Here is a 57,671-nt window from a genome sequence, read left to right as displayed (position 1 = left end):
GCTTGCAGTTGAAGATATTCCTCAAGAAAGTATACAGGAAGCAGACATTGTTTATTTCGGGAGTGCATTAATAATGGATTTAATGGACAACGGCGGTATTGAAAAGCTGTTTTCCAAAGCACATTCACTGGGGAAAATAACTGCTATGGATGCTGCAATAAACAGTAACGGTCAAAAAGACTATTTCAATATATTAAACGGAGCATTAAACAAGACTGATTATTTCCTGCCCAGCTATGATGAAGCCAAAATACTGACTGGTGAGGAACAGCCTGAAAGAATGGCCGAGAAGCTAAGAAGACCTGATATGAAGGCATTGGTTATAAAATTGGGCAAAAGAGGCTGCTATGTAACAGATTTTATAAAAGGAAGCTACATCAGCACAATTGAAAATATGCCGGTTAAGGATACCACAGGGGCAGGTGATTCATTTGTAGCTGGATTCCTCTGCGGTATATCCAATGGCTGGGATATATATAAGAGTGCTGCGTTCGGGAATACGATCGCATCCATAAATGTGGGAGCAGTGGGAGCCACTGCCGGAATACCTGATTTTAAAAGTGCCTTGGCCTTTTTTGAAATGCAGAATATCCAATATTAAGGCAAAGTCACTTTAAAATATAAACTAATTTAGAAAGAGGGATGTAAATTATGCAATTTGTTCCAATGAAAGAGATTTTAAATTTAGGCAGAAAAAAAGGTATTGCATACGGTGCCTTCGAATTTTGGTCAGTTGAAACTGCCAGAGCGGCAATACAGGCAGGATCGAAGCTGGGTATGCCGGTTATATTACAGTGCGGGCAGACAGAAATAGATATGATGGGAGGTTTTGAAGATGTTGTTTCAACTGTAAATATAGCAGCCAAAAATGCATCTGTACCGGTTGCCTTGCATCTTGACCATGCTATCAGCTATGAAGCTTGTAATGAAGCAATACAGGCAGGTTTTTCATCTGTAATGATTGATCTTTCTGCAAAGCCTTTGGAAGAGAATATTGAGGGAACTCTCAAGGTAGTAGAACGTGCACACCCTGCAAATGTAACCGTTGAAGCAGAGATAGGACGTCTTGTAGGTGAAGAAGGAGCAATATCCGTAAAAGGCCCTGAAGCGGCACAGACAGATCCCGAAGAGGCTTTGAAGCTTGTAAAAGCTACAGGCATTGACTGCCTTGCGGTAAGCATAGGAACACAGCACGGACAATATAAGTTTGAACCGAAGCTTAATATTGAAAGACTGAAAAAAATACATGAACTGATTGGTATCCCTCTTGTACTACACGGAGGTTCAGGAACTCCAATGTGGCAGGTTCAGGAGGCTATAAGAAACGGTATCAACAAAGTAAACATCTGTACGGATATTGTTTTGGCTATGGGATATCAATACGTTGAAACTCAGAAGGGCGATTTGAAGTATACAACTGCAAATCTTTTTAATCCTGCTAATGAAGCGGCGCAAAGAATTATTGAAGAAAAAATGCGTGCGTTTGCATTAATTGACTTGTACAACAAGTAATTTTCCTTTACTTAATTTTGTATACCATTTCGGGGCACTGAATTTAGAAATCGTATATAAAGTGCTGATATCCATAACAATAATTATATATCTTTTGTACTACTTAATTCTAATTTCTTATTTTTCTATTTATGAAAGGAGCCTTCTATCATGAAAAGCGTAAAGAAATGTCTGGGTGTAACTTTATCGTTAGCATTGCTGACTTCAGTAATTGCAGGCTGTTCTTCTTCAGGCAGTACGGCCCCCTCTGGGAGTTCTTCCTCAGCAGTTAAATCATCGGAGGAAGATGTAAATGCAACTGTCATCTGGAGAAGATTTGATGATGCCTTCCAATCCGGCTTCAGGATAATTATGCAGAGCGAAGCGGATAAGATGGGCGGTTTAAAGCTTGATATGCAGGATGGAGAGGATGATCCCTCCAAAGCAAACAACAAGCTGGAAACAGCTCTGACCAAGGGAGCTGATAGCATCGCCATTTGTGCACCTGACCGTAAAAGCACTGATGAGATGATGAAAAAGTGTAAAGCGGAAGATGTTCCTGTTGTATTTTTTAACATGGAACCGATGCCTGAAACCATGAAGGCATATGACAAGGTATGGTATGTAGGGGCAAATGCGAAGGAATCCGGACAGATGTGTGCTCAGGCATTGATAAACTATTGGAAGGAAAACAATAAGATTGCCGACAAAAACGGAGACGGAAAACTTCAGCTTGTTATACTCCAGGGAGAATTGGGACAGCAGGATGTTGTACTTCGTACAGAGGCATATGAAGAAACATTAAAAGCACAGGGGATAGAATATGAAATTCTTGCAAAGGATACTGCTAATTGGGATAAAGCACAGGCTCTCGATAAAATGAACACGTGGATTACAGCCTTTGGAATAGATAAAATAGAAGGAGTTTTATGCAACAGCGACGGTATGGCGATGGGAGCTGTGCAGGCGGCTTTGGATAATGGATATAATAAGGGCGATAAAAGCAAGTTTATTCCTATTGTAGGTATAGATGCAACGGTAGAGGCTCTTCAGAGTATGAAAAACAATGCTTTGCTGGGGACAGTGCTAAATGACCGTACTTCTCAGTCAAAGGCTGTTTTAAATGTTTTAAAGACCGTAAACAGCGGAGGAGCTGTAACAAAGGATATAGTCGGTGTTGATTGTACAGTAGAAGATAATTATATTTGGGTTCCGTATAAAATTGTTGACCAGACTAATCTTGAAGAAGTATTAAAAATGATGACCGAGCTTGAAGGTAAGTAAAAATAAGTCTTTGATATTAGTTGATTTTATATGATACATGATTGCCTGAATGTCAGGCAAAGGACTGCTGCATAATGAAAAATCCTGAAATTAATACGTTGAATATATTCTGGGTGGAATATCAGGTGTAAAGCATTATGCAGCAGTTATTCATAAAGAAAGGTTCATTAAATATGGAGGTGAGCCATTTGCAGGAATATCGTCTGAAAATGGACAATATAACAAAAACTTTTCCTGGTGTAAGGGCTCTGGATGATGTAAAGCTGTATATCAAGCCGGGAAGTGTCCATGCTTTGATTGGCGAAAACGGAGCTGGGAAATCCACTTTAATGAAGTGCTTATTCGGTATTTACAAGCAGGAAGGGGGAACCATAGAAATTGACGGTGAACCGATCCGTATTTCAGATACCCAAAGTGCTCTAAAAAGCGGAATATCCATGATACATCAGGAATTAAATCCTATCCCCAACAGGACTGTGGCTGACAATATCTGGGTTGGGCGTTATATAAAGAACAAATTGATTGTAAATGAAAAATTAATGGAGAAAAAGACTCAGGAGCTGTTAAAAGAGCTTGATTTCGATATCAGTCCGAAGGTAATGGCAAGAGAGCTTTCAGTTTCACAGCTGCAGGCTATGGAAATAGCAAAGGCAGTTTCTTACAATGCGAAAATCATTATTATGGATGAACCCACATCCTCACTTACAATTGCAGAAACGAAGCATTTGTTTAGGATAATACGGCAGATGAGGGATGAGGGCAGATCTATTATATATATTTCACACAAGCTGGAGGAAATGTTTGAAATAGCGGACGAAGTAACTGTTATGAGGGACGGTAAATATATCGGAACTTGGGAAATAAGTAAAATTACCATTGATCATGTAATAGAGCAGATGGTAGGGCGGAGTATGGAAGAACGTTTTCCGAAAAGCGAGCAGGCTCCGTTGCCGGAGGTAATGCTGAAGGTAGAAAATATTACAAGCCCGAATCCAAGATCCTTTAAGGATATAAGCTTTGATCTCCATAAAGGAGAAATATTAGGTATTGGAGGACTGGTAGGGGCGCAAAGAACTGAAATGGTTGAAAGCCTTTTTGGACTTAGACCTATAGCATCAGGAGTTTTATACAAGGAAGGCAAGCTTGTCAGCAATAAAACACCGCTTCAGGCAATTGAAAATGGATTTGCACTTCTGACGGAGGAACGCCGGGCTACGGGTATTGTTCCCATGCTGTCTGTAAATGACAACACCCTGATTGCATCATATAAAAAATTTACAAATTGGTGTCCGGGGGTTATTAATAAGAGAAAAAGTACAAAAAGCGCCGCTGCTGTGTGTAAGAGTATGAATGTAAAAACTCCGCGTATGTCTGCTGAAATTCAAAACCTTTCCGGAGGAAACCAGCAGAAGGTTCTGGTAGGAAGATGGCTTCTGACCGATTCTAACATACTGATTCTTGATGAGCCAACCAGAGGTGTTGATGTTGGAGCTAAATATGAGATATATAAAATCATAAGGGAGCTGGCGAGAAAAGGAAACAGTATTATAATGGTATCCTCAGAAATGCCTGAATTATTGGGAATGTCAGACAGGATACTTGTTATGTGCGATGGGCATATAACGGGGATACTGAAGAGTGAGGAAGCCTCACAGGTAGAGATTATGCGTCTCGCAACGAGATTTACCGTTGAGAGTACAGCAATGGAGGCGGAAAAATGAAGATTAGAGATGAAGAAATCGGAAAAATTGAGATAAAAAAGTTTTTAATTGATAAAGCTTTAATATTGGCATTAATTGCGATGATAATTGTTATTATCATTATAGAGCCTGCGTTTTTGCAGTGGCGTGTGGCTAAGGATATTATGACACAGTCCTCTGTTAAGCTCATTGTTGCACTTGGACTGCTGTTTCCCTTGCTCCTCGGAGGAACAGACCTTTCAGGAGGCCGTCAGGTCGGATTGGCAGCCGTTATTGTCGCATCCATGAGTCAGGCGGCGGGTTATGCCAGTAAGTTTTACCCGGACTTGCCCAATATTCCTATTATTGTTCCTATCATTATTGCAATCGTAGTTGTAGCGGGAATTGGCGCGGTGAACGGATTAATGATAGCAAAGCTCAAGATGGCTCCTTTTATTGCTACATTTGGAATGTCAACTATAGTGTACGGCATTAACTGTCTTTATTATGCAAAGAAGCCGAATAATGCACAGCCTATAGGCGGAATAAGAGAAGATCTGACAATATTGAGCAACTACAAGATATTTGGGCAGATAAGCCTTTTGGTTGTGATAGCGGCTGTTGTAACGGTTATTTCATGGTTTGTTTTAAATAAAACGGTATTTGGCAAGCATATATATGCAGTAGGCGGAAATGAAAATGCTGCAAGGGTTTCAGGTGTCAAGGTGCATACGATCATTGTTGCGGTATTTGTAATTGAAAGTATTCTGGTAGGACTTGCAGGTATATTGGAGGTTGCACGTACAGGCGGGGCAAACAGTGCCTATGGTTTTTCTTATGAATTTGATGCAATTTCAGCCTGCGTAGTGGGAGGAGTATCTCTTAGCGGAGGAGTTGGAAAGGTTTCAGGAGTTGTTCTGGGTGTAGTCATATTTACAATTATAAGCTATGGACTTGCATTTATAGGTATAAATCCAAATTGGCAGCTTATTGTAAAGGGTATAATAATATGCACAGCTGTTGCTCTGGATATGAGAAAAAATTCAAAATAGTATAAAGCGGAGGCTTAATAATGGAAACTGTTAAAGTGGGAAACAATTTGGAATTTTCAAGATTGGTGCAGGGCTTTTGGCGTCTTGCCGACTGGAAATTCAGCACAAAGGATTTGATTGAATTTATGGAGGCTTGTGCAGACAGGGGAGTGACTACCTTTGATACAGCAGAAATATACAGCGACACTGAATGCGAACGCCAAATGGGTGCAGCTTTCAAGGACAAGCCGGGGTTCAGGGAAAAAATACAGCTGGTTACCAAAACAGGGATTTTTAAAAAGAAAATAGAAAATGACATGTTTGGATATTATGACACTTCCTATGACAGAATTATAGAATCCTGCAAGGAGAGCATAAAACGCCTCCAGTGCGGATATATAGATTTGTATCTGATTCACAGAGAGGACCCGTGTTTTGATGCATGGGAAACAGCAAGAGCCTTAAAGGATTTAAAAAAGCAAGGGCTGGTCAGAGAGGTGGGTGTGTCAAATTTTGATCCGTTTAAGTTTGATGCCTTGAATACTGCAATGGACGGAGCTTTGGTTACAAACCAGATTGAATGGAATCCTGTCTGTTTTGAGCATTTTAATTCAGGGATGATGGATAATCTTGTTAAGAATAAAATCCATCCTATGATATGGTCTCCTCTTGCGGGCGGAAGGATTTTCTCATCTGATGACCCTGAATGTGTCAAGGCAATGGAAGGCTTCAAGGAAATTGCAAATCGGCATGGAGAAGAAATAGAAACAATAATATATGCATGGCTTATGTATCATCCTGTAAAGGCGATGCCAATAAGCGGAAGCAACAAGCTGGAACGCCTTGATTTAGCCATTCGCGCACTTCAGGAGGTTAAGCTTGAGCGCTGGGAATGGTATAAGCTGTATACGGCAAGCGGACAGCAGGTTCTAAGATAAAATTAAATCAGAAATAAGGATGCCCTTTGCTGCAGGCAATTATAGCTGATAATTGTTTATTGCGGCAGGGGCATTTTTATGTAAAAGAGGCAATATTGCAGCAACATATTAAATTTGGTTAGATTTAATGTTTTCAAATTATTCGATTAAATATATAATAAAGAGGGATGCTGTCATTCTAATTTTTAAATACAGGGGCTATTTATAATGCTGTATAAATTACTGAATAAAATTATTCCTTTGGATTTTGAGTCAATGGAGCTTGCTCGTATACGGCTGGACAGACTTACAAAGCCGTTGGGAAGTCTTGGCAGGCTTGAGGATATGGTTGTGAGGCTGGCAGGTATAAATTCCTCTGTTGCGCCAAGGGCAGACAAAAAGGCTATAGTTGTGATGTGTGCAGACAACGGTGTGGTTGAGGAAGGTGTCAGCTCTTGCCCTAAAAGCGTTACGGCAGCTGTAACCTGCAATTTTACACGGGGTATAACAGCTGTAAATGTATTTTCAAGACTTACAAATGCAAAGGTGGTTATAACTGATATCGGTGTCGATGCAGATATAACCTATACAGGCATATTAAACAGGAAAATCAGAAAGGGTACATGGAATATAGCCAAAGGGCCTGCGATGACCAGAGAAGAGGCAATAAGAGGGATATTGACAGGAATTGATATTGTAAGGGAGCTAAAGGATGAAGGAATAAATCTTTTGGGGACAGGTGAAATGGGTATAGGAAATACCTCCACAAGCAGTGCGGTTACAGCTGTTTTAACTGACACACCGGTTGACAGGCTGGTTGGCGTTGGAGCCGGTCTTTCAAAAGAAGCTTACATAAATAAAATTGAAGTAATAAAAAAAGCGATTAAAATAAATCAGCCTGATTCCAAAGACCCGGTTGATGTTCTCGCGAAAATTGGAGGATTTGATATTGCAGGACTTACAGGGTGCTTTCTGGGGGCTGCCATACATAGAATACCAATCCTTATTGACGGCTTTATTTCAGCTGCCGCCGCATTAGCCGCTGTCAGGATAAGTCCTGCGGCAAGAGACTGCATGTTTACTTCTCACGGTTCGGCAGAGCCGGGCTCAGAAGCTGTTATGAAGGCTCTTGATATGGAGCCTGTGCTCAATCTGAATATGAGAGTAGGAGAAGGGACGGGAGCAGCCTTGGGCTTTCAGCTTGTAGATGCGGCATTGGCAGCATATACTCAGATGGGAACCTTTGACGATGCAAGGATAGAGCAATATACACCTCAGGAGTAGAAGGGAAGTTTTTAGAATGAGAATAATAAAGAAGGCTATCAGTGCGATAGTTGTTCTGGCTATATTATTAAGCATGGTAGGGGGTCTTGAACAAAATGCACAGGCAGCCGTACAGCAGAAACTGGAGCTGCATGCATTTTATCCGGCTCAATTAACCTTTTCGGAGCAAGCTGAAAAATACATAGATTCACTTGATTCAATAAGCTTTGCATGGGGGAGAATGTATTCCGACTTATCCGAGGGCATTAATACAACTCTCGGGCAAAATGGCAACACAATGTTTTATTATCCGAAGGATTACATAGAGGTATTGAAATATACCAAAAGCAAGAATAAATCAATGCAGCTGAATATTTTTTCTGACAGCGTAAACGCCCAGAAGATTTTTCCGTATGAACAGCAGAGAGCCGAAGCCATAAGTGCAATATCAGATTTAATGAAGAAAGATGTAAGTGAAGGCGGACAAATATATTTTGACGGTGTGGTAATAGATGTTGAAGGGCTTCAAAATAAGGATTTAAAGGGAAATACGCTGCTTGTAAACCAAAAGACAATAGGAAGCTGGTATGTTCAGTTTTTAAAGGAATTAAAGGCTGAGCTTGCGAAAATAAACAAAAAAATGTTTGTTGCGGTAAATCCTCTGCTGAACTATACAGGCTATGATTATAAAGGAATTGCGGCTGCTGCGGATAAGATGATAGTTATGGCTCATGATTATGAACCTGTAACCAAGCTGAACAAAACAGAAATTCTGCAATACACAGGCTATAATTGTATTAATCCGATAGACAGTCTGGCACCTATAAAGAAAATACAGACAGCCATGGAGGATGTAAAGAAAAATGTAAGTAAAGCAGACCTGAAAAAGGTGATGCTTCAGATAAGCTTTGATGCCGCCCAGTGGAGATTTTCAGTCCCTGCCGGAGCTTCATGGGATAAAACAGGCAAGCTTGCAATGAGCATGGAAGAAAGGAATACACCTACTTATCAGATGATATATGCTCGTATTCAAAACAAAGACGGCAAGGGTACAGGTATGACATACGGTTATAACAATGAACTACAGAGCCCATTTATACAATATATGAATATATCGGACAAAACCTATAATATTTTATTGTATGAGAACAGCAGGAGTATAAAAGCGAAAATAGATATGGTGAAGCAATACGGGCTTGGAGGTATATCGCTGTGGAGCCTTTCAAATGTTCCGGATTACAGTGATAAAACTGCAAAGGCATACGGTCTGGATGTCTGGAGCAGTATTTTAAATTCTCTTGAAATAAGCTCAGCTGCAACTAAAGAAACAGCCTTTGCTTTTAAAGACAAGGTGATTGAAAATGCGGTAAAAAAGCAGCTTTTAAAGACTTCGGGGACAGTTTGCAAATCAGATTTGGGCAAGGTATACAGGCTTGCTGTACCGGCAGGTGTTAAAACACTTGTTGACTTAAAGCAGCTTTCCAGCTTGGAGTACTTGGATTTAAGCAATACAGGGATAACTGATATCTCAGCTTTAAGTTCCTTGAAAAATCTGAGAGTTTTATATCTGCAGAGAAACAGCATAGCACATATCTCACCGTTAAAGGGGATTACAAAGCTTGAAATATTATCTATAAACGGAAATAAGATTTCGAGCATCAGTGCTTTGTCGTCATTGACACAATTGTCAGAGCTGTACATAAGAGATAACAAAATAACAAGCTATAATCCTATTGCCGGCTTGAAAAAACTTAGAGTCCTATATTTAAAAGGTAATGTGTCTGTAAATTATGCCTGCTTGAAGTCTGTAAAACCAGGCTTGTCGGAATTTGATTTTTAGTGCGTGTTTGACAACAGGTACAGTTACGTTGTATTCTATTTAACAATGATGCTTTTAAAAGAAGGCAGATCTGAATATTTTGGAGATGCCGGGCTGGAAAACCCGGTGTGGAGGCTGTAATGAAAAAATATTTGTCAGGAAGCTTTGCAGTGCTTAAATATTATTTTTTTGTAATGATTTTCTTTTATGTTTTTATTGTTGGCTTTTCTTCTGTTGCAGCCTATTTTTCAATAGCGACTTTTATTATTTTAATACCGCTTATCTACTATGAAATGGCAAATTATACCGGCTTTGACAAGCGCCGGTTTGGCAGGGTAAGGCCCTATGAGGGAGCAATATACGGATTGCTTGCCATTGCGCCTCTTGTTATAATTCAGATTGTGTTGTTTCTGACAGCACCTCATTTTGATTTAAGCTTTATTAGTGCCGACATCAAATATGATAAATTAAGATTGTCTTTAGTCAAGCTCTTTGTGGCACCGATGCTGTTTATTCCTAAAATTGCGGGGTATACGTCAATATGGGGATATGCCGCAGCTTGGCTTACAATAGTTCTGTCAGCATTTTTGGGGTATTTTTCCGGATATAAGGGCTTTGACTTGGGTGCGTTTATCAGAGGTATTTTAGGCTTGCAGCCCAAGAAAGATAATAAAAATAAAAGGAACAGAAGGTTTAAATAAATATGAATAACAATCAAATTGTTTCCCAAAGCTTTAACAATGCTATTGAAACCGCATTTGACAGTTATTTGGAAGAGCATGCTACAAGAGAAAATTGTGATATAAAAATAGATGAAGAAAAATTGATAAGGGAAACCGAAGAAAAATGGCTGAACGAGGCTATTGCTGAAATCGGATATATTACACCAAAGGAATATATAGAGTCAATATCTGCCTTGGAGGAACTGGCGGAGCTTTTTATAGACATGGCATCGGTTTCTGATGCCGGCATACCGGATATTGTTATCCACAAGCTGAGGGAGCATGGGCGGTCGGCGGCTGATATTCTTTTTGGGTTTGCAAAGAGCGCAATTGCTTCGGCAGAGGTTATAAATAAGCCGGCGGCTGCGCAGGCGATATATACTGTGGGCTGTATGAAATATGATGATTACGGAGAAAAATTAATTCAGCTGCTTATGGAATCGGGCGGGGATGAAGTAATTTCTGAAGCTGTTTGTGCTGCTGTTATTGAATATGGGAATAAAATTCTGAAAAGGCTGGTTGAAACATTTAATAGTACGGATAAGGAAAATGTAAAGGAGTATTTACTTATTTGTATTGCTGAGATTTCAAGGGAGTATCCCTCCGATGAGGTTTTCTTCCTATTGAAAAATGCCTTTAGAGGTATGAAAAATATCAGAATGGCAGCCGAGGTTCTTGGAGATTACGGTGACGGGAGAGCAATCCCCCTTCTAAGAGGTCATATACTGAAGAATATGAGCAGTATGGATAAGGACACATTGAATCTTATAATAGCAGTTATTAAAAAGCTGGGCGGCGAAATAGAGGATTTGCCTCACATAAAATAAGCTTTGCAAATTGTAAATTAATTTAAATAACTGAGCGAGAAAGGAGAAGGAGTTCCTTTCTTATTTTTTTACTCGTTTTAGTCATAATGAAGCCGATTATGAATATCCATAATAATAAAGAGACTCAAAAACGACTAAAGGATGGTTTCTATGATAGTAGTAATTAAAAAGAAAAATGTTTTGTTTGTATCTCTGCTGCTCTTATTTTCTATAACCGTATTCAGCATTGGATTTGCTGTTGACTATTCAAAGCCTGTCACAGGTGCAGCTGAACAGGCTCCTGTTAATCCTCAGCCGGTGACTAAGACTGTTATTCTGGATGCAGGACACGGAGGCGAGGATCCGGGTGCGGTCAGCGATTATAGTGGATTGAAAGAGAAAGATGTAAATCTGAATATTGTAATGCTTGTCAAAAATCTTTTGGAAAAGGACAATTATAAGGTTATACTGACGCGTGACGCAGATCAGCTGGTTTACGGCACCGAAACGAATAATATTTTACAGAAGAGAAGAGAGGATTTAACCAGAAGGAAACAAATCATGGATGAATCAGGTGCGGATATTGTTGTCAGCATTCATCTGAATAAGTTTGCCCAGACAAAATATCATGGCGCACAGGTGTTTTTTCCTCCCAATTCTCCTGATAGTCAGAAGCTCGCAAATGAGATTCAGAATTCCATACGGCTTAATGTAGACAATACAAATGACAGGGTGGCTTTGGTTAAAAAGGATCAGATTATGATATTAAAGAACTTAAAAACCACAACAGTAATTGTTGAGTGCGGATTCTTATCAAATTCGGAAGAAGAGAAAAAACTGGCTGCGGAAGATTATCAGAATAAGATTGCACAGGCAGTAAAGGGTGGAATTGATACTTATTTTAAAGGAAATACAGGAAAAACTGTAAAATAATTAGCATATCAAAAAGCTGTTTGCAGCTTTTTGTGATACACTCTTTCTTTGCTACGTATGTCGTCGGTGATACCGGCGAAAGGAAGGTTAGCTTAAAGGGCGCTGAAGGAGCTGGTGCAGTAGTTTTTTAAAAATATATCCCATTTATCTGCAAAATTTAAAATATGTAGATGGAATGGGCTATATTTTGTTATAATGAATAATGTATCTATTCAGCTTCTCATAGACATAAGCTGAAAGCTAAATTATCAAAATAATGGAGAGTTAACGTGATAGTACTTAATTGTAACAATATTGGTTTTTCATATGGAACGGAGACTATAATAAAAGATATTTCCTTCAGTGTACAGGAAAATGACAAGGTCGGTCTGGTGGGTGTAAATGGTGCAGGAAAGTCTACATTATTCAAAATTATTACGGGAGAGCTGAATCAGGAAGACGGAGAAGTTTTTGTCTCAAAAGACCTGATTTTAGGGTATTTGAAGCAGAATGCCTCTGTCAATACTGAAAATACACTCTGGGATGAGCTTCTTGAGGTTTTTAAAGAGCTTATTGATATGGAAAAATCAATTGGAATAATTGAAAGGAAAATCAGTACTGCCGGAGATAAGGATGATTTATCATCACTAATGAAGGAATATAGCAGATTAACCGAGAGATTCTCTTATCTTGGCGGATATGAATATAATAGCAGGGTAAGGGGAGTACTCAGAGGTCTTGGATTTAATGACAGTGAATTCCAAAAAAAAGTCAGTATTCTAAGCGGAGGGCAGAAAACAAGACTGGCATTGGCAAAGGTTCTTCTTGAGGAGCCTGACATACTCATGCTGGATGAACCTACAAACCACTTGGACATTTCAGCTGTAGAGTGGCTGGAGGATTATTTGAAAAACTATAAGAAGTGCCTGCTCATAATATCTCATGATAGGTATTTCCTTGATTCTGTAACCAATAGAACTATTGAAATAGAAAATTGCACCAGCATGGTGTACAATTGCAATTATTCTGCTTATATAAAACAGAAGTCTGCAAACAGAGAGGTACAGGAGAAGCATTATCAGCAGCAGCAGAAGGAAATTGCGCGTCAGGAAGCTTATATAGAGCAGCAGAGAAGATGGAACAGAGAAAGGAATATTATTGCGGCTGAAAGCCGTCAAAAGGCTCTTGACAGGATGGAAAAGGTTGACAAGCCGGCTGCGCAGCCTCAAAAGATACGAATGAAGTTCAATCAGGCTATAGCCAGCGGAAATGAAGTCTTGGAGGTTGACTCTGTCTCTAAAAAATTTGATGACAGGGAATTGTTTAAAAATGTCGGGTTCAATATACGAAAGGCTGAAAGAGTATTTTTATTAGGGCCGAATGGCTGCGGGAAATCTACGCTTTTAAAAATATTGGCAGGACAGCTGGAGGCTACCTCTGGGAAATTCAGCTATGGAGCAAAGGTGAAGCTTGGTTACTATGATCAGGAGATGGAGGGCTTGAATGAAAATAATACCATTCTGGATGAGGTTTGGAGCGCAAATCAGAAATTAGTTCAGACTGAAGTAAGAAGTGCGCTGGCAGCATTTTTATTTACAGATGAGGATGTTTTCAAAAAAATATCTGTTTTAAGCGGAGGAGAAAAAAGCAGGGTTGCAATGCTCAAGCTGATTTTTTCAGATGCCAATTTTATTATATTGGACGAGCCTACAAATCATCTGGATATTAATTCAAGAGAAATATTGGAAGAGGCTCTGGGGGAATATGAGGGTACAATGCTGATTGTTTCCCATGACAGATATTTTATTGATAAGCTTGCCACAAGGATAATTGATATCGGTGCAAGTCCCGTAATTGACTGTATAGGCAACTATACTTATTACTCTGCTCATTACAGGAAAAGTACGCAGGCCGACAAGGGCTCTGCTGAGGAGTATGGCATGACAGAAGCTAAACAGAGCCATATTGCCACCAAGGAAGAGCGAAGCAGAATACGTAAGCTTGAAAAGCAGCTGTCGGATACCGAAAGAGATATCGGAAGGCTGGAACAGAGACTGAAGGACATAGACATGGAAATGATTGAATTTGCCACAGATCATGTAAAATTAATTGAGCTGAATGAGGAAAAGCAGATTAAGGAGTCAGCTCTTGAAGAATTATATATTGTATGGGCAGATATAACAGAACAAATGGATATTCAACAATAATAGGATAAGGCTTTGCGGCTGAAGCCTTGAAAATTCAGGGGCTTTAGCCGCAAAGCCTTTAGTTTATGGGAATTGAATCAATTAACTCAATTGCGAGGCGCGAATTTTCCTCTGCCTTGCTTACCAGAGCTTCGACAGATTCGGCAAGCTCAGCTTTAATGGAGGCCTTATTCTGCATAATATGATCAACCTTTGAACGCATATTTTCAAAAGACAGGTCTTTAACGTTACCTGCTGAGGGCTGGTTAACATATTCTAAAAAGCCTTCTACCTTTGGCTGATAACTGATACCGAGAAACGGAACATTCATATATGCTGAAAATATAAGGGCGTGAAGTCTCATAGCTATCATAATATCCATTTTCTTTATTATTGCAAAGGTTTCTGAAACAGAGTGCCTGTCGCTTATAATATAGCAGTCTGTTTTCATTTTTGAGACAATGTTTCTTACAGTAAAAATATCAGCTTGATATTCCATAGGAATAAAAACGGGCTTTAAACCATATGCCAAATAAACATAGTCAGCTATTTCAGCTATGGTTTTTTCATATTTTACATGCTGGCAGTCTTCCAGACCTGGACATCTTCTGACTGAAAAGCCTGCATATTTACCGTCAAAAGGAATTCCTTCATGATCAAAAATAATTTCAGCCTGAACCTTTTCATCATTTTTTATTGCCAATGCAGCGTCAGCTGTTAAAACAATTTTGGGTTTGGTGATACCCATTTTTTTGAGCTCATTGTAGGACCATTTTTCTCTTACGGTTATGATATCGGCCCTGTTCAAGATTCTTCTTGAAAACTCGGCATTCATGGATTTGTTTATTGGACCGATGCCGTTTGCATAAAACATGACCTTCAAGCTAAGCCTTTTTGCCAGCCAGGCTGTGCTTAAATAGTAAATCAAGGAACGGGAGCTGGTGCTGTCCTGAATAATATTGCCCCCCCCGTATATAAACAGCTTGGCTTTTCTCATGGCAGAGTATACTGTAAAGACATTCTTTCTGTTTATAGAGTAGATGCCATAGCTCATGCTGGTTTCCTCCGGCCTTCTCGATAATGCCAGAATGGATATGTCGGGCTTTTGCTGCTTCAGGTTGAAGACTATAGACCTAAGCATGGCATCGTCACCGATATTGTTGAAGCCATAGTAGCCTGAAATAATAGCATCGTATTTTTTTTGCTTATACTTATGTGAAATAACTCTTGATATCGAATTATATATTTCCAGCTGTGTTCTGCACATAGCAGTAAGAGAAAAGTCCTTGTCTGCTTTAGTATAGAGCTTCCTTCCGAAGTCCTCTCTTTTGGCACTGTCAGAAGAGAGTATGAGAAGCTGTTCCGCCAGAGTATTATAGTCACGCGGCTCAAAAAGGTATCCGTTTACAGAGGATTCAAGCAGATCGGGAATTCCGCCGACCCTGCTGCAGATGGTTGCCTTTGAAAAACGTGCGCCTTCCAGAAGATAATAAGGAAAGCCTTCACTGATGGAGGTCATTACATTTATATCCAGTATGCTTATTAATTCATAAGGATCATTAAGCCAGCCTACGAAAAATACATTTTTATTCAGGCCGAGATTAGCAGCACGTGCTTTTAAGTCCTTACTCTCATCTCCTTCTCCGCCGATAATGAACTTAACCTTTGGGTTTTTATCTACAACAAGCTTTGCAGCCTCAAGAAGAGTGCCTATATCCTTAACGGGATCAAGCCTTGCGGCAGTACCTACAAATATATCGCTTTCATCTGATGAAATACCGTATTTTTTGCAGAAGTCCTCCCTGTTATAGTTTTTCAGAGGCTTGCCGAAATCAATTCCATTTAAAATAGTGTATATCCGGCTGTCCTTGTATCCTCTTTCTGTAAGCATTTTCCTGAAGGCCGATGTGACAACAATATAATAATCAAGCCTGCGGAGAACGATTGAATTCAATAACCCAATTGTCATTTTTTTGTAAAAGCTCTGCATGTAGTCCAATTTGTAATCACTGTGCATCGTTGTTACTACAGGCACGTTACAGGCTTTTTTTATTGCATATGCAAATATATTTGCTTTTGCACCGTGAGAGTGAATTATATCAAAATTATTTTTATTAACAAATTTTACGGTATTGCTTATATCTGATATAACATTGGAGGATTTAATAACTTCAACATTCAGTCCCATTGCACGGGCATCATCTGCAAAGGCCCCCGGTCTAAGACTTAAAAGAGTCACGTCTATATGCGAAGTAAGTTCCTTTACCAGTGATAGAACGTGTACCTTTGCTCCGCCGACATCTCCTCCGCCGATCATGTGCAAAACTTTCATTTTAGCTCTCCTCGAATCCTTATATATTTTGTGAAAAATATCCTGCTTAAATACCATGACTATTTTATCACGCATTTTGGCTTTTGACACTATACTTTTTGTACAGCCCTTAAATATATTTAGCCTCCAAGCCCGGTTCAGACCCACAAATTTGGCGAGCCGCAGCCCTTCTGTCCGCATAATCAAGCTGTATTACAAAAGTGGAATAAACATGGAGATTATAATTATATGCTTATTATTAAATACCATATATTTACAGCTAGGCGATTCCTATAATGTCAAATTAAGGTGAAAAATATTGACAATAAAATAACAAAGATGATATAATACCTACACAAACAGAGTTATGGGGTGAGGATTCTAATGACTGCAAAGAAAATTTCTATTGCTGTAATAAAACGGCTTCCAAGATATCACAGATATCTGAATGATTTGCTGGAGAACGGGATAAAAAGAATATCTTCAAAGGAATTAAGCATAAGAATGGGGATTACTGCTTCTCAAATCAGGCAGGATCTCAATTGCTTCGGTGGTTTTGGACAACAAGGTTATGGTTACAATGTTGAGTCTCTTTATAATGAGATAGGAAATATTCTGGGAATTAATAAAACCTTCTATGCAATCATAATCGGAGCAGGAAATATGGGTCAGGCACTTGCAAATTACGTTAACTTTGAAAAAAGAGGCTTTAAAATCGTAGGAATATTTGATTCAAATCCTGAAATAATCGGAAGAAAAATTAAAAACTTAAAAGTTACTGATATTGAAGAATTAGACGATTTTGTAATAAATAACACTGTTGATATAGCTATGCTGTGTGTTCCGTATAAGGTGACAGCTTCTATCGCTGACAAGGTCGGAAGACTGGGAATTAAAGGGTTGTGGAACTTTTCGCCAATGGATTTGAAGATTCCGTATGATGTTATAGTTGAGAATGTACATCTCAGTGACAGCCTAATGGTACTGGGATATAAGCTGAATGAAAAGTTTGAAAGAGACTGATTTGTTTTGACTTTAGTAGGCTTCAGCCGATAGTAATTGACTTTTAACGTATGGGAAAAGCTATAAAAAAGAGCTGCTGCAAAATATTTTTCAGCGGTAATATTACGGTATACGAATATTATCTGTGGGATTTTTTTGCAGCAGCTTCTGTCAGTAATCTGCTCATTCTTTTCTGAATACTTTATATGAATAACCAGATAGAATTTTATAAGCTCTGTCAGTATTGGACTGATCCGACAGTGTGATTTTAAGGCAGCCCTGCTCGTATTCCCTGCTATTGGAAACATTTATATTTTTCAGATTTATTTCATTATCACCCAGCAGAGTAGCTATCTTACCTATAATACCCGGCTCATCTTCTATATCCAGAATTAACTCAAAGCTTTTTGGGATAAGGCCTACAGAAGTGGTTGAAAAACTGTCACGGAAGCTTTTGGCTTTATCGAAAAAGTTATAAATCTCGCTGTTATTAAAGCTGCTTATATTGTCTGCCGTTTCATCAATTATTTTCTTGAACTTATCCAGCAGTTCAACTATGACTGGGCTATTGCTTAATACAACATTTTCCCACATAGTGGGATTGGAGGAAGCTATTCGTGTAATGTCCCTGAAGCCACCGGCTGCCAAAAGCTTTATTAATTCGGAATCGTTTTCGTTTTTGGCAAGAGTGACCAGTGCGGAAGCAATAATGTGAGGTACATGGCTTATACAGCCTGCAACAATATCATGCTTTTCGGGAGATACAATTATAGGAATTGCGCCTATACCGGTGAGTAATGCCTCCAAGGTGCCTAATGCAGCTTTTGAAGCTGTTTTTGAAGGCGTTAGCACGTAATATGCATTTTGAAACAGATGAGAAAAAGTATTTAAGTATCCGGATTTTTCAGTGCCGGCCATCGGATGACCGCCGATAAATATCGGCGGATTTTTCAGGCCATCAACATAATTGCAGATTTCATGCTTTGTACTTGCCACATCTGTTATAATACAATCGTCTTTAACGTTATCTGCCAGCTGAGATATAAATTGCATGGTTTTTCTTATAGGAGTGCAAATAAATATAATGTCTGAATTCCATATTTCTGAGCAGCATTCATTAAAGCCCATGTCAATCACACCGTCGGCTTCTGCCAGCTTGAGCGCTTCGGAACAATTGTCCACGGCAAATATTTTAAAAGCCTTGTTTTCCTGACGGAACGCTTTTGCCAAGGAACCGCCGATAAGTCCAAGTCCAATGATTGAAATATTGTTAAGCTTCATAAGTAAACTCTCTCTCCAGAATTGGTGCCAGCATACTTATGTCCTTGCACAGGGAGTCAAATTCTTTTGGATTAAGCTGCTGGGCAGCATCTGATAAAGCATACATCGGGTTTGGATGCACTTCGACGATGAGGCCGTCTGCCCCGACTGCAATTGCCGCTCTTGACAGCGGAATAACATATTTTGATTTGCCGGCGGCATGACTCGGATCAACAATAACCGGCAAGTGGCTCATGTTCTTTGCCACAGGAACCGCACTTAAATCAAGAGTGTTTCTTGTGGCGGTTTCAAAGGTCCTTATGCCTCTCTCGCAAAGAACAACATTGTAATTTCCTTCACTCATTATATATTCAGCTGCATTTAACCATTCATCAATGGTTGTTGCAGAACCTCGTTTCAAAAGAACAGGCTTTTTTGACTTTCCAACTTCCTTTAAGAGCTGAAAGTTCTGAACATTTCTTGCACCAATCTGAAACATATCAACATATGGTATGGACAGTTCAACCGCCTTGTCACTTGTCACCTCGGTAATTATCCGGAGACCGGTAGCCTTTTTGGCTTCCAATAGTAATTTCAGTCCTTCTTCTTCAAGACCCTGAAATGCGTAAGGAGATGTTCTGGGTTTAAAAGCACCGCCTCTTAAAAACTGAGCACCGGATTTTTTAACTGCATGGGCGGCATCCATTATCTGGTCGTAATTTTCAACGGCACAGGGCCCTGCCATTATAACCAATTCTTTCCCGCCTATTTTAACTCCGTTTACATCAACTATACTTGGCTCGGGCTTAAAGGTTTTACCGGCCAGCTTGTAGGATTCAACAATAGGAACCAGCTTGTCGACACCCGGCATAAGCTCAAGGGGTATGTCCCTCAGAACACTCTTGTCCCCTATTATTCCCAGTATTGTTCTTTCTGTTCCTTGAGAAATGTGCACACCCAAACCAGAATTTTTTAGAACACTTACTACATCATCAATCTGCATCTGGTTTGCTTTTGGATTCATAACAATAATCATAAAATCAACATCCTTTCTGCCATTTTACAAATTTCTAAAATTTAGTGCATTTAACTGTTTTACCGTTATACGTGTCACAGGAGTCAATTGGTGATCGCCTTCCAAACCTGTAACAAATATATTATATAACAATTAAAGAAAAATATAAAGAAGGTACTTATTTGCAGGCAGCTTGTTACCTACTTTTGCCATTTGCTCGAAAAAGAGAAAAATAGATATGGCATAAAATACTGTAAATATTGATATAAACACGAATTCCTCTGGTTTTAAAAAAATTTTAAATAAAAAAAGGTAAAATACATATATAAATAGAATAGATAATATTAATTATATATAGTAATGTTCTATAAAATTAAATAAAAGGTTTTAATTATGTTTGTAAATTTTGAACAAAAAATAACGCTTGTTGTTTAGGCTATAGTAATATATTACCTTAATCTACTCTTTTTATTTCAAAAGGCTTTGGCTTCAAAAAGCAATTTTAACATAAAGTTTTGAAATGATTAAAAATAATAAGGGGGAATGATTATGAAGGACTATGCCGTGCAAAACTTACGGAATATATGCCTCTTGGCTCACGGAAACGGAGGTAAAACCACTCTTGCTGAGGCTATGCTGTTTAATACCGGAGTACTGGACAGGTTCGGGAAGGTCGTTGACGGAACTACTGCGATGGATTATGACCCGGAGGAATTTAAAAGAAAAATATCTGTCAGTACTGCCATGGCAGCATGTGAATGGCTGGAGCATAAAATTAATATAATTGATACTCCCGGATATTTTGATTTTGTGGGAGAAGTGATGCAGGGCATACGTGTGGCAGACGGCGCTGTTATAGTTGTATCTGCAAAGAGCGGTGTTTCTGTGGGAACGGAAAAGTCCTGGGCATATGCAAATGAGCGCAGAATAGCCCGTATGTTTTTTGTTAACAAAATGGATGAGGAAAATGCTAATTTTGATGCTGCTTACGATAGGATGGTATCAATATTCGGAAACAGCGTTATACCTTTCCAGCTTCCGATCTATGAAGCTGATAAATATGTCGGTTATATTGATATAATCAATATGAATGCGAAAAAGTTCCAAAAGGATAAGCTTGTTGATGCTCAGATCCCGGAGGATTTATCTGATAGAGCAGACCAAATAAAAAGTTCGCTTAATGAATTAATAGCTGAAACAGATGAAGGCTTGATGGAAAAGTTTTTCAACGGTGAGGAATATACTCAGGAAGAGCTTATAAAGGGAATCAAAGCAGGTATTGCAGACAGGACGATAACTCCTGTATTCTGCGGCTCTGCATTCCAGAATTTAGGCGTGCGGGAGCTGATGAACGCAATTGTTTCCTATATGCCTTCTCCTGAAGCTTTAGTTGAAAGGGCTAAAAGAGCCGGAACCGATGATGCTGTTGAAATAAAAGCCAATGCAGCAGGAACATTATCCGCATTTGTTTTTAAGACTATTGCAGACCCGTTTGTAGGTAAGATTTCTTTGTTCAGGGTGTATTCGGGAACCTTTAAATCAGATTCGGCGGTATATAATTCCACTACAGAGAAGACCGAAAAGATAGGTCAGCTGTTTATAATGCGAGGGAAAAAGCAAATACCCACAGATAAGTTAATTGCTGGTGATATAGGCGGTATTGCAAAGCTGGCAGGAACAAATACGAATGACACCTTATGTGATATATCGAACCGTGTAGCCCTGGAAAAAATAAAGTTTCCCGAACCGGCTATATCTATGGCAATTGAGCCTAAAACGAAAGGTGATGAGGAAAAGATTAATTCAGGCCTTCATAAGCTTCAGGATGAAGATCCTACATTCAAGCTTTCATTAAACACAGAAACACACCAGTCATTAATTTCAGGGGTGGGAGAGCAGCACTTGGATGTAATTGTAAGCAAGCTGAAGGCAAAGTTTGGTGTTTCTGTTAACCTTGTCAATCCAAGGGTTCCATATAGAGAAACTATAAAGAAGAAAGTAAAGGTTGAGGGAAAGCATAAAAAACAATCCGGCGGACACGGACAATACGGACATGTGTGGATAGAGTTTGAGCATGGAGAGGCAGAGGATTTAGATTTTCAGGAAAAAATATTCGGGGGCTCTGTACCAAAGTCATATCATCCGGCTGTTGAAAAGGGACTCAGAGATGCCATTGCCCATGGTGTCCTTGCAGGCTATCCGGTTGTTAATCTCAAGGCTACATTGCTGGACGGTTCATATCATGATGTTGACTCGTCTGAAATGGCATTTAAGATAGCGGCAAGGCTGGCATATAAAAAAGGGTTGCCTTTGGCATCACCTGCACTGCTGGAACCGATAGCAAGTGTTAAAATCAATATTCCTGAAAATTATATGGGAGATATAATAGGAGACCTTAATAAAAGACGCGGACGGATTTTAGGCATGAACCATCAGGATGACGGCTCCCAGCAGGTTGAAGCAGAAGTGCCGCAATCAGAGATGTTCAGATATGCCACAGATTTAAGGTCCATGACACATGGAAGAGGTTCTTTCAGTCTGAAATTTGAAAGATATGAGGAAGCACCCGCAATAGTTGCAAATAAAGTGATAGAAGATGCTAAAAAGACTATGGTTGAGGAAGTGGAAGAGTAATACCCGCTTTTATGCCAAGATAAGGAAAGGGCTGTTAAAATAATATTTAGCTGCTGTATTAAGGGATGCTAAGTTTTATTGGAACAGCTCTTTTATCAATTTATATTACTGTAGCAGGCATTAAATAAGCAGGAAAAGTGAGTGATTAAATTAACAGTTATTTTTGATTTGAATTTTATTTGTGTATATAAAGTTACAAAACTGAATATATTTTACTGGATAACCATTACTAAATACAATCTAAGCTGAATAGTATTTTTTTTATAGTCAAAAATATAGAGGTAAAATTGAGAGCTTAAATTCAAGTAGAATAATATAAAAAAGGGTTGCATGAAATTTTATACTGTATTATAATTTAATTAAGGTCAAAGAAAGTCAAAATCAATTTTTGGAATATGGGGGTGATGTATTGGCAAGCCTAAGTGACTTAATTGAAAGCTTTATAAAACAAATGATTTCAGATACAAATGGAGCAATTGAAATTCAGAGAAATGAATTAGCCAACCATTTTAACTGTGTTCCATCTCAGATAAACTATGTTATTTCTACCAGATTTACAACAGACAGAGGTTATTATGTTGAGAGCAGACGCGGAGGCGGCGGACATGTAAAGATAAAAAGAATTAATATTTCTATTCCCGGCAACTATGTTATGCATATTATATCCTCAATGGGTTCAAGCATTTCACAGCAATCCGCAGAGGTTTTTATTAATAATTTTGTTGACTATAATGTTATAAGCCAAAGAGAAGCTTTTATTATGAAGGCTGCTATCAGCGACAAGGTTATTGGCGGAGTTCCCATGCCTGACAGGGATATTCTGAGGGCGGCACAGTTGAAGAACATGATAATTAGTTTGATAGTGTAAAGTCAAACCCAAGCTGTGTTCAAAATCAGCTTAAAGTTTAGTTCGCCTATCAAGACGATATAAAAGCTGTTTGCTGTATCCGGTGGAATTTGCTGCTATAGGGTTTTGGGCAGGTGCGGTTGATATTTTTTTAAAGCCGTAAATTCGGCGTGGAGGTTAGCAGAGAAAGCCCGAAAATGGATTTGTATAAACAAGATGTTTTTTCGGACATAAAAAGGCATAACTGTTTTTTTAACAGTTAGATAAAAAAATTGCGTACCTCCACGCAGCTATTAATATTTTTTTTAAAGCCGTAAATTCGGCGTGGAGGTTAGCAAGGGAAACCCAAACAGTTAGTTTGAAAAAATTGCGTACCTCCACGCAGCTATTAATATTTTTTTAAAGCCGTAAATTCGGCGTGGAGGTTAGTAAGGGAAGCCCAAACAGTTAGTTTGAAAAAATTGCGTACCTCCACGCAGCCATTAATATTTTTTTTAAAGCCGTAAATTCGGCGTGGAGGTTAGTATGCTTTGTCAAAATTGCCAGAAGAGGCCTGCAAAGGTGCAGTTAACACAAATAAAAAATAATGCTAAGGTCGATATATATTTATGTGAACAATGTGCAAATGAAATAAGCCATACAGAATTTGTGGCTCCATTCGGATTCAATGATTTACTATTTGGTTTATTTGGTTCACAGATAAAACAGGATGCCCCTGTAGCATTGAAATGCAGTGAATGCGGTATGGAATACAGTGAGTTTCTGAAAAGCTCACGTGTTGGATGCAGTAAGTGCTACAAGGCTTTTGAACCGAAGCTGGATTCTATAATTAAAAGGCTTCACGGAAATGCCGAGCATCACGGAAAGGTACCTAACAGAGTGAGCAGTAATATAAGTGTGCCAAACGAAGTAGAAAAGCTTAAGCAATTGCTTAACGGGGCAATTCAGAAGGAAGAGTACGAGGAAGCGGCAAAAATCCGTGACAGAATCCGAAGCTTGGAGGTGGGGGAATGAGCGTAAAAGAATCAGAAAGGGGACCCGAATATGATATAGCTGTCACCAGCAGGGTAAGGCTTGCCAGAAACTTTGAGGATATACCCTTTTCAGCAAGGATGAGTGCAAAGCATCAAGCTGAGCTTATTCAGAAAATGCAGCAAATCTTATCAGGCAATAAAGCATTTGGAAGGCTTATGTATGCAGATATGACATCAATGCACCCTATCGATAAGATTTCCTTGATGGAAAGGCATCTTATAAGCCCTGATCTGGCTGAGACTAAAGAAAATTGCGGAGCCTATATCAATGAAGATGAAAATTTAAGCATAATGATAAACGAAGAGGACCATATCAGAATTCAGGCAATTTTTTCAGGCATACAGTTGGATAAAGCATATAAGATTTGTGACGGCATAGATTCAATTATTTCAGAAAAAGCAGATTATGCCTTTGATGATAAATATGGCTATTTAACCAGCTGTCCCACCAATCTGGGAACAGGAATGAGGGCTTCTGTTATGCTTCACCTGCCGGCTCTGGTTATGACAGGATATATCAAATCAATACTTGAGAGCTGTAATAAAGTAGGTGTTACCGTAAGGGGAATATATGGAGAAAACAGTGAAGCGGTCGGAGACATGTTTCAGGTGTCCAATCAGATTTCCTTGGGAAGAAGCGAGGAGGAGACTATCGCATGCATAGATGGCATATGCAAGCAGATTATTGACAGGGAGAAGGCATTAAGGCTTCAGTTGTACAGGAAGAATATCTATAAATTTGAAGACAGGGTGTTTCGCTCATATGGATTGCTTTTAAATGCCAGAATTATTTCCTCACAGGAATGCTTTAAACTATTGTCAGATGTTAGACTTGGTGTAAGTATGGGAATAATAAAGGATATTGACATAGCAGGATTAAATGAAACAGTTGTACTGTCACAGCCGGCTACACTTCAAAAAATTTCAGGGAAGCCTTTAAACCATGATGAAAGAGATATTAAAAGGGCTGAACTGATTAGGCAAAGACTTCTGCCGGCTGAAAAGCGAGATTAAACGAATAACTGAAAAGAAGAGAAATAATTCTATATTATTAAGAATAGTGAGAGGTGATCAAAAATGTATCAACGTTTTACGGAAAAAGCAGAAAAGGCAATGGCATTTTCACAGCAGAGCGCTGTTGAGATGGGACATAATTACGTAGGTACCGAGCATATTCTGTTAGGACTTGTTAAAGAAGGCACGGGTGTTGCAGCCAGAGTGCTTCAGGCTCAAGGAATAACCGAGGATAAGATATTAAAGGAAATAGAAGAGCTGATAGGCAGAGGAGAGACAGTAGGAGAGACTCCGGTGGGATTTACTCCAAGAACAAAGAGAGTTTTGGAGCTGGCCTTCAAGGAGGCAAGGAGAATGGGACAAGGATATATCGGGACTGAGCACTTGCTTCTTGGAATTATGAAGGAAGGAGAAAGCGTAGCTGTAAGGATACTGGTAGACTTGGGCGTTGAACCTTCAAAGCTGCTGTCTGAACTGGTTAAGGTTCTGAATGAGGAAGCTCCCGGTTCAACAGGGATACCTAAAAACGGAGGCTCAGGCTCAAATACTCCTACCTTGAATCAATTCGGCAGGGACTTGACCGATATGGCCAGAGACGGAAAGATAGATCCTGTGATAGGAAGAGACAATGAAATAGAGAGAATTATACAAATCCTAAGCAGAAGAACAAAAAATAATCCCTGCCTTATAGGAGAGCCTGGAGTTGGAAAGACTGCTATTGCCGAAGGGCTTGCACAGAAAATTGTTGAGGGCAATATCCCGGAAATTTTGAACGATAAGAGGGTTGTCACCTTGGATGTGTCTTCTATGGTGGCAGGTGCAAAATACAGAGGTGAATTTGAGGAAAGACTGAAAAAAGCAATGGAAGAGATTCGTAAGGCCGGAAATGTAATTTTGTTTATTGATGAAATGCATACAATTGTGGGCGCAGGTGCCGCAGAAGGTGCAATAGATGCGTCAAATATATTAAAGCCGTCTCTTGCCAGAGGCGAGATACAGGTTATCGGTGCTACTACATTAAATGAATACAGAAAGCATATTGAGAAGGATGCTGCTTTGGAGAGGAGATTTCAGCCTATTACTGTTGGAGAGCCGTCTAAGGAGGAGGCTGTTGAAATATTAAAGGGCGTACGTGACAAATATGAGGCACACCATAGAGTAAAGATTACGGACGAGGCCTTAGAAGCAGCTGTAAAGCTGAGTGACAGATATATTACAGACAGATTCCTTCCTGACAAGGCTATTGATCTTGTGGATGAAGCTGCCTCAAGAGTTAGATTAAAAACCTTTACCGCTCCGCCGGATGTAAAGAATATGGAGGAAAGAGTCGAAAAGCTCAGTAAGGAAAAGGAAGATGCCATACGCCATCAGGAATTTGAAAAAGCCGCAAAAATAAGAGATGAAGAGCAGAAGCTGAAAAATGAATTGGAAAAGATAAGAAATGATTGGCATCAGAAGAACCAGACAAAGACAGATACAGTTACAGAGAACGAAATTGAAGAAATAGTTGCAAGCTGGACGGGTATACCTGTGAAAAAGCTGGCAGAGGAAGAATCAGAACGGCTGCTTAAATTGGAGGGTACACTTCACAATCGTGTCATAGGGCAGGATGAAGCTGTAAAATCAATAGCAAAGGCCATTAGAAGAGGAAGAGTAGGATTGAAGGACCCAAAACGTCCGGTAGGCTCATTTATATTCTTAGGGCCTACAGGGGTAGGTAAAACCGAGCTTTGTAAGGCATTAGCCGAAGCTATGTTTGGTGACGAAAAAGCGTTGATTAGGGTTGACATGTCTGAGTTTATGGAAAAGCACAGTGTGTCAAAGCTGGTTGGCTCGCCTCCCGGATATGTGGGCTACGATGAGGGCGGACAGCTTACTGAAAAGGTAAGAAGAAAGCAATATTCAGTTCTGCTGTTTGATGAAATAGAAAAAGCGCATCCTGATATATTCAATATTCTGCTCCAAATCCTTGAAGACGGTAGATTGACAGATTCACAGGGAAGAGTGGTAGATTTCAGAAACACAATTATAATTATGACGTCAAATGTGGGCGCCAGAACCATTACAGAGCCAAAACGACTTGGATTCTCTGTTGCAACCGATGAAAGTGAAAAAAATTATGAGGATATGAAGAAAAATGTAATGGGTGAGCTGAAAAAGACATTCAGGCCCGAATTTCTGAACAGAATTGATGATATAATTGTATTCCATCCGTTGACAGAGGAAAACATAAAGGAAATAGTCAAGCTTATGCTTGAGGTTTTAGTAAAGAGACTCAAGCAAATTGATATAAATCTTGAGGTAAGTGACGAAACTAAGTCATATCTTGCTAAAAAAGGCTTTGACCCCATATTTGGAGCAAGACCTCTCAGACGGGCTATTTCTAGTATGCTTGAGGATATGCTTGCAGAAGAAATGCTTGAGGGTAAAATTAAAGCGGGTGACATAGTCAGAGTTGATATGAACGGAGAAAAGCTTGTAGTCAGCAGGTGACGGTAAATTAAACCACGGCTTTAATCCGGGAGCATCCCGCAGGCAAAGCATGGCAGTTCAACCTTGATAATAAAAATCCTTAAAATCCGGACTTATCCGTATTTTAAGGATTTTTTACGTTATCTATTGATTTTCCATATCATTTATATTCATTTTCCGTGTATGGATGGTATGGCTCCATTCCTTGTTGTCTTTTTCCAAAAAGCCCTGGATAGTAATAGGTACCCAGGTAAGGCAGTAAAATGGATAAATTATAAAGCCTAGAAGAGCTTTCACATTAAATTTCTTCTCTGCAAGAATAATTAACGGTCCGTAGAACATCTCGAACAAACCCATCATATACCATACTTCAACAGGGAATACATATTGGATGCTGAAAAGAGGAAATTCCGGGTATACGGTTTGAACCCACAGCATTACTGTCATTAAACCCAAAAAGATGAATCTTATAGGCTGAAACAGATACAGCGCACAATCAAGGGAAATGAGATCACCCTTCGAAAAGGCCTGCTTGAATAATGGAGAAAGGTACTTGGCCGCACAGTCTGCGTGACCTTGCATCCAGCGCTTTCTCTGCATCCAGGACTGCTTGAAGGTTAATGGCTTTTCATCGTATACCACTGCCTGATGTGCCCATGAAATTTTGATACCGTTCAGTGCCAGCTTCATTGTGTATTCCAGATCTTCTGTCAGACAGGTTGCGCCCCATTTCAGCTTTTGCAGAACAGAAGTGTCAACACAGAATCCGGTTCCGCAGAGACTGCAGCTTAGCTTCAGATAATATCTCGGAAGCTGAAAAATTCGGTTTGACAGCCAGAAGGCGATGGAATAAGAACAGGTAATCCAGCTGTCATAAGGGTTTTTGCTGTCTATATAGCCTTGTATGACTTTTTGTCCGTTGCAAAGCTGTTTATTCATTTCCAGAAGAAAATTAGGGGAAACGAGATTGTCAGCATCAAAAATAGCGATTGCATCGTAGTGACGCTCCATTTTAAAAATCCTGTCAAACATCCATTCCAATGCATGGCCTTTTCCCTTCTGGGTATCATTTTCACGGATATGTACCTTTGCACCCAGAGATTGAGCTATAGTGGCGGTGTTATCGGTACAGTTATCTGCAATTACAAATACATCATATAAATGACTTGGGTAACTCAATTTAAAAAGGCTGTCTAGGATTTGACTTATTACCAGTTCTTCGTTATGAGCTGCAACCACAATGGCAAAACTTTTTTCGGGTGCGGTTTCATTACCCGCCCTTTCTTTTTTCTTTATCCATCCGAATATTGATATCCCCGAAAAATAACAGCCTGCGGCAAAAATAACTATCTGGATAAACTCGCTTAAATAAAAACTAACATAGTAAAGTATTGTCTGCATGAAATCCTCCGCTTATTTGTTTGTACTACTTAATAGTTTGCTCTAAAAATGGAAAAATATTTATGCTATAATAAACTTATATTGTTTTTTCGCTGATAGAGTATCCTGACGGGGCTGGGTTTTCCAAAGAGTGCTTTACCAAAGCAATTGTGCGGTTGAAATACAGCCTTTGGGGCGAGCCTCAAAACTCAAGTCATCGACATATATCAGCAGTTCTTAAGCCGATAGCAATTGACTTCTGTTTTATGCCGGATTAGGCGCGGTATTAGTCTGGAGAAATTTTATACCGCTGCGAAGCAGAGGAGTTATACTATTTATTTTATGCCGATATTTGGCTTGGAGGTTATAATGCAGAAATCATATTATAATAATGCAATTACAGGTAATTCATCAATGCTGGCTTGCCTGAGTGATAAAAGCGAGCTTCTCAGATTATTCTGGCCGAACATTGATTATTTGCAGCAGTTTGATAAAATGCTTTGCGGTATATTTATAAAAAACAGGAACGGAAGCACAGTGTGGCTGAATGACCAGCGCTGTGAGCATAATCAGGAGTACATGCCGGACACGAATATTGTGAAAAGTATCATAACAAATAATTCAGACGGGTATAAGGTCATAATATATGATTTCGTACATCCTGACAGGGATGTACTGGTCAGGAGATTTGAAATAAAAAATATTTTGCCTGAGCAGAGAGAGCTGGGCTTTGTTGCATTTTCAGCTGCAACCAGTGCTGATACTGATATTGCATGCTCCTTGTTTGATTTTTATAATGAGGCTTTAATTCATTACAGAAGCAACAACTATATAGCAATATTTTCGGATAAGCCCGCTTTCCAGTTTCAGATAGGCAATAATGCAAATGAGGCTGCAGTGAATACGTATCTGTTCGGCAAGGAAGATATCGGAATGATGAAGGATGCTGCGGTATCATGGGATTTGGGTACCTTTGCAAAAAATGAGACTAAAGGCTTCAATCTTTATATAACCGCCGGCGGTACTTTAAGATTAGTAAAGGGTTTAATAAAGGAAGTAAAAAGTATCGGTGCCGCATTAATGCTTAATCAAACGGAGCAATACTGGAAGGATTTTTTAAACAAGGCAAATCAGATAAAATCGGGAAATGACAGGCTGGATAGCTTGTATAGAAGATCCCTTCTGGTTTTTCGGCTTATGTATGATAAGAAAAGCGGAGGACTGTTGGCTGCTCCCGAGGTGGATGAATATTTTACAAGGTGCGGAAGATATGCATACTGCTGGGGGAGAGATGCTGCCTTTATTACCGGAGCGTTGGATATAGCCGGCTTGAATGAATGTGTTGATAATTTTTATAAGTGGGCTGTAAACGTACAGGATGAAGACGGGAGCTGGCAGCAAAGATATCATATGGATGGGAATCTGGCACCATGCTGGGGCTTGCAGATTGACGAAACAGGAACCTTGTTATGGGGAATGCTGAATCATTTTAATTTTGTAAGACGATTAGAATTTCTTCAGTCTGTCTGGAGCAGTGTGGAAAAAGGTGCGGATTTTTTAATCAGGTTTATAGATGAAGCTACCGGTTTGCCAAAGCCAAGCTTTGATTTATGGGAGGAAAGATACGGAGAACATGCATATTCCTCTGCCTCAGTATATGCGGGACTTGTTTCGGCTGCAGAAATTGCAAAAATTCTGGGCAAGCCGGTGCAGCAATATACTAAATGGAAGGATACCGCAGCTGGAATTAAGCAGGCTATTGTTAAATGCTTTTGGAAGGAAGACTACAAAAGGTTCATCAGAAGTGTCAGGGTAAAGCTGAACGGCTGGGGGACTGAACCTTCCCAGAGCACTACTATGATTGAGATAAATCCCAAGGGTTATATGAGAGATGTGACTCTGGAGGATTGGAAGGTTGATGTAAGCTTGGTGGGCTTAAGCATTCCTTTCGGTGTGTTTGATGCAAATGATATTATGATAAAGGATACAGTGCTTTTAATTGAACAGGTATTAACCTCCGAAGGAGTCGGCGGTATAAAAAGATATGAAAATGACTCATATATCGGAGGGAATCCATGGGTGCTTACAACCTTGTGGGTTGCCTTGTACCATACTAAAACCGGGAATTATTTAAAAGCAAAGGAATATCTGTACTGGGCGGCAGATGCGAAAACGGACATGGGCTTGCTGCCTGAACAGCGCAATAAATACACAGGCAAGGCAGATTGGATAATACCTCTTACATGGTCTCATGCAATGTATGTTCATGTATTGTCAGAGCTGGTTAAGGCCGGAGTGCTTTAAACAATCAGTCTGATTCAAAGGAACAGTTATTAGAGGGTTATAAAAAATTTAAAATGGGGGTTGTTTTTTATAAAAATTAAGACAGTTTTCAGATGCAGCAGCTGTGGCTATGAAGCCTCCAAGTGGGTTGGCTGCTGTCCGGGATGCAGCCAATGGAATACTCTTGAGGAAATAACCATAGAAGCAAAAAAAAGCAAAACTTCTTCGGGCAGGTCTGTCAAAAAAATTGCCAGATTGACAGAAATAAAGGCGGTGAACAGTGACCGCATACAAACCGGAATAAATGAATTCAACAGGGTAATGGGAGGCGGAATAGTAAGGGATTCCATAACAATAATCACAGCAAAGCCCGGTGCCGGCAAATCCACATTGCTGCTGCAGGTGGCGGCTGATGTTGCATCAAGGGGCTATAAGGTGCTTTATGCCTCCGGGGAAGAAAGCGAGAGTCAAATAAAAAACAGGGCAGACAGGCTTTTTGATAAAATAGGAACCGGGGTATGGGTTTATTCGGATAACAGTATGGATAATGTTCTTGCTGTTGTCGGGCAGATTGATCCGGATCTTGTGATAGTAGATAGCATTCAGACTTTTGTTTTAGATGACTTTCCGGGTTCCAGAGCCGGATCTCCTACTCAGACCATGGAGTGTGCCAATGAACTGCTTAAGCTGGCAAAGGATCCATTGAAGCCCAGAGCGGTATTTCTTGTGGGACAAATGAATAAGAGCGAAGAAATAGCAGGCTTGCGTGCATTGGAGCACCTTGTGGATGCGGTTTTAATATTGGATGGAGACAATGAAGAGGAATTGAGAGGGCTTTCAGTTTCCAAAAACAGGTTTGGAAGTACATGGGAGAGAGGATACTTTTCTATGACTGAAAGCGGCCTTGTATCAATAGACAATCCTTCTGAGTTTTTTATGACAAGCAGAGATGAAAATGAAAAGGTTTCCGGATGTGCATTAACAGTTGTAAAGGATGGCTCCAGACCTATTATCGTTGAAATAGAAAGCCTGGTATCAAAGACCTTTACTCCTTATCCCTCCAGAATAGGAGAATGCGTACGCCGGGAGCAGCTAAATACTCTTATTTCAATACTTGAGCAGCGGGGGAAAATTTCTCTTTATGATAAGGATGTAGTTATAAAAACAACAGGCGGCCTGAAATTCAAAGAGCAAACCGTGAATTTAGCGATAATAATGAGTATTGTGTCTTCTGTTTTTGATAAGGAAATTCCGAATGATACCGCATTTATTGCAGATGTGGGATTAACCGGTGAGCTTAAAAAGGTGCCCTCTCTTGAAATGAGGATAAGGGAGCTTGACAGGAGAGGCTTTAAAAGGGCTTATGTAGCAAAAAATACTATTGCGCCTGCTCTTGATACAAAAAATATCGAGGTTGCAGAGCTTAAATCACTGCAGGATGTTATAAAGCATGTATTTAAATAAACGTAAACAGCAGGAAATGGAAATAAATTCAGGAGGGCTTTCGGATGAATAAAAAAAGTGCTTTAATAAGTGAAATGATTAAATACTATGCAGGAGATATAAAAAGAGTCAATCATTTTATGAAGGTATACAGCTTTGCAAAAACAATAGGCGAAATGGAAGGGCTGGATAATGAGAAGCAGGAAATATTAGAGGTTGCGGCTATCGTTCATGATATAGGCATTAAAGTGAGTGAACGGAAGTACAATTCCAGTGCGGGCAGATATCAGGAGCTTGAAGGCCCTGTCCTTGCGGGGGAGGTTCTTGAAAGGCTGGAATTTGATGCCTTGCTTGCAGAAAGAGTGTGCTTCCTTGTAGGGCATCATCATACGTACTCGGCTATTGATGAGGTTGATTTTCAAATCCTTGTTGAAGCTGACTTTTTAGTTAATATACATGAAGATAAAATATCCGAGGACTCAATATTAAAAATAAGAGATAAATATTTTAAGACAAATACAGGCATAAGCTATTTGAATTTTATGTATCTTAACAGCATACAATCTTAGGGGAAGTAGCAGCTGAAGGTATAGGCGAACTTAATAATAAAAAATGAGCTGGCATAATTAAATATAACCAGCTCTGTCAGTTATGAATACTCCGATTAATGCTGAGTTGGTAGAAGCACGGATTGGTAACAGCCTAAAAAGAAAAACCATAAGACTATCTTAAGTTGTATTTTCCAAGCATGCGTATTCTGTCATTTTCCTTTAATATAATGTCATATAGGTTTAAATCAAGTGCATTGCATATGGATGCCAGATAAAATACATTTCTTCCGATATCTCTTTCAATAGCATCTCTGCAATTTTCACATAATAAACCTTCAATATGGCTTTCAACAGAGGTTTTCATCTCGTCTAAACTGGCATCATCAGGGATTTCCTGTTTATGTGCAGAAATAGTCATACAGCCGCACTGTGTAACGGCTTTAATAATAGCCCTGTTAACTCTGGAATTTGAATCCTGATATTTCGTAATCAAATCAAGTATACTTTTATTTCTTATCAGTAGTTCCTGTGCAGTATATTGAAAATCATCAATAAGCATATCTTTCATATGATTCACCTCAGTATTTGGATGTCTAGTCTAATTATACGTTCATAGTAGAGGCTATGTCAAATAAAAACAATTGTTTATAAAAAAATATATGAAGTATAAATATTATAAGAGCTATTTTTTGACAACGCAAATTCTTTGTAGTATACTTAAAATTAAGAGAAATAAATATTCTGCTAATCAAACGCACTCAATATTTTATGGTGCGTTTTAGTATTTTTCTGATTTGTATTTTTACAAAGTCAATTACGGATTGAAGCCTTTGCCGTCAGAATATGAGCGGTAATTATAAAGCGGATAATATCGTTTTTAGATTTAATTATGCTTTATAGCTGGTTTTGACGAAGTTAATCAAATATACAGTTGAAAAAAGGATGCTGACTCTGCTAGGTAAGGGGTTCTCCACTGATATCAATATTATTTTTGTTGAAGGTGCTTGAGGTGGTTAGTATCGGTTTTTAACGCGATAGTAATTGACTTGCTTATTGCTTAACCCGGAAAAGAGCCTTATTGCAATTTAAAGGGTTCTTATGCTGCTTGCTAGGCTGTATACACAAAAGATAAACATATTTTGTTTTGATATTTTGGAGGTTCTCCGCGATAGTTTAATAATTTTTTGTGCCGAAAATCGGTGTGGAGGTTATAAGCTCAAAAAGTAAGCTCGTGCAGGTATTATGCATTTCGAGCAAGACAGGTAAAGCTGCTGCTGAAAAGGCAGTGTGCCTCTATGAGAAGCAGGGATTCTCCACAGGAGTTCTTTACTATATTTTGTGCCGGGAATCCGGTGTGGAGGTTAGCTTGAAAGCCGTTAGATACAATTGTAAAACACTGGCGTACCTCCACGGAGTATTTTCCAAATTTTTGTGCCCCAATTGGGCGTGGAGGTTACTATGTATAATGTAGGAGATAAAATTGTATATCCTATGCATGGTGCAGGCATTATTGAGTCTATCGAAGAAAAGGAAATACTGGGGAAGCGTTGCAGCTATTATGTTATGAAGATTCCTATAGGTGACTTGAAGGTAATGATACCAACCAATAATGTTGAAGATATAGGAATAAGAGATGTAATAAGCATTTCCGAGGCTGACAAAGTCTTCATGATTCTCAAAAATGAACAGCATGACCTGTCTTCAAATTGGAATAAACGTTACCGGGAGAATATGGTTAAAATTAAGAGCGGCAATATATTTGAAGTGGCAGATGTTGTAGGATGTCTGATGCAGAGGGATAGAGACAAGGGACTTTCGACAGGCGAGAGGAAAATGTTAAGCAGTGCGAAACAGATATTGATAAGTGAATTAGTTCTTGCAAAGGGATTAAATCAGAATGAGGTAGAGGACAAGATTCATGAGTACTTGTATGCTGAGTAATAAATCCTTTTTAGGGAGAGGAAACGGTTAACGTGTTAAATAGAATAATAAAAATATCCTTTTCTATTTTGGGCGCTGTTACTGGCTATAGCATTTTACGGACAATTTTTATAAATAATAATATACACATCAGTGAGAGTTTTCGGATTACGATTTTCGTCATATTTTCATTGTTTTTTTGCGCATTGTTTTATTTTGTATCTGCAAGGATTATTGAATTTGTAGGTTCCTTTATTGACAGATTTGAAAGCCGGATTCAGAGCATAACCCTTTCCGAGCTGCTCATATGCGCCATAGGACTGATTATCGGCTTGATTGTGGCAAATCTGGTGAGCATACCCATTTTAAAGATACAGATAATAGGAGTTACTTTTTCGGTATTGATTAATATTTTATTAGGATTTGCGGGAGTAGCCCTGGCTCTCAGAAAAAGGAATGAGAATCTGCCCGCGTTTTTAAAGGAATCCGGCAACAACCCGAGAAGAGACGCTCAATCAGGTCAGTCAAAGCTTCTGGATACCAGTACTATAATAGATGGCAGAATATTGGACATCTGTTCCTCAGGATTTGTCGACGGAGCTATTATTATACCTTCTTTTGTGCTTGAGGAGCTAAGGCATATTGCGGATTCGCCGGATGGGACAAGAAGGGCGCGCGGCAGAAGAGGTCTTGATATTCTCAATTTGCTTCAAAAAGAGGGCGGTTATGAGGTAAGAATAGCGGAAATTGACTACAAGGATGTTCAGGAAGTAGATGAAATGCTGCTGAAAGCTTCACTTGAGCTGAAATGCAAGCTCATTACCACTGACTACAATCTCAGCAAGGTAGCCAAGTTTAGAGGAATACAGGTTTTAAATATAAATGATCTGGCGAATGCAGTTAAGCCGATAGCCTTGCCGGGTGAAGAAATGGATGTTCAGGTTGTAAAGGATGGAAAAGAAGCAGGGCAAGGTGTTGCTTTTCTGGATGACGGAACGATGATTGTTGTCGAAGGCGGAAAGAAGTATTTAGGCGAAACTGTACAGGTGATGGTAACCAGTGTACTGCAGACTTCGGCAGGAAGAATGATTTTTGCAAAACCAAATAAATAGCGGAAGACATAAAAGACTTTTGCATTATATTAATATAAACAGGTCAGCGGAGGCATGAACAGAATTGGACTTGGTGAAGAAATTGGATTTGGGCAGGATGCCGGATAAGCATACAGATAACACAACAGTAATAATTACAGCTGCCGGAAAAGGCACAAGAATGAATTCCGATATTAACAAGCAGTACATAAATATTTCGGGAATACCGGTTTTAGCAAGAACGATAGATGTATTTCAGAAATGTGAAGCCATAGACAATATTATTGTAGTGGTTAATGAAGAGAATATGGAATATTGCAGGCTCAATATTATTGAGCGATTCCATTTTTCGAAGGTGGGCTCTCTGGTGGGCGGAGGAGCAGAACGTCAGGATTCTGTATACAAGGGCTTATGCGCTGTGGATAAATGCTGCAAAATCCTGCTTGTTCATGATGGAGCCAGACCCTTTGTCAGTAACAAGGATATCCTTGCTTGTATAAATGGAGTAAAAGCATATGGTGCATGTGGAATAGGAGTCAAGCTGAAAGATACTGTAAAGATATGCAATAAAAGCGGGTTTGTAGAATCAACTCCGGACAGAAGCAGTCTGTGGAGCATACAAACTCCTCAGGCTTTTTCCTATGAGATAATAATGGATGCACATAATAAGGCTATCCAAAGTGGATATATAGGAACAGATGACATGGTTCTGGCTGAAAGACTGGGCATTCCCGTTAAAATTATTGAAGGCAGTTATCAGAATATAAAAATAACTACACCTGAGGATTTGATTGCAGGTGAGGCAATTGCCTATAATGCTGTCACACAGCAAAAAGATTGAATGCCTTTTCCCTGACCAAAGGCTGTAAGCCCCTCTCCTGTGGTGGCGGTAATGCCTACGCTGTTTTCGGGAAGACTGAGCAGTCTTGAAATCACCTTTTGCATTTCAGATATTTTAGGTGATATTTTCGGGTAGGAGCATTCTATTGTAATTGAAACATGAACAATTTTCAGATTTTCCAGATATTTAAGTGCTTCTACAACATATAAGGAGCTGTCTGTTATTCCATCCTTCAAACACATTTTATCAGCTATTTCACCTAAAATATTGACGCCTGTAACACCTGATACGGCATTTGCCAATGCGTGAAGAACTACGTCTGCATCGCTGTTACCGTCAAGAGGGGTTACTCCGTCAAATACAACACCGCCTAACACAAATTTTTTGTGGGTATTTCCAAAATCAAATCTATGGCTGTCCTGCCCTATTCCAACTTTCATGTTATTGTTTCTCCTTTTACTTCTCTTAATATCCATGATTATTATATTATATACTGTATATCAGTTCAAGTCTATCGATAAAGTCGATTATCGCCGGCAGAAGTCTTTTAAAGGGCAAAGCACCAAATTTAAAAACCAAACTGATTTCATATATTTCTTAAAAGGTTAAATAAATATGAAAAACATGTCAATACTAATAGCATATGGTGGTTTTTATCCAAGGTTTGCTTAGAATTCTTCTATATTCCATACAGGATATAGACAGACTACGGATGATATTTACCGGTTAAATTTACTAATTGTGGAGGGGTATATGAAAAGGAAAAAAATATTATTATTAGTACTGGCTGTATTGGTTGTCCTGTTTACTGTAATGCCGGTAGGAACCAACCGTTTCAAGGTTGAGGCATCAGAAGCATATCAGGGCATGAATTCAGAGTCCGGGACGGTAACTGCCGCAGATGTAAACTTGCGTACCGGTCCTGCCACAACCTATGATATTATCTGTAAGCTTAAAAAAAATCTCAAAGTAACTATTATTGGGAAAATGGGTGACTGGTATGCCGTTTATATCAGTTCAAGCGGTAATGTAGGTGCTATCAGCTCTCAATACGTTAAGGTTGAAAAGACAAATGTGGCTGATGCTGGCAAGGCAACGGCAGATGTCAATAAGAAAGCTGCCTCGGCTAAGACTGTAAAAGCCACTGCTCCAACAGCTGCAATTGTTACGAAGGTTAAGGATATTTCTCAGGAGGAGCAGGCCTTACTGGATTTTGTTAATAAGGAGAGAAAGGGAAAAGGTCTGAAAGCACTTGAGTTTGATGCTGAACTGGTGAAAATAGCAAGGCTGAAGGCAAATGACATGAAGGATAATAATTATTTCAGCCACACATCCAAGCTTTATGGCTCTCCCTTTGACATGATGAAAAAGTATGGTATCAAATTTAGTGCGGCAGGCGAGAATATTGCGGGAAATCAGAACTTTGAAAAGGCTGTGAAAGCATGGTTAAAGGATAACGAAAACAATCTGTTCAATGAAAAGTTTACACATACCGGAATTGGGGTTGTTGACAGCCCCGCATACGGAAAGATATTTGTCCAGATGTTTATAAAAAAAGCATAATAATTTGAACGCAGCTTTGAGAGAAGGAATGTTAAATAAAGGTGCTAAAAGTACAGCTTGCCTGTGACTAAAGTCAATTACGGTTCAAGTCTTCAAGCTAATTTTGAATACAGTTTGGGTTTTAGCACCTTTATATGGATAAATACGAAGCTGAATCAACGCTTCTGATTTTTTACTGTATTTTCTATATCAAAGGGAGGCTCGATGGAAATGGCTTTGTCCCTCATGTATTCGAGATGCCTTGCCGGTTCTGTAAAAGAAAATACCAGCTTGCTGGCGCAAAGCATTTGGAATTTTGCATTATAACGCTTGTTTTCTAAGTTCTTTCCATATTTGCCGTCACCTATTATGGGATGTCCGTAATAGGCCAGATGTGCACGAATCTGATGGGTTTTCCCGGTTATAAGCTCTACCTCTAACAAACTTAGATTATCCGTTTCCTTTATTACCTTGTATCTGGTAATAATTTTTACGGAATTTCTGGATTTTTTATCTGAAATAAAGACTCTGCTGATTTTTTCGTTTTTTTCCAGAAAGTCAGTAAGCTCAGCCTGCCCCTTTTCCATAGTGCCTGAAACAATGCAGGTATAATATTTACTTATCTCTCTTTTTTTTATTTTTTCAAGCATAAGGTCCAGAGTTTCATGATTTTTTGCAAGTATTACCAAGCCGCTTGTGTTTCTGTCAAGTCTGTGGCACAAGTCAATATCAGCCCCATATCTCTGCTTGAGCTTATCAATAAGTGTAGCTTCCTTTTGATTATCATCAGGATGTACCGGAACTCCCTGAGCCTTATTTACTATCAGAAGATTATCATCTTCAAAGACGACACTGTAACCCTCGTCATTTTTGCCAAACAGGAAGTCATCAATTATATAAATGTCTATTTTGTCTCCGGCGGATACCTTATAGTCCTCTTTTATACGGATGCCGTTTGCCTTGAGGTCTTTTTTCCGGAGGGCTTTGAAAAGTATGCCGGATGCCAGATCAGGAAAGAAGTCTCTTACAACCTTCTCTATTTTTTTACCGTCATGTTTGTTTTCTGCAATAACTGTTCTCATTTTTTTAAAATTAAAACAACAAAATATTATTTATTACTCAAACCTCTTAGTTGAATATAATACTTGGAGCTTGAGCTATTCAGTTATTTTCTATTATCCTTTCCAACAAGCTGAAATATTTATTACAAAGAGCTTCTGCTTCAAGGCTTGAATTGCCCTCGGATATTATTTTAAAAATCGGCTTATCGGCATCGGGAAGTAAAAAAACCCAACCTTGATTGGAATACAGCTTAATTCCATCCAATAGCTCTATCTTTTTCAAGTTTTGCTCATTAATAATTGTTTTCATAATCGTCCCTTTCAATTCCCAAGGACAATGAATGCTTTTCTTTGTCATATAAAAGTCGGGAATTTCCGACAGCAGCTCTGTTAAGGCAGTATTTGAAGAGCATATATATTCAGTTATATAAATCAAGCCTGCAATGGCATCGAAACTCAGTATCAGCTGCTTTGGCTCTTTGCTGACACTATTGTTGAGAATTTCATCCATTATTGCATAAGAAGAATTCTTTGTTCTCTTGACCTTACAGCTATATTTAAGAGCGAGTCTGTCAATTACTTCCGAGCCTGTAATCGGTGCAAAAAAGGTAGAGCCCTTTGTAGTCCTGAATATAATAAGAGCAACAAATGCCTGAAATAAATCATCCTTTATTACATTCCCCGATTTATCGACTAATATGAGGTTTTCACCGTTTTTATCAATTATTGCCGCAAAATCAGAGGAGGTGCTTTGAATATTCTGATGTATGCTCTCTAACTCATAGTTCTTATTATACAAGAAACTGTTTGTTATGCAACCTAAATCATTAAGCATTGAAATAATAATTGACAGGACAAATTCTGATTGTGAATAAACACATATCCTCATTTTTTTTGACTTTATGAGTGAAATATCAACCTTGCTGTATATAGAGCGCATGTAATATATGCTGAAATCGGTTATATTATTTAATCGTCTGATTTGATCGGCCGAGCACCTTTTAAAATCTTCCTTAAAAAAGGAATTTTCAATTTTACGCTCATTGAATCTGCTTATGGCAGCGCCTCTGGCATCCATAAAATCTACTCTTACCATGTTATCGTTTTCAATATCCGTTTTTATATGTATACCGCCCTCCACAGCTAAAAAGCCAATAGCAGCTCTGGCAATGGGTGTTAAAAGACTGCTCATATTATAAACTTCCACACCTACGGATAAAATACCTGAGATAAAAGCATGCTTAAACATTCTGGCAGAATTTGAATTTGTTGAGCTGACAACGACTCTGGAGCCAAGCTTAAACTGGGAACCGTATGCCGCACCGAGTCTTGTGGCAAATTCAGGAGATATGTCAACATTAATAATTCCTGAGATGCCGTTTTCACCGAATATTTTATTAGTATGCTTAGTTCCCCATATCATGTTTCTGTCGATAATGGCAAATTGATCTATTATTTTTTCGGGCCATACCTTTATATTGGGCTTTACGATAACTCGTTCATTGATTTTACAGCCTTCACCTATAACGGAGTTCTCAAACAAGGATACATAATGCTTGAGGCTTACCCGGTTACAAAGGATAGCCCCTCTGAGCTCGCTTCCGTACTCAATATAGCAGTTATCCCAGATAATACTGCGCACAACGGACACATCGTCCTCGATAATAGTATTATTACCTATTATTGTAAAGTTATCGATAAGGGTACCGCTTCCGATTTTGCAGTTGGAGCCTATTATACAAGGGCCGTTTATTTCGGCAGTGCTGTCAATAGCTGTTCCGCTGCCTACCCAAACATCTTCTTTTACCTGAACTCCGTCAAAATCAATTTTTAATTTTTTCTCGAGAATGTCACATTGGGATTTTACATATGACCTTATATCTCCAATGTCACACCAGAAGTCTGTACTCACATATCCGTACAGCTTTTCGGATGCAAAAAGAAGAGAAGGAAATACATCATGGCTGAAATCTGTGTTTTTATGAGGCTCAATATAGTTAAAAATCTCAGGCTCTAGAATATATGTGCCTGTGTTTACAATATCGCTGAATATTTCTCCCCAGCTTGGCTTTTCAACGAAGCCTGTAATTGAACCGTCCGCATTTGTTAACACAACTCCGTAATCCAGCGGAACATCCACCTTGGTCAGGACTAATGTCGCAATTGAGTTTTTTTCCTTGTGAAAGCTTATTGCTTCAGCAATGTTCAGATTTGTTACAGAATCACCGCTGATTACAATAAAGGATTCATCCAGAAAGCTCTGGGCATTTTTAACACCTCCGGCAGTTCCAAGAGGAGTATTTTCCAGAAAGTAGGTAATATTTACTCCTAAATTTTTCCCGTTGCCAAAGTAATCCTTGATATGTTGAGGATGATACATCAAGGTAACACCGATATCGGTAATACCATATTTCTTTAGAAGATTAATAGTATGTTCCATAACCGGCTTATTCATAACGGAAACCATCGGTTTTGGCAAATTACATGTAAGAGGCCTGAGCCTTGAGCCTTCTCCGCCTGCCATAATAATAGCTTTCATACCTACACCCCACGATACTGGTATTTTACTTCATGTTAAAAATCCATATTATTATATTTCAATGCCATTGATGATAAATCCTGCAAAAATTTCTAATCTATTACACCGTAGCTTTCCGCAACAACTGACACAGCACTATCCCTATTAGCCGGGTTTACGCTAATTTCTAATTTTACGACGGTAGAAGCAACAGCACCGGGAAATTTACGCGGTATGCTTTTGTGCTTAAACCCTTTATGAAGTCCATAATCCGATGAGTTTAAATTCGCCGTTGCAATTCCGTTTGTTTTTAAGCTGCTTATTGCATTGTTAGCATCATATAAATTTGTGTAAAGGGCAGTAATTTTCTCCTCCATGCGTGGCTTACCTCCAATATTTATAAATACCAGTTGTATTAGTATTTACAAATTTTAAGAAATAAGCATCAAAAATAAAATATCATAAAATTACTATCAATTCAATTATATTACAAAAATAATAAAAAGCACATTAGAAGAGTAAGGAGCTTGTTAAAATTTTGCACAGCAAACGCTTTCAGTTTGATTTTTTATTAAAGCCAATCCCGGCTAAAAATGCAGGAAATATAATATAGAAACGATACAGCTTTAGCTTAATCCTTAAAAGAAAACAATTTATTAAAAATAAAGCTGATAATTGTATAAAAGGCCATTCCTATCAACTGGGCTATATTTTTATCAATAATTAAATTCTCTACTAAAAATATGAGCAGACCGCGTTGAAGAAGGTAGCATACAACAAAAACTGCCGTAAAACGTATGAATTGAGTTAATGTTGAGGTCCTGTTTTCTTTGAAAGTCCATAGCTTATTCATAAAAAAGCTGTTAATAAAGCCTGCGATATACCCTGCGGCATTTGAAGCTTTATAGGAAACCCCGAAGCAATTCATTAAGGTAAACAGTATTACGGCTGTTATGAGTGTGTTTATAATACCAACCAGACCATATTTAATTATCTGGCCGAACAGGTTGAAAAATTTGTTTTTAAATGCGTTATAAGTAACCATTTTACCCCTTTACCCAAAAGTTAATTACCATAATATGAAAAAGCGATGTAAATATTGTCTCGATATAGATATAGCTCCGCTGTCCTATTCTTGCGAGAGCCTGAACCGTAATTTGATTCGGTTCGGGAAATACAAACATCGGATAGTGGCATATTTAAGTTTAAAAAAGTATATATAATATTATTGAGCTACAGCTTACGATTTTATTATAAAATACCACTTGATTATATTTATATTATCATCCGATAGCTTTAAAAAATCAAGATACCACTGTAAAAAGAAGTCTGATATTTATTTGCTGTCAGCTGCTTTTTGCTGATTATTACCATATCTGAATTAATAGGCGGTAAAAAATGTATAGTAGAAGAAGAAAAATTTCTCTTGTTTATGCTTCCAAAGATGATATTTCCTTTAAGAAAAACAGACTGCTTCATTTAATGCTTGCAATATTTGCGGTTGTATTTGTTTTTTTATCCTGCAATCCCGTTGACATGTATGTGTGGTGGTTCGAAAATATACTTCCGTTAGCTGCTGTGCTGATATTAGCGGTAATGTATAAAAAAAAACGGTTATGCAATTCGTCATATGCCTGTATTTTTATTTTGCTCATTATGCATATTGTGGGCGCACACTATACATATTCCCTTTGCCCGGCGGGAATCTGGCTGAAGGATTACTTAAAGCTGGGAAGAAATAATTATGACAGGATGATGAGCTTTGCTTTTGGGGTTTTAGCATATTTCCCTGTGATAGAGATACTTCATGACAGGCTGCGGATTAAATATTTTCAGGCCTGTATTCTTTCCTTGTCATTTATTTTGTCAATCAGTGCGGTAAATGAAATTATTCAAATCTATTATCCGGTTGTTTTAAATCAGGAGCAGTCAAAAATGCTTATTGGTATGCAAGGGGATATTTATGATTCACAAAAGGATATGGGAATGGTATTTTCAGGCTCATTTATTGCAATGACAGGCTTTATCCTATCCAGATGTGTAAGAAACAAAAGAATACACATTGTTAAGAAGCAGTAAATTGCCAAAAGTCAATTACTGCTAAAGCCGGCTGCGCAAGGCAGCCGGCTCAAGAGCTTAATTCTCCTGAAAAGATGGTATAAATAATGCATTTCAAGATGCCTGCTGTGAAGGTCGTGACCGCGGGGACACTTGTAATTACAAGGTGATAGCCTGTTTTTCAGTCCCTGCATTAAAGTTGCCCTATCCTGCAGGCATCTTTTTCTTGTAGAAAACCTTTCAAATATAGTACAATTAAAAATAATAGATTTGCTAATATTGTTATTTGCTTTAAAGAAAAGATTAGGAAGGAAGTTTTATTTGGGTAAAAAAAAGAATCAGGGACATCTGATAAAAGAGATATATCCGGATTCTATTGCGGAGGAAATGGGCATCGAGGCAGGAGATTTTCTGCTTGCAATTAACGATGAAGAGATAGAGGATGTCTTTGATTACAGGTATTTAATCAAGGACGAATATATTGAAGTATTAATCAAAAAGCAGGATGGCGAAGAATGGCTGCTGGAGATTGAAAAGGAATATGATGATGATTTGGGAATTGAGTTTGATAACAGCCTGATGAGTGATTATCGTTCCTGCAGCAATAAATGCATGTTTTGCTTTATTGACCAGATGCCGCCCGGTATGAGGGAGACTCTTTATTTCAAGGATGATGACTCAAGGCTGTCTTTTTTGCAGGGGAATTATATAACCTTGACCAATATGCAGAAAAAGGATATTGACAGGATTATACGGCTGCATCTTGCACCGATTAACATATCGGTACAGACTACAAATCCCGGACTTCGCTGTAAAATGCTTCATAACCGCTTTGCCGGAGAAAAGCTCAAGTATCTGGATGCCCTATACGAAAGCCATATTGAAATGAACGGACAAATAGTATTATGTAAGAAGGTGAATGACGGCAGTGAGCTGGAAAGATCGATTGAAGACTTGTCAAAATATCTTCCTTTCATGAGAAGTGTTTCAGTTGTTCCGGCCGGAATTACAAAATACAGGGAGGGCTTGTATCCGCTTGAATTATTCAATAAGCAGGAAGCCGGAGAAGTTATAGATATGATTGAAAGCAGGCAGAAGAAATTTTATGAAGAATATGGCCTTCATTTTATTCATGCCAGTGACGAATGGTATATTACTGCCGAAAGAGCTTTTCCGGAGGAAGAACGTTATGACGGCTATATCCAGCTTGAAAATGGCGTGGGTATGATGAGAAGCTTCATAGATGAGTTCGATGCGGCACTGAAGCAGGTTAGGAAAAATATAAAACGAAAAAAAATTAACAATAGTGCTTCAAGAATTCTCACTATGGCTACGGGAAAGCTTACCTATCCGACTATAAAAAGCTTCGCGGCTCAAATCACAGAGCTTTTCCCACAATTAACGATAAATGTATGCTGCATACGGAATGACTTTTTTGGTGAGACAATCACAGTATCGGGGCTTATTACAGGGCAGGATCTGATAAAGCAGCTGCGGGAGAGAAAGGATAACGGTGAATTTCTCGGAGATGCCTTGATGATACCATCAAACATGCTGAGAATGGGAGAACAGATATTTTTGGATGATATTACGGTAAGTGATGTGGAAAAGGCTCTTGAAATGAAAGTGGTGATTGCGGAAGCAGGCGGGAAGGAATTTATTGATGCGGTAATGAATGATGACTATTTGATGAATAGAAACAATGAGAATTTTGTTTATATACAAGCTTACAAGCAAAATAGAGAGGAATAAGCAAATGACCTTACAGCAGTTGAAATATGTGGTAGCTGTAGCGGAACGAGGGACAATCAGTGATGCGGCAAAAGAGCTGTTTATTTCCCAGCCCAGTCTTACGAATGCTATTAAAGAGCTGGAAAACGAAATGCAGCTTACGATTTTCAACAGAACCAATAAAGGAATTGTGGTGTCAAACGAGGGAGATGAATTTCTTGCCTATGCCAGACAGGTGCTTGAACAGTCAAATCTGCTGGAAGAAAAGTTTTTAAATGTCAAAAAGCAAAGCACCAGGTTTTCTGTCTCAACCCAGCATTATTCCTTCGCCGTCAATGCCTTTGTGGATGTGATACGTGAATTTGGCGGAAGCCAGTATGACTTTACCCTCAGGGAAACGCAAACCTATGAAATTATTGAGGATGTAAACAGATTAAAAAGCGAAATAGGAGTTCTTTATACTTCATCTAAAAACAAGGAAGTAATTATGAAAATAATCAGGCAGAGCGGATTGGAATTTGAAGAGCTTTTTATGGCAAGTCCTCATGTTTTTATCAGTTCAAAGCATCCGCTTGCAGAAAAGAGCGAGTTAGCGATGGATGAACTCAAGGAATATCCGTATCTTTCTTTTGAACAGGGAGACTATAATTCATTTTATTTTTCTGAAGAGATACTCAGTACGCTTGACCGGAATAAAAATATCAAGGTAAGAGACAGAGCAACGCTGTTTAATCTTGCCATCGGCTTGAACGGATATACGGTCAGTACGGGAGTGATAAGCAGGGAGCTTAACGGGGAGAATATTATTGCAAGGCCTCTTAAGGTTAAGGAGTATATGCGTGTGGGAGCAATAAAGCAAAAGAATATGACATTAAGCAGGTATGGGAAAGCGTACATGGAAGCATTAAAAATTCATGTTGCTGAATATGTCTGATGGAAGGGTACAGAATACCCCGCATATTCATGTGATTTTAAATGGCATGTTTGAAATAGCCTAAAGCTATAGCAAACATGTATTTTTTTATATTTTTCAATGTAATGAAAAGTATTCTATACTATTTAATAAATGGAATTGAAATTAATAGTGAGGAGCTTAACTATGAAAAGTGCAGTTATTGGTTATCCAAGAGTTGGAAAATTAAGAGAATTGAAATTTGCATCAGAGAAATATTTCCGCGGAGAAATAACGGAGAAAGCCCTTGAGGAGACAGGGAAAAACCTAAGATGCGAACATTGGTGCTTGCAGAGGGATGCCGGAATTGATTATATCTCCTCTAATGATTTCTCCTTTTATGATGCTATGCTGGACACGGCTGTTTTATTAAATGCTGTTCCCAAGAGATACACTGACCTTAAGCTGAACAGGCATGAAACCTATTTTTCCATGGCAAGAGGATACCAGAGCGTACAGGGCGATGTAAAAGCTTTTGCAATGAAAAAGTGGTTTAATACTAATTATCACTATCTGGTGCCGGAAATTTATGATGATACAAAGCTCGGGCTTTCAGGAAGCAAGCCCTTCGATGAATATAAAGAGGCAAAAGCTATTGGAATAGAAACAAAGCCGGTTGTTATAGGTGCATTTACATTTTTGAGGCTTGCAAGCTATAATGGCAGAAAAAATGCCGGTGATTTTATGGAGGATATAATTCAGTCCTATAGGGATATTCTCTCAAGCTTTGACCAGCTTGGCACGCAATGGATTCAGTTTGATGAGCCGGCACTGGTAACGGACCTTTCGAAAGAGGAGGTCACACGATTTGTAACATTATATAAAGAGATTTTAAAAGGGAAAAGCAATATAAAGGTTCTGCTCCAGACCTATTTCGGAGATGTAAGAGATTGCTACAGAGAGCTTACCTCTTTGGACTTTGACGGAATCGGACTGGATTTTCTGGAAGGAAAGAAGACCCTTGAGCTGATAACAGCAAATGGATTCCCGGAGGATAAAATTTTATTTGCCGGTATTGTTAACGGGAAAAATATATGGAAAAGTGACTATAAAAAAACGCTGGAGCTGCTTAATAAGATTAAAAAATATACAAAGAATATCGTTATCTCCACCTCATGTTCTCTGCTCCATGTCCCATATACCGTTGAAAATGAAGCAAAGCTCGACAGCGGTATTCTGCAGCGCTTTTCTTTTGCTAAGGAAAAGCTTCGTGAGCTCCGTGAGCTTTCTGTTTTAGCGGAAAGAGAGGATTTTGAAGCAGCCTGTGAGTATCTGGATAACAGAAGGATATTTGAGGCTGACAGACTTTATGGGGATAAAAAGGTACAAGCGGATATTTCAAAGCTTTCGGAGGAGGATTTCACAAGGAAGACAGACAGGAAGGAGCGGGAACAGCTCCAAAAGAAGCAGTTCAAGCTGCCTCTGCTGCCTACAACCACTATTGGATCCTTCCCGCAGACTCCGGAGGTAAAGAAGAACCGAAGCAGCTTCCGAAAGGGTGAAATCGACCAGACAGAATATGACAAACAGGTATTTGCATTCATAGAGGACTGCATAAGGAGACAGGAGGAATTAGGGCTGGATGTGCTGGTGCATGGGGAATTCGAACGAAATGACATGGTGGAATTCTTTGGGGAAAATCTGGCGGGTTATGTATTCACGGACAAGGCATGGGTTCAGTCTTATGGTACAAGATGCGTTAAGCCTCCCATTATCTTTGGTGATGTCAAACGTATCAGGCCGATTACTGTCAAATATTCGGAGTATGCACAAGGCTTGACCCGGAAGCCTGTTAAGGGAATGCTTACCGGCCCTGTCACCATACTGAACTGGTCCTTTCCAAGAGAGGATGTCAGCCTTCAGGATATGGCATATCAGATAGGGCTTGCAATTCGTGAAGAGGTGTGTGATTTGGAAAGAGCAGGAATCAAAATCATACAGATAGATGAGGCGGCTCTCAAGGAAAAGCTTCCGATCAGAAGAGAGGAATGGTACAGTGAGTATCTGGACTGGGCTATTCCGGCATTTCGTCTTTGCCATAGCAGAGTGAAGCCTGAAACACAGATTCACACACATATGTGCTACAGTGAATTTGAAGAGATAGTAAAAGATATTGACAATATGGATGCAGATGTTATTTCCTTTGAGGCATCACGTTCAGGTCTTACTATTATAGGGGCCTTGCAGGCAAAGCATTTTGAAACGGAGGTTGGACCGGGAGTATATGATATCCATTCTCCGAGAATACCGGCAGTTGAAGAAATTGTTCAGGCGTTGCAAAAAATGCTTGAAAAAATTGATAAGAATAAGCTATGGGTTAATCCTGATTGTGGTTTAAAAACACGGGATATATCTGAAGTAGATGCGAGCCTTAAGAATCTTGTTAACGCTGCAAAAAGGGTAAGAACTCAGCTTTGAGCCCAAACGGCAAATATCATATGGTTTTAATTTCTTTTTAAGAGACAAAGTCTCTCCGGCCACGAAGCCCAAGTTAATTGCAGAAAGTAATTAACTTGGGCTTCGCTGTATTAATAAAGAATTAAACTATAGGTTTGTCAGTGATTTTTTGGTAATATTAATAATAGGAAGAATTTCTTAATCTGAAATTACGGATTTTAATTGCTTGCATGTATAAGCCGGATATACAGAGGAGCTTTATATGGGAGTAGCTGAGCTGAATGATTGAGTGCGGATAATATTGGAATGGAGGTTTGCTATGAATATAAACGACAAAGTAAGTACGGGATTAGAAGGCTTTGATCAGGTGATTGACAACCTTAGACTTGGAGACAATGTTGTTTGGCAGGCGGATTCAGTTTCAGATTATAAGAAGATGGTTGGCTATTTTGCTGCAAGGGCCGGCAAAGAGAACATGAGACTGGTGTACATCCGCTTTGGCAGCCATGAGCAGATTCTTGAGGAAAGCCCCAAGGTTATGGTTTATCGCATTGATGCAAATAAAGGGTTCGAAAGCTTTGCAACAGAAATATATAATGTGATAAAAAAAGAGGGCAGAAGGGTATTGTATGTTTTTGACTGCCTTACTGATTTATTAAAATACTGGCATTCGGATTTAATGATTGGCAATTTTTTTAAAGCTACCTGTCCATATCTGTATGAGCTGGATACGGTAGCATATTTTGCTATAATACGAAACTTTCATACCTACGGCACAATTGCAGGTATCCGTGAAACAACTCAGCTATTGCTTGATATATATCAGGTAAATAATAAAACATATATTCATCCTCTTAAAGTATGGCAGCGGTATTCGCCTACAATGTTTTTCCCGCATTTGATTCAAGGGCAGGAGGCTGTCTGCATAACGGCAAGCTCTGATGCTTCCGAGCTGTTTACCAACATCCGCCGCAGTGAAAATCGTCTTGATTATTGGAATATCATTTTTAACAGAGCCAAAAAGATGCTGAACTTTTCACTTAAACGGCAGGAAGCAACGAAGAAACGCTTGATGTACATGCTGATAGGCAGTGACTCCAGAATGTTCGAGCTGTGTGTCAGATATTTAACCTTGAAGGATATACTTTTGACTGCATCCAGAGAAGTAGGCACCGGCTTTATCGGAGGAAAGAGCGTCGGTATGCTTTTGGCCAGAAAAATTATAGAGATTGAAGGAGAAGAGCGTTTTACACCATTATTGGAACCGCATGATTCTTTCTATATCGGGTCGGATGTCTTTTACACCTATATTGTGCAAAACGGCTGGTGGAGGCTTCGTGCAAAGCAAAAGACCAAGGAAGGATATTATAAGTATGCCCCTGAACTCAAGGATAAGCTTTTGCACGGAAGCTTCCCCAAGGATATCAGAGAGCAATTTGTCCAGATGCTGGAATATTTCGGGCAATCTCCTATTATTATACGCTCCAGCTCTCTGCTTGAGGATAATTTTGGAAATGCCTTTGCAGGGAAATATGAAAGCGTTTTCTGTGTTAATCAAGGCACTCCCGAGGATAGGTATGAAGCCTTTGAGCAGGCTATTCGTACTGTTTATGCGAGTACTATGAATGAGGATGCTCTGAACTACAGGATGAACAGGGGACTTTTCGAGCTGGACGAACAAATGGCGATACTGGTTCAGCGTGTTTCAGGCGATCAGTATGGAGAATACTTCTTTCCGCATATTGCCGGTGTGGGGAATTCTTCTAATCTTTATGTCTGGGATGAAAGCATTGATATGAATTCAGGTATGCTTAGACTGGTATTCGGACTTGGTACAAGGGCGGTTGACAGGACAGATGGTGATTATGTGAAGGTTGTATGTCTGGATGACCCTTTGCGAATTCCTCCGATGAACTATGAAGATCAGAATAAATTTTCTCAGCATAGATTGGATACTCTTTCTTTTACGGATAATGCTTTAGTAATCAGAGACTTGGACGAAATCCTGCCTTTGGATTTAAAAACAGATAAAAAGCTGTTTATGAGTCCTGATTATATAACAGCGGCCCGGATGCGTGAGCTGGGATATACGGACAGGAGGATTCCGGATATTCTGGATTTTAAAAAACTGTTCACCGATACGGAGATTATGCCGGTAATGAGAGAAATGCTGGCATTATTGTCCAAAGCATATGATTACCCTGTTGATATTGAGTTCACAGCTAATTTGAAAAAAGACAACAGCTTTAAAATTAATATTTTGCAATGCCGCCCGTTACAGACCAAGGGCTTGGGTAATACAGTAAAAATACCGGAGCTGGCTAATGAAAAGGATTGCTTTTTCTCTGGAAAAGGAAGCTTTATGGGAGGAAGTGTAAGGCTGTCAATTGATTTCGTTGTATTTGTTCAGGCAAATACATATCTGGAGCTGAATGAGCAGGGAAAATATGCGGTAGCCAGACAAATCGGACTGATAAACAAGGAAATAAAAGGAAGGAACGTAATGCTGGTGGGACCGGGCAGATGGGGAAGCACAACACCATCGTTGGGTATACCTGTGCATTATGCCGAATTATGTAATATGACGGTCATTTGTGAGTATTCATCGGAAAAAGCGGGATTTATGCCCGAGCTGTCTTATGGAAGCCATTTCTTTCAGGATATAGTTGAGGCGGGAATTTTTTATGTGGCAATTTTTGATGGACATAAGGATGTAATATTTAATCCTGACCGTATTCTTAAAGAGGAGAATATGTTACCCTCTTTACTTCCTCAAAGCAATCAGTTTTCAGATGTAATCCATATTGCTAAATCCAATGGCATGGAGATATATTCAGATATTGTAACGCAAAAGCTGCTGTGCAGATAAGAGAACAGGGCGGTGATATCGCCCTGTTCTCTTATCTGGTTAAATTAAAATGACAAAATTCTGTCAGCTGTTTTTTTGCGCCGGACAGATTACTTGGTTCTCTGATATATTTGTATAATTCGAGCTTTTAAAGGTATTCATTTTGATAAATACTTTAGCAATCAAAATTGAAGATAAAACAAGAACCCCGATATCTGTAAGAACAGGTGCCAGAAATACACCATGGATGCCCAGGCTGCCGACACCAGGGAGAATAAGGGCAAGAGGAATGAAGAACACCATCTGCCTAAGCAGTGTCAGGATTGCGGCAATACCTCCTTTTCCAAGTGACTGGAATAGAGTGATGGATAAAATCATTACTCCAAGCAAAATGTAAGTTGAAAAGAACAATCTCAAGCTTCCAACTCCCATTTGAGCAGTACCTGCTTCAGTAATAAACATTGACAGCATAGCTTGAGGAAAGGCCATAACCGGGATATAAAAAAGCAGGGAAAAGACGGTCGCACCTATAATAAAGGTTCTTGTAATTTTTTTGACACGTAAATATTCTTTTGCTCCGTAGTTTGTGCCTATCGCAGGCTGGAAGCCCTGACTGATTCCCCATAGCGGAATAAATGCAAAGGCTTGTATTCTGAGGCATGCCCCTAATATAATCTGCCATTCGTTTCCGCCGTAGCTTGCCGCTGTGTTATACATGATCGTCTGCTGGATAAGCTGCATTAATTGCATAAGCATTGCCGATATGCCAACAGAAAGAACCTCGGGTATGAGTGCTTTATCTATACGGATGGCATGAATGCCGACATTTTTGCTTTTCTTTAGAAAATACCAAAGGGTGATGACAGCCTGTGTCACCTGTGCTGTAACAGTTGCGTAAGCGGCGCCGGAAACGCTGTGGGTAATGCTTATCATTATCGGAGCAAGTATGATGTTCAGTACAGCTCCTGCTCCCATAATAAGCATTGCACGTTTGAGAAGCCCTTCTCCACGCATTACCATATTAGCGGCCTGTGAAAAGTTTACGAATATAGAGCCTGCGAAAATGATACGGAGATAAATTACGGCATTTTCAAGGATTTCGCCCTTTGCGCCGGATAAAATCAAAATCTGACGTGTAAATATCATCCCTAAGACAGTAACTGCTACCGAAAGCAGCAATACACTCATAATCAGATTGCCCATGATTTTATCGATTGTTGATTGCTCCTTTTTGCCGATAGCTCTGGATAACACCGAAGCAGAGCCTACACCTATCAATGTGGCGATGGCGCTGTTGACCAGCGTAAAAGGGTACGATACTGTTACAGCTCCCATTGCCTGAGGTGAAATCATCTGTCCTACGAACACAGCATCAATAAAGTTATAAAGACCAATTACCACCATACCTATAATTGCCGGCAGACTAAGAGAAAGCATCAGTCTGAAAGGTTTCTCAGTAATTAGTTTTGTCCGTGTATCTTTAACTTGCACCATAAAAAAATCCTCCTTTAGTTAGTTGAGGCTAACTGCATTTTTTATTTTTAGGCGGCTTCAGAACCGCCTATTTTATTACATTGAAAAGATTTTAAAGCTTATTAATATAATTCCAAAGTTAACCGCCGCTGAAAATATCCTGCCAGCCGCATCTGAAGAAGCGTTTCAGCCGGTGAAAATACACATTTGCAGCCTCCTTGCTCATATCATGGACTACTATTTCAAAAAGCCCTGACCAATAAGAGCTGCACAGCATATGCAAGAGCTCCGGTGTAAGGCGTTTTAAGGCAATTGCATTGTTGCCTATTGATTCGATATATTTAATGGTGTATTTCACATCATATTCAACTATATTATTTATGAAATCAGAAAATACTGTCCCTTCGGCATGACATACCAGCAGCTTAAAAGCAGAAAAATCATCATAAATCATATCAATCAGCATATTCTGCTGATTATCTGTATATTCCAGCATTTCATACCAATTCATAGGAGCCATTTTATCAAAGATATCAAGTTCTTCTTGGTATCTTTGATAAAAATTATCAGCTGTTGATTTTACAATAGCATTAAATAATCCTGCTTTATCCTTAAATCTTGTATATATGGAGCTTGTACTTGTACCCGCATTTTCTGCAATGACACGCAAGGAAGCATCTTTAAAGCTTTTTTCTAAAAATTCATTTTTTGCACATAATAGTAAGGTGTCTGTAACACCCTCTATCTGTTTTGCCATAGCTTCACCTTCAATTTTAATATTCGTAACAGTGTTATATAACACCGTTACGAATATATCATGTTTTTTTTATTTTGTCAATGATATAGAATATATAGGAGGCAGAGGCCAATAAATACTTCAGATAAATATAGACAGAGAGAATACAATGTATAGCCTGCTTGACAGTGGGAAATATTGAACTATAATAAAGTTGGAAGGGCATAAGCTCTTTCATTAGGCTGTCCGTATTTGAAAGCTCGGAGGTTAAAATGAAAGATTATACAAATCAAAGATTTTGGAATCATTTTTCAAGGTTGTACGATATTTTTATGAAAAAAGACAAAACTGCCTACAGCGAAATGTATGACTTGATTGGCTCAAAATTAACTAAGGGTATGAAGGTTCTGGAGCTTGCAACCGGAACAGGCTTAATCTCTTTAGCCGTTGCAGATAAGGTTCATTATATTGAGGCAACGGATTTTTCACCTCAGATGATAGCGGCGGCAAAAAAGAAAAAAGTGCCTGAAAATGTGAATTTTACGGTACAGGATGCATGTAAATTGTCATATGAGGATGAGAGCTTCGATTGTGTGATTATTTCAAATGCGCTTCACATTATGCCTAAGCCGGAACTGGCGCTTCAGAATATTCAACGTGTTTTAAAAAAGGACGGGGTATTGATAGCTCCTACGTTTACTCATGCAGATAACGACAAAGCCGGGATAATAAAAGCGGCACTGATGGAAAGATTAGGCTTCAAAGCCTTTCATAAATGGACACAGAGAGAATACTGCGATTTTTTGATTCAAAATGGATTTGTCATAGAACGAAAACAAGTATTAAAGGCTGATTTTCCGATAACGTATGTGGAGGCTCGTAAGCTGCAGGAGGAGAGGGCATGAGGCTGAATTGCGGTACAGCAGAGAGGTGAAGGCTTGTAATTAGAGTACTGCTTTCGGGTAGCCTTACTAATAGAATTGCAACTTATAAAAATTTTATAAAAATTTTTATAAGTAATTGCATATATAATAAACCTATGTTAAAATTGGTTCATAGAAATAAAGAACTGCGTTCTACAATACAGAACAAGGTGGGGCTAAAAATGAATGAAAACCAAGAAGTAAAAATCAAAAGTCTTCAAAAGGCAATAGAAGTGCTTAATTGCTTCGTAAAAAAGCCAAAGCTGGGTGTGACTGAGATTAGTGAAACTCTTGGACTGTACAAAAGTAATGTGCATAACATCTTGGACACATACAGGCAAATGGGGTATGTGGAACAGGATGAGGAAACAGGAAAGTACAGTCTTGGAATAGGGATTTTTGATTTAAGCAGGGCGTTGGGGGATACCTTTGCAATTTCAAAAATTGCCCAGCCGTATATGCAGGAGCTTGCTAACATAACGAATGAAAATGTTTATTTAGCAGTTCCGCATCGTGGTGAGGTGCTTTATCTTGAGGCAACATATCCTGCACAGGCGACTCATTTGATGAGAACCTTATTTGGTGAAAGAGCTGCTATGTATTGTACCGGAATCGGCAAGGCAATGCTGGCCAATATGCCGGAAAGGTTTATTTTGGATTATCTGGTGCAGGATTTTGTAAGGTTTACTGAAAATACTATTATAGATAAAAGGGTTTTGCGCGAGGAGCTTCAAGTGACAAGAGTCAGAGGCTATGCAATTGATAATATGGAGCATGAGTTTGGCGTAAAATGTGTGGCCTTGCCTATCTTTGATTCGCAGCGTCAGGTTGTTGCGGCTATGAGTGTCAGCGGAGCGTCGTTGAAGTTTACTGACAGTTTTATTCTGGAAGTAGCAGAATTGGAAAAAAGGTATATTCAAAAAATCGAAAGAAGAATTTAAAATTAGAGGTTAATTAAACTTAGATATATATATCTAAGTTTAATTAACGCAAGTGGCAAGAACCAAGTTCTATATTATAGAACTGATAATATGCTAGAGCAAATAATCTTGAAATGGAGTGAAAAAGGTGAATAATAATTTCCCTGGTGGAGTTTGGCCGGTAATGCTGACTCCTTATAATGAAAAGCAGGAGATAGACTTTAATGCACTGAAGGAGCTGGTAGATTGGTATATTAAGGAGGGAGTATCCGGACTTTTTGCAGTTTGCCAGTCAAGTGAGATGTTTAATCTCAGTCTTGAGGAGAGGATCGAGCTTTCGAGAAGTGTTGTGAAGGCAGCAGCCGGAAGAGTTCCGGTAATAGCTTCCGGACATATATCTGATTCCTTTGAGGATCAGGTGGCAGAAATTAATGAAATTTCTAAAACGGGTATTGATGCAATGATTTTAATAACCAACCGTCTTGCCCGAGAGGATGAAAGTGATGAGATTTGGCTGGATAATTGTAAAAAGCTGCTGAAAGAATTAAAAACAGATATACCATTAGGTTTCTATGAATGCCCTTATCCATATAAAAGGCTTCTTTCCATTGAAAACATAAAATGGTGTGCTGAAACTGGAAGGTTTTTCTTCCTTAAGGATACCTGCTGTGATGCAGAAGAAATCCGGCAGAAATTAGAAGCAATAAAAGGAAGCAGCCTGAAGCTGTATAATGCTAACAGTTCAACACTGCTGGAATCTCTAAGGGATGGTGCGACAGGATACAGCGGGGTTATGGCCAACTTTCATCCTTCCTTATATGCTTGGCTTTGTAAAAATTATGAAAAGGTAAAGGCAGAGGATTTGTCGGATATGCTTGCAATTACATCCTTGATTGAACGCCAGTATTATCCTGTGAATGCCAAATATTACCTGAAAACATTTGAAAATATACCTATATCGACTTTCAGCAGGGTTAAAGAAGCTTCGGGCCTTTCGGAAACATTTAAAAAAGAAATAGCTGCACTGAATAAAATATCGCAAAAATTGATAAAACAATATTTAGATTAGATAATAGCTAATGGCAGGAGGAAGGTATCTATAATGAATGGGGTAATTAAATTAAACAAGAAACGAAATGAAGAAAAGATATTATCAGTTATTTTCTTGGCACCGGCAATTATTTTGATATTGTGCATGACTGTATTGCCTATAATATATGCTGTTAATACAAGTCTGCATGCCACAGAGTATGCACAGATAAAGGAGTTTATAGGCTTAAAGTATTACAGGGAGATTCTGGGAT

At 39.0% G+C, this 57,671-nt stretch carries 46 protein-coding genes (2 of these 46 cut by a window edge); 34 read left to right on the top strand and 12 right to left on the bottom strand.

Going from position 1 to position 57,671, the window contains the following annotated elements:
- The 12 genes from LY28_RS08515 to LY28_RS08460 form a co-directional block, all read left to right on the top strand.
- Positions 1-601, top strand: the 3' portion of a protein-coding gene (locus LY28_RS08515) for a carbohydrate kinase family protein (protein WP_110461754.1). It extends 347 nt beyond the left edge of the window; the window shows 601 of its 948 coding nt (coding positions 348-948); the start codon falls outside the window, past its left edge; it ends in the stop codon at positions 599-601.
- Between the two features lie 50 nt (positions 602-651).
- On the top strand, positions 652-1,512 hold the full coding sequence (locus LY28_RS08510; RefSeq protein WP_110461753.1) for a class II fructose-bisphosphate aldolase: 861 nt from the start codon (positions 652-654) through the stop codon (positions 1,510-1,512).
- 150 nt (positions 1,513-1,662) lie between these two features.
- Positions 1,663-2,775 (top strand): galactose ABC transporter substrate-binding protein, encoded by a 1,113-nt coding sequence (locus tag LY28_RS08505; protein ID WP_110461752.1) that lies wholly within the window; start codon positions 1,663-1,665, stop codon positions 2,773-2,775.
- Between the two features lie 209 nt (positions 2,776-2,984).
- Complete coding sequence (locus LY28_RS08500) at positions 2,985-4,496, top strand: sugar ABC transporter ATP-binding protein (protein ID WP_422784989.1); 1,512 nt, start codon at positions 2,985-2,987, stop codon at positions 4,494-4,496.
- Positions 4,493-5,506: an ABC transporter permease subunit gene (locus tag LY28_RS08495; protein ID WP_110461750.1), complete on the top strand. Its 1,014-nt coding sequence runs from the start codon at positions 4,493-4,495 to the stop codon at positions 5,504-5,506. The genes LY28_RS08500 and LY28_RS08495 overlap by 4 nt, the downstream gene beginning before the upstream one ends.
- 20 nt (positions 5,507-5,526) lie before the next feature.
- Positions 5,527-6,423, top strand: coding sequence for an aldo/keto reductase (locus LY28_RS08490; protein ID WP_110461749.1), 897 nt, complete (start codon positions 5,527-5,529; stop codon positions 6,421-6,423).
- A 204-nt stretch (positions 6,424-6,627) separates the two neighbouring features.
- The gene (cobT, locus tag LY28_RS08485) at positions 6,628-7,686 is read left to right on the top strand and encodes a nicotinate-nucleotide--dimethylbenzimidazole phosphoribosyltransferase (RefSeq protein WP_479692078.1); all 1,059 of its coding nucleotides are present in this window, start codon (positions 6,628-6,630) and stop codon (positions 7,684-7,686) included.
- 16 nt (positions 7,687-7,702) lie between these two features.
- Entirely contained in the window at positions 7,703-9,505 is a 1,803-nt protein-coding gene (locus LY28_RS08480) for a leucine-rich repeat domain-containing protein (RefSeq protein WP_110461747.1), read from the top strand.
- 119 nt (positions 9,506-9,624) lie between these two features.
- Positions 9,625-10,185, top strand: a complete 561-nt coding sequence (locus LY28_RS08475; RefSeq protein WP_110461746.1) for a hypothetical protein — start codon at positions 9,625-9,627, stop codon at positions 10,183-10,185.
- A 2-nt stretch (positions 10,186-10,187) separates the two neighbouring features.
- Positions 10,188-11,033 carry a hypothetical protein gene (locus tag LY28_RS08470; protein WP_110461745.1) on the top strand — a complete coding sequence of 282 codons (846 nt, stop codon included), beginning with the start codon at positions 10,188-10,190 and terminating at the stop codon, positions 11,031-11,033.
- Positions 11,034-11,183: 150 nt separating this feature from the next.
- Positions 11,184-11,945, top strand: a complete 762-nt coding sequence (locus tag LY28_RS08465) for an N-acetylmuramoyl-L-alanine amidase (protein WP_110461744.1) — start codon at positions 11,184-11,186, stop codon at positions 11,943-11,945.
- Positions 11,946-12,214: 269 nt separating this feature from the next.
- Positions 12,215-14,131, top strand: a complete 1,917-nt coding sequence (locus LY28_RS08460; RefSeq protein WP_110461743.1) for an ABC-F family ATP-binding cassette domain-containing protein — start codon at positions 12,215-12,217, stop codon at positions 14,129-14,131.
- 58 nt (positions 14,132-14,189) lie between these two features.
- On the opposite strand, the gene csaB is transcribed toward LY28_RS08460, so the two are convergent.
- Positions 14,190-16,442: a polysaccharide pyruvyl transferase CsaB gene (gene csaB, locus LY28_RS08455; RefSeq protein ID WP_110461799.1), complete on the bottom strand. Its 2,253-nt coding sequence runs from the start codon at positions 16,440-16,442 to the stop codon at positions 14,190-14,192.
- A 363-nt stretch (positions 16,443-16,805) separates the two neighbouring features.
- On the opposite strand from csaB, the gene LY28_RS08450 reads away from it, so the two are divergent.
- Positions 16,806-17,444, top strand: coding sequence for a redox-sensing transcriptional repressor Rex (locus LY28_RS08450; RefSeq protein ID WP_110461742.1), 639 nt, complete (start codon positions 16,806-16,808; stop codon positions 17,442-17,444).
- Between the two features lie 162 nt (positions 17,445-17,606).
- Here the strand turns inward: LY28_RS08450 and LY28_RS08445 are convergent, their stop codons facing one another.
- Positions 17,607-18,704 (bottom strand): prephenate dehydrogenase, encoded by a 1,098-nt coding sequence (locus LY28_RS08445; protein ID WP_110461741.1) that lies wholly within the window; start codon positions 18,702-18,704, stop codon positions 17,607-17,609.
- A complete protein-coding gene (gene aroF / locus LY28_RS08440; RefSeq protein ID WP_110461740.1) occupies positions 18,694-19,719 on the bottom strand; it encodes a 3-deoxy-7-phosphoheptulonate synthase in 1,026 nt (341 codons plus the stop codon). The genes LY28_RS08445 and aroF overlap by 11 nt, the downstream gene beginning before the upstream one ends.
- A 528-nt stretch (positions 19,720-20,247) precedes the next feature.
- Between aroF and fusA the strand changes: the two genes are divergently transcribed.
- From fusA to LY28_RS08415, 5 genes are all read left to right on the top strand, one after another.
- Positions 20,248-22,332: an elongation factor G gene (gene fusA, locus LY28_RS08435; protein ID WP_110461739.1), complete on the top strand. Its 2,085-nt coding sequence runs from the start codon at positions 20,248-20,250 to the stop codon at positions 22,330-22,332.
- A 409-nt stretch (positions 22,333-22,741) separates the two neighbouring features.
- A complete protein-coding gene (locus LY28_RS08430) occupies positions 22,742-23,200 on the top strand; it encodes a CtsR family transcriptional regulator (protein ID WP_110461738.1) in 459 nt (152 codons plus the stop codon).
- A gap of 504 nt (positions 23,201-23,704) precedes the next feature.
- Positions 23,705-24,193, top strand: coding sequence for a UvrB/UvrC motif-containing protein (locus LY28_RS08425; RefSeq protein WP_110461737.1), 489 nt, complete (start codon positions 23,705-23,707; stop codon positions 24,191-24,193).
- Positions 24,190-25,227, top strand: a complete 1,038-nt coding sequence (locus tag LY28_RS08420) for a protein arginine kinase (RefSeq protein WP_110461736.1) — start codon at positions 24,190-24,192, stop codon at positions 25,225-25,227. Before LY28_RS08425 ends, LY28_RS08420 begins: the two co-directional genes overlap by 4 nt.
- A gap of 63 nt (positions 25,228-25,290) precedes the next feature.
- Complete coding sequence (locus tag LY28_RS08415; RefSeq protein WP_110461735.1) at positions 25,291-27,720, top strand: ATP-dependent Clp protease ATP-binding subunit; 2,430 nt, start codon at positions 25,291-25,293, stop codon at positions 27,718-27,720.
- A gap of 123 nt (positions 27,721-27,843) precedes the next feature.
- Here the strand turns inward: LY28_RS08415 and LY28_RS08410 are convergent, their stop codons facing one another.
- Positions 27,844-29,100 carry a glycosyltransferase family 2 protein gene (locus tag LY28_RS08410; RefSeq protein ID WP_110461734.1) on the bottom strand — a complete coding sequence of 419 codons (1,257 nt, stop codon included), beginning with the start codon at positions 29,098-29,100 and terminating at the stop codon, positions 27,844-27,846.
- 348 nt (positions 29,101-29,448) lie between these two features.
- On the opposite strand from LY28_RS08410, the gene LY28_RS08405 reads away from it, so the two are divergent.
- From LY28_RS08405 to LY28_RS08395, 3 genes are all read left to right on the top strand, one after another.
- Positions 29,449-31,383, top strand: coding sequence for a glycoside hydrolase family 15 protein (locus LY28_RS08405; RefSeq protein ID WP_110461733.1), 1,935 nt, complete (start codon positions 29,449-29,451; stop codon positions 31,381-31,383).
- Positions 31,384-31,452: 69 nt separating this feature from the next.
- On the top strand, positions 31,453-32,826 hold the full coding sequence (radA, locus tag LY28_RS08400) for a DNA repair protein RadA (protein ID WP_110461798.1): 1,374 nt from the start codon (positions 31,453-31,455) through the stop codon (positions 32,824-32,826).
- Between the two features lie 44 nt (positions 32,827-32,870).
- Entirely contained in the window at positions 32,871-33,374 is a 504-nt protein-coding gene (locus LY28_RS08395; protein WP_110461732.1) for an HD domain-containing protein, read from the top strand.
- 154 nt (positions 33,375-33,528) lie between these two features.
- On the opposite strand, the gene LY28_RS08390 is transcribed toward LY28_RS08395, so the two are convergent.
- Positions 33,529-33,924 (bottom strand): DUF1573 domain-containing protein, encoded by a 396-nt coding sequence (locus tag LY28_RS08390; RefSeq protein ID WP_110461731.1) that lies wholly within the window; start codon positions 33,922-33,924, stop codon positions 33,529-33,531.
- Between the two features lie 890 nt (positions 33,925-34,814).
- Here LY28_RS08390 and LY28_RS08380 point away from each other — a divergent pair.
- The 3 genes from LY28_RS08380 (at position 34,815) to ispD (ending at position 37,208) form a co-directional block, all read left to right on the top strand.
- A complete protein-coding gene (locus LY28_RS08380) occupies positions 34,815-35,297 on the top strand; it encodes a CarD family transcriptional regulator (protein WP_110461729.1) in 483 nt (160 codons plus the stop codon).
- A 32-nt stretch (positions 35,298-35,329) separates the two neighbouring features.
- Complete coding sequence (locus LY28_RS08375; RefSeq protein ID WP_110461728.1) at positions 35,330-36,388, top strand: PIN/TRAM domain-containing protein; 1,059 nt, start codon at positions 35,330-35,332, stop codon at positions 36,386-36,388.
- Positions 36,389-36,461: 73 nt separating this feature from the next.
- The gene (gene ispD, locus LY28_RS08370; RefSeq protein WP_479692077.1) at positions 36,462-37,208 is read left to right on the top strand and encodes a 2-C-methyl-D-erythritol 4-phosphate cytidylyltransferase; all 747 of its coding nucleotides are present in this window, start codon (positions 36,462-36,464) and stop codon (positions 37,206-37,208) included.
- On the opposite strand, the gene ispF is transcribed toward ispD, so the two are convergent.
- Positions 37,178-37,648 (bottom strand): 2-C-methyl-D-erythritol 2,4-cyclodiphosphate synthase, encoded by a 471-nt coding sequence (gene ispF, locus LY28_RS08365; protein WP_110461727.1) that lies wholly within the window; start codon positions 37,646-37,648, stop codon positions 37,178-37,180. The two genes, ispD and ispF, sit on opposite strands and share 31 nt — an antisense overlap.
- Before the next feature lie 313 nt (positions 37,649-37,961).
- Between ispF and LY28_RS08360 the strand changes: the two genes are divergently transcribed.
- Positions 37,962-38,771: a CAP domain-containing protein gene (locus tag LY28_RS08360; RefSeq protein WP_110461726.1), complete on the top strand. Its 810-nt coding sequence runs from the start codon at positions 37,962-37,964 to the stop codon at positions 38,769-38,771.
- A gap of 155 nt (positions 38,772-38,926) precedes the next feature.
- On the opposite strand, the gene LY28_RS08355 is transcribed toward LY28_RS08360, so the two are convergent.
- The 4 genes from LY28_RS08355 to LY28_RS08340 form a co-directional block, all read right to left on the bottom strand.
- Positions 38,927-39,832 carry an RluA family pseudouridine synthase gene (locus LY28_RS08355; protein WP_110461725.1) on the bottom strand — a complete coding sequence of 302 codons (906 nt, stop codon included), beginning with the start codon at positions 39,830-39,832 and terminating at the stop codon, positions 38,927-38,929.
- Between the two features lie 79 nt (positions 39,833-39,911).
- Positions 39,912-42,350, bottom strand: coding sequence for a sugar phosphate nucleotidyltransferase (locus LY28_RS08350; RefSeq protein WP_110461724.1), 2,439 nt, complete (start codon positions 42,348-42,350; stop codon positions 39,912-39,914).
- A 92-nt stretch (positions 42,351-42,442) separates the two neighbouring features.
- Positions 42,443-42,706, bottom strand: a complete 264-nt coding sequence (locus LY28_RS08345) for a hypothetical protein (RefSeq protein ID WP_110461723.1) — start codon at positions 42,704-42,706, stop codon at positions 42,443-42,445.
- A 254-nt stretch (positions 42,707-42,960) separates the two neighbouring features.
- Positions 42,961-43,374, bottom strand: coding sequence for a GtrA family protein (locus tag LY28_RS08340; protein ID WP_110461722.1), 414 nt, complete (start codon positions 43,372-43,374; stop codon positions 42,961-42,963).
- A gap of 353 nt (positions 43,375-43,727) precedes the next feature.
- Here LY28_RS08340 and LY28_RS08335 point away from each other — a divergent pair, with 353 nt between their 5' ends.
- The 5 genes from LY28_RS08335 to LY28_RS08315 all read left to right on the top strand — a co-directional run bounded on the left by LY28_RS08335 (position 43,728) and on the right by LY28_RS08315 (position 52,336).
- Positions 43,728-44,408 (top strand): DUF2238 domain-containing protein, encoded by a 681-nt coding sequence (locus LY28_RS08335; RefSeq protein WP_110461721.1) that lies wholly within the window; start codon positions 43,728-43,730, stop codon positions 44,406-44,408.
- 300 nt (positions 44,409-44,708) lie between these two features.
- Positions 44,709-46,139: a DUF512 domain-containing protein gene (locus LY28_RS08330; protein ID WP_110461720.1), complete on the top strand. Its 1,431-nt coding sequence runs from the start codon at positions 44,709-44,711 to the stop codon at positions 46,137-46,139.
- 4 nt (positions 46,140-46,143) lie between these two features.
- Positions 46,144-47,052: a LysR family transcriptional regulator gene (locus tag LY28_RS08325; protein ID WP_110461796.1), complete on the top strand. Its 909-nt coding sequence runs from the start codon at positions 46,144-46,146 to the stop codon at positions 47,050-47,052.
- A gap of 165 nt (positions 47,053-47,217) precedes the next feature.
- A complete protein-coding gene (gene metE / locus LY28_RS08320; RefSeq protein WP_110461719.1) occupies positions 47,218-49,488 on the top strand; it encodes a 5-methyltetrahydropteroyltriglutamate--homocysteine S-methyltransferase in 2,271 nt (756 codons plus the stop codon).
- 298 nt (positions 49,489-49,786) lie between these two features.
- On the top strand, positions 49,787-52,336 hold the full coding sequence (locus tag LY28_RS08315; protein WP_110461718.1) for a PEP/pyruvate-binding domain-containing protein: 2,550 nt from the start codon (positions 49,787-49,789) through the stop codon (positions 52,334-52,336).
- Between the two features lie 63 nt (positions 52,337-52,399).
- Here LY28_RS08315 and LY28_RS08310 read toward each other — a convergent pair whose 3' ends face one another.
- A complete protein-coding gene (locus LY28_RS08310) occupies positions 52,400-53,809 on the bottom strand; it encodes an MATE family efflux transporter (protein ID WP_110461717.1) in 1,410 nt (469 codons plus the stop codon).
- A 118-nt stretch (positions 53,810-53,927) separates the two neighbouring features.
- Complete coding sequence (locus tag LY28_RS08305; RefSeq protein WP_110461716.1) at positions 53,928-54,545, bottom strand: TetR/AcrR family transcriptional regulator; 618 nt, start codon at positions 54,543-54,545, stop codon at positions 53,928-53,930.
- 251 nt (positions 54,546-54,796) lie between these two features.
- On the opposite strand from LY28_RS08305, the gene LY28_RS08300 reads away from it, so the two are divergent.
- The 4 genes from LY28_RS08300 to LY28_RS08285 form a co-directional block, all read left to right on the top strand.
- On the top strand, positions 54,797-55,429 hold the full coding sequence (locus tag LY28_RS08300; RefSeq protein ID WP_110461715.1) for a class I SAM-dependent methyltransferase: 633 nt from the start codon (positions 54,797-54,799) through the stop codon (positions 55,427-55,429).
- A gap of 200 nt (positions 55,430-55,629) precedes the next feature.
- Positions 55,630-56,388, top strand: coding sequence for an IclR family transcriptional regulator (locus tag LY28_RS08295; protein ID WP_242981189.1), 759 nt, complete (start codon positions 55,630-55,632; stop codon positions 56,386-56,388).
- Between the two features lie 127 nt (positions 56,389-56,515).
- A complete protein-coding gene (locus LY28_RS08290) occupies positions 56,516-57,436 on the top strand; it encodes a dihydrodipicolinate synthase family protein (RefSeq protein WP_110461713.1) in 921 nt (306 codons plus the stop codon).
- A 33-nt stretch (positions 57,437-57,469) separates the two neighbouring features.
- Positions 57,470-57,671 carry the 5' end (the start) of a carbohydrate ABC transporter permease gene (locus tag LY28_RS08285; RefSeq protein ID WP_110461712.1) on the top strand. 686 nt of this gene lie beyond the right edge of the window, so 202 of the gene's 888 nt are visible here — the first part of the coding sequence; its start codon is at positions 57,470-57,472; the stop codon falls past the right edge of the window.

The sequence above is a fragment of the Ruminiclostridium sufflavum DSM 19573 genome (genome assembly GCF_003208175.1).
In the GTDB taxonomy this organism is placed as follows: Bacteria; Bacillota; Clostridia; order Acetivibrionales; family DSM-1351; genus Ruminiclostridium; species Ruminiclostridium sufflavum.
Note: the sequence above shows the minus strand (reverse complement) of the source record. Positions and strands in the feature narration are given on the sequence as shown.

Bases quoted from the DNA above. Each gene is read 5' to 3' on its own strand.
- LY28_RS08510 (WP_110461753.1), top strand. From the start codon at position 652: ATGCAATTTGTTCCAATGAAAGAGATTTTAAATTTAGGCAGAAAAAAA.
- LY28_RS08505 (WP_110461752.1), top strand. From the start codon at position 1,663: ATGAAAAGCGTAAAGAAATGTCTGGGTGTAACTTTATCGTTAGCATTG.
- LY28_RS08500 (WP_422784989.1), top strand. From the start codon at position 2,985: ATGGACAATATAACAAAAACTTTTCCTGGTGTAAGGGCTCTGGATGAT.
- LY28_RS08495 (WP_110461750.1), top strand. From the start codon at position 4,493: ATGAAGATTAGAGATGAAGAAATCGGAAAAATTGAGATAAAAAAGTTT.
- LY28_RS08490 (WP_110461749.1), top strand. From the start codon at position 5,527: ATGGAAACTGTTAAAGTGGGAAACAATTTGGAATTTTCAAGATTGGTG.
- LY28_RS08480 (WP_110461747.1), top strand. From the start codon at position 7,703: ATGAGAATAATAAAGAAGGCTATCAGTGCGATAGTTGTTCTGGCTATA.
- LY28_RS08475 (WP_110461746.1), top strand. From the start codon at position 9,625: ATGAAAAAATATTTGTCAGGAAGCTTTGCAGTGCTTAAATATTATTTT.
- LY28_RS08470 (WP_110461745.1), top strand. From the start codon at position 10,188: ATGAATAACAATCAAATTGTTTCCCAAAGCTTTAACAATGCTATTGAA.
- LY28_RS08465 (WP_110461744.1), top strand. From the start codon at position 11,184: ATGATAGTAGTAATTAAAAAGAAAAATGTTTTGTTTGTATCTCTGCTG.
- csaB (WP_110461799.1), bottom strand. From the start codon at position 16,442: ATGAAAGTTTTGCACATGATCGGCGGAGGAGATGTCGGCGGAGCAAAG.
- LY28_RS08450 (WP_110461742.1), top strand. From the start codon at position 16,806: ATGACTGCAAAGAAAATTTCTATTGCTGTAATAAAACGGCTTCCAAGA.
- LY28_RS08445 (WP_110461741.1), bottom strand. From the start codon at position 18,704: ATGAAGCTTAACAATATTTCAATCATTGGACTTGGACTTATCGGCGGT.
- aroF (WP_110461740.1), bottom strand. From the start codon at position 19,719: ATGATTATTGTTATGAATCCAAAAGCAAACCAGATGCAGATTGATGAT.
- fusA (WP_110461739.1), top strand. From the start codon at position 20,248: ATGAAGGACTATGCCGTGCAAAACTTACGGAATATATGCCTCTTGGCT.
- LY28_RS08425 (WP_110461737.1), top strand. From the start codon at position 23,705: ATGCTTTGTCAAAATTGCCAGAAGAGGCCTGCAAAGGTGCAGTTAACA.
- LY28_RS08420 (WP_110461736.1), top strand. From the start codon at position 24,190: ATGAGCGTAAAAGAATCAGAAAGGGGACCCGAATATGATATAGCTGTC.
- LY28_RS08415 (WP_110461735.1), top strand. From the start codon at position 25,291: ATGTATCAACGTTTTACGGAAAAAGCAGAAAAGGCAATGGCATTTTCA.
- LY28_RS08410 (WP_110461734.1), bottom strand. From the start codon at position 29,100: ATGCAGACAATACTTTACTATGTTAGTTTTTATTTAAGCGAGTTTATC.
- LY28_RS08405 (WP_110461733.1), top strand. From the start codon at position 29,449: ATGCAGAAATCATATTATAATAATGCAATTACAGGTAATTCATCAATG.
- LY28_RS08395 (WP_110461732.1), top strand. From the start codon at position 32,871: ATGAATAAAAAAAGTGCTTTAATAAGTGAAATGATTAAATACTATGCA.
- LY28_RS08390 (WP_110461731.1), bottom strand. From the start codon at position 33,924: ATGAAAGATATGCTTATTGATGATTTTCAATATACTGCACAGGAACTA.
- LY28_RS08380 (WP_110461729.1), top strand. From the start codon at position 34,815: ATGTATAATGTAGGAGATAAAATTGTATATCCTATGCATGGTGCAGGC.
- ispF (WP_110461727.1), bottom strand. From the start codon at position 37,648: ATGAAAGTTGGAATAGGGCAGGACAGCCATAGATTTGATTTTGGAAAT.
- LY28_RS08360 (WP_110461726.1), top strand. From the start codon at position 37,962: ATGAAAAGGAAAAAAATATTATTATTAGTACTGGCTGTATTGGTTGTC.
- LY28_RS08355 (WP_110461725.1), bottom strand. From the start codon at position 39,832: ATGAGAACAGTTATTGCAGAAAACAAACATGACGGTAAAAAAATAGAG.
- LY28_RS08350 (WP_110461724.1), bottom strand. From the start codon at position 42,350: ATGAAAGCTATTATTATGGCAGGCGGAGAAGGCTCAAGGCTCAGGCCT.
- LY28_RS08345 (WP_110461723.1), bottom strand. From the start codon at position 42,706: ATGGAGGAGAAAATTACTGCCCTTTACACAAATTTATATGATGCTAAC.
- LY28_RS08340 (WP_110461722.1), bottom strand. From the start codon at position 43,374: ATGGTTACTTATAACGCATTTAAAAACAAATTTTTCAACCTGTTCGGC.
- LY28_RS08335 (WP_110461721.1), top strand. From the start codon at position 43,728: ATGTATAGTAGAAGAAGAAAAATTTCTCTTGTTTATGCTTCCAAAGAT.
- LY28_RS08325 (WP_110461796.1), top strand. From the start codon at position 46,144: ATGACCTTACAGCAGTTGAAATATGTGGTAGCTGTAGCGGAACGAGGG.
- metE (WP_110461719.1), top strand. From the start codon at position 47,218: ATGAAAAGTGCAGTTATTGGTTATCCAAGAGTTGGAAAATTAAGAGAA.
- LY28_RS08315 (WP_110461718.1), top strand. From the start codon at position 49,787: ATGAATATAAACGACAAAGTAAGTACGGGATTAGAAGGCTTTGATCAG.
- LY28_RS08310 (WP_110461717.1), bottom strand. From the start codon at position 53,809: ATGGTGCAAGTTAAAGATACACGGACAAAACTAATTACTGAGAAACCT.
- LY28_RS08305 (WP_110461716.1), bottom strand. From the start codon at position 54,545: ATGGCAAAACAGATAGAGGGTGTTACAGACACCTTACTATTATGTGCA.
- LY28_RS08300 (WP_110461715.1), top strand. From the start codon at position 54,797: ATGAAAGATTATACAAATCAAAGATTTTGGAATCATTTTTCAAGGTTG.
- LY28_RS08295 (WP_242981189.1), top strand. From the start codon at position 55,630: ATGAATGAAAACCAAGAAGTAAAAATCAAAAGTCTTCAAAAGGCAATA.